Source organism: Saccharothrix sp. NRRL B-16348 (genome assembly GCF_001280085.1).
In the GTDB taxonomy this organism is placed as follows: domain Bacteria; phylum Actinomycetota; class Actinomycetes; order Mycobacteriales; family Pseudonocardiaceae; genus Actinosynnema.
In genome coordinates this window covers 173,015-230,023 of the sequence record NZ_LGED01000113.1, presented here as the reverse complement: position 1 = coordinate 230,023, position 57,009 = coordinate 173,015, and the positions used below count along the sequence as shown (strand labels likewise).

Here is a 57,009-nt window from a genome sequence, read left to right as displayed (position 1 = left end):
CGACACGCCCTCCACCAGGAACCGCTGGAAGAACAGGAAGAACAGGATCACCGGCACCAGCGCCAGCATCGACATCGCCATCAACGCCCCGAAGTCGGAACCCGTCGACTCGTCGATGAACAGCTGCAGCGCCAACGGCAGGGGGTACTTGTCCGGGGTGCTCAGGTAGATCAACGGCCCGAAGAAGTCGTTCCAGCTCCAGATGAACGTGAAGATCGCCGTGGTGATGAGCGCCGGCCGGCACAACGGCACGATGATGTGCCAGAACACGGTCCAGTGCCCGGCCCCGTCGAGCTTCGCCGACTCGTCCAGCTCACGCGGCAGCTGCCGGATGAACTGCACGATCAGGAACACGAAGAACGCCTCCGACGCCAGGAACTTCCCCGCCAGCAAAGGCACGTACGTGTCCACCAGGTCCAAGTTCTGGAACACCACGTACTGCGGGATGATCAACACGTGGAACGGCAGCAGCAGCGTCGCGATCATGATGCCGAACAGCACCGTCCGACCGCGGAACCGCAGCCGGGCGAACGCGTACGCCGCCAACGCCGACGACGCGACCGTCCCCACCACCGACAGCACCGCCAGCACGGCGGAGTTCCAGAAGAACCGGCCGACGCCGACACCCACCACGCCCTCGAACACCCGCTGGTAGTTCGCGAGCGTCGGCGCGGTCGGCAGCAGCTGCAGGCTGCCGATGATCGTCTCGGACGGCTTGAACGTCGCCGCCGCCACCCACACGATCGGGTACAGCACGACGGCGAGCAGGGCCAGCACGCCGACGTGCCACAGCACCCTGGTCAACGACTGCCTCATCGCTTGTCCCCCGAGTCCCCGGAGTAGAACACCCAACCCCGTGCGGTGCGGAACAGGAACACGGTGACCAGGCCGACGCCGAGCAGCAGCATCCACGCCATCGCCGACGCGTAACCCATGCGGTAGTCGCCGAAACCGCGATCGAACAGGTAGATCGTGTAGAACAACGTGCTGCCCGCCGGCTGACCGTTCGGCCCGCCGACCACGTACGCCGACGTGAACACCTGGAACGCGTTGATCGTCTCCAGCAGCAGGTTGAAGAACAGCACCGGCGAGATCATCGGCAACGTGATCGACCAGAACCGCCGCCCACGGCCGGCGCCGTCGACCTCGGCCGCCTCGTACAGCTCGCGCGGCACCTGCTTGAGCCCGGCCAGGAAGATCACCATCGGCGCGCCGAGCTGCCACGTCGCCAGCAGCACCAGCATCATCAGCGAGAAGTCCGGGTTGCCCGCCCAGCCGCCGGTGTCGATGCCGAACCGCAGCAGCAGCTGGTCGACCACCGAGTCGTCGCTGAACATCATCTTCCACACGATCGCGACGCCGACGCTGCCGCCGATGAGCGACGGCCCGTAGAACGCCGCCCGGTAGAAGCCCTGGCCACCGCGCTTGCTGTTGAGCAGCATCGCCACGGCCAGCGCGGCGGCCAGCTTGATCGGCACGGCCAGCGCCACGTAGATCGCGGTGACCTCGACCGACCGCAGCCACCGCGCGTCGGAGAACATCCGCTGGTAGTTCTCCAACCCGATCCACGTCGGGGTGTTGAACAGGTCGTAGTCGGTGAACGAGAGGTACAGCGAGGTCACCATCGGCCCGAGGGTCAGCAGGACGATCCCGATGATCCACGGTGACAGGAACAGGTAACCCGCCAGGCCGTCGCCGGACGGGCGGGCCCGCTTGCGCGGACCCGTCCCGCCGTCGGTGGCGACCTCGGCGCGCCGGTCCGGCGCGATCGTCGCCCGGCTCACGACCCGAGGGTCTCTTCCGCCTCGGTGAAGAACTGGTCGACCGCCTCGTCCACGGAGATGCGGCCGTACTGGAGTTCCTCGGTGATCCGGATGAACGCCTGCTCCAACGTGCCGGCGCCCTTGGGCGGCGCGGGAGGCGTCTTGCCGAACTTGTCCTTCAAGTCGTCCTCGTACGCCGCCACGGCGGCCAGCGGGCCTTCGAGCTGGGCCGCGGCGCGCTGCGCGTTCGTCGGCGGCAGGCCCCGGTTCGCGCCGAAGATCTTGCCGACCTCCGGGTCGTTGACCATGAACGACACCAGCTTGGCCGCCGCCGCCGGGTGCTCGGTCTTCTGCGACACGCTCAGCAGCATCGACGGCTTCAGGTACTGCCCGGACGTGCCCGCCTTGTCGGTCGGCACCGGCCCCAGCTTCAGACCGGGGTTGGCCTTCGCGTAGCGGGACATGAAGTTGTCCCAGCCGAGGTCGCCCGCGACGAGCTTCTGCTCCAGCGCGAACGCGGGCTTGATCTGCACGCCCTTCTCGATCGGCAGCACGGTCTTGCCGTCCGCCAGCGCCTTGCCCTCCGCCATGAACTCCTTCAACCGCGCCTTGTCGAAGCCGAGCTTGCCGTCCTCGGTGTAGAGCAGCCCGCCTTCCTGGCGCAGCTGGAGCTCCAGGTTGTAGTAGCTGCCGACGTAGTTGCCGCCGCCGGAGACCCCGGTCTTGTCCGCGATCGTCTTGAGGGTGGCGCGGTAGTCGTCCCAGGTCCAGCCCTCCTTCGGCTCCGCGACGCCGGCCTGGGCGAACAACGCGGGGTCGTAGATGTAGCCCCACGTGTTGCCGCCCGTCGGCACGCCGTACAGCTTGCCGTCGATCTCGCCCGCGCCCTTGAGCCCTTCGAGCAGGTCCCCGAGTTCGAGGTTCTTGCCGTCCTGCTTCTTCAGGTCGTAGAGCGCGTTGCGGTCCGAGTACTCGCGGATGTAGGCGAAGTCCATCTGCAGCACGTCGGGCGCGTTGCCGCCCGCGGTCTCGGTGGCCATCTTCTGCCAGTACGCCTCGAACTCCTGGAAGCTCGGCGTCACCTTGATCTCGGGGTTCTTGCTCTGGAAGAGGTCGATGGCCTTCTGCATCAACTCGGCGCGCTCGGCGTTCCCCCACCACGAGAAGCGCAGCGTGGCGGGACCGGCCTGGGTCTCGTCGCCGCTGCCGCCACTGCTGCCGCAGGCGACGGCCAGCAGCGCGACCATCGACGTCGCCAGGACTCTGAAACGTTTCAGTGCAGCCATTCGAAAAACCCTCCGGTCTCGACCGCTTCCCGGCGCCACGCGCGGTGCAGCGGGGAAAGCGCTTTCCGGGAGGCTACGAGCACGTTGCGCCAACGTCAATGCCCACTTTGGCAGCCGTGCCGCCGCCGATCGGTCGCCGGTACCGGCCGCCACCACCGCCCACCGCGAGCCGCGGCGGACGGTGGTGGACAACCGGTCGGTGCTCATCGGACGTACGGCCACCCTGCGGAGTCGAAGGCGAGCAGGTTGATGCCCAGGCGGGACGCGCCGTCATCACCGTAGTAGTGGTAGACGAGGATGTCGCTGTCGACGTCCGAGAACACGTCCTGGTGCCCGGTGCCGTGGATGCTGCCCTGGCCGGCGAGGATCTCCGTGCCGCCGCCGGAGGTCATGGCCGTGCCGTTGCGCGCCACGTAGGGGCCGGTGACGCTGGTCGACCGGCCGACCATGATCCGGTAGGTGCTCTGCGCGCCCCGGCAGCAGTAGTCGAACGACACGAACAGGTAGTAGTAGGAGCCGCGCTTGACGATGTTCGGCGCCTCGATCGGGCCGCCGTTGCGGCCGGCGATGGCGCGGATCGAGGCGTCGGAGCGCAGTCCCGTGGACGGGTTGAGCGCGATCATCTTGAGGCCGGACCAGAACGAGCCGAAGCTCAGCCACCAGCGGCCCTGGTCGTCCACGACGAGGTCCGGGTCGATGGCGTTGAAGTTGTCGCTGGTGCGCGACTCGATCACCAGACCGCGGTGCGTCCACGTGCCCGCGTTGCCGCTGGGGCTGGTGGCCAGGAAGATCGCCGACCGGTTGGAGCCGAACGACGAGGCCGAGTAGTACAGCCAGTACTGGCCGTTGCGGTAGGAGATGTCCGGCGCCCAGAGGTTGCGGCTGCCGTTGGTGTAGGTGGTGGTCCAGGAGGCGCCGTTGGGGAAGACGGCCCCCGCGTTGCGGAAGGCGGTGCGGTCGGTGGAGGTCTTCAGGCCGATGCCGTCCGCGGTGTGCGCGACCAGGTAACTGCCGTCGGGCCTCTTGACGACGCTCGGGTCGTGCACCCGGATGTCGCCGGTGACCACGCCCGGCCCCGGGTAGGCCGACGCCTGCGGTGCGACGACGACGGACACGCTGGTCATGGCCAGCGCGGTGAAGAGGGTGGCGAGAGCGCGTTTCCTCGATGCAGCCACGGTTTCCTCGATCTCTCGGGAGTGGACTGGACGCGGCGGCGTGGGTGTCCTGAATGGACTACTCGCAGCGGGAGGCTCGGCGTCTCGACCCGGCAGCGGCAAGCCTGCGCGGACTCATGCGTCGCCTCCTTGCGAGCAGGAATCGTGACGCGCCTCCGGTCGCCTGCCGGGTCAGCCGGACTGGGAGCGCTTCCGGCACCGTAGCGCAGCCCCGTCGAGGCGGGCAAGCCTGCCTGTTACCGCTAACAGGCAGGCTGCGAACGTGGTGCGCCTCCTCTTGTTAGCGCTCACAAATCGGCTGATCAGCCCAGGACCCGGCCGAGGAAACCGCGGATATAGCCGGTGATGGTGTCGAGCTGGTCCTCCAGCGCGAAGTGGCCCGCGTCGAGCAGGTGGACCTCGGCGTCGGGCAGGTCGCGCCGGTAGGCCAGGGCGCCGTCCGGGCCGAAGATCTCGTCGTGGCGGCCCCACACCGCGAGCAGCGGCACCCGCGTCTCGCGGAAGTACCGCTGGAACGCCGGGTACGCGTCGAGGTTGTGGCGGTAGTCGCGGAACAGGGCCAGCTGCACCTCGGCGTTGCCGGGCCGGTCGAGCAGGGCCTGGTCGTGCGCCCAGGTGTCCGGGCTGATCCGGCTCGGGTCCTTGACGCCGTGGGTGTACTGCCAGCGGGTCGCGTCCGGGGTGAGCAGGGCGCGCACCGCCGGTTCGGTGTCGGGGCCGGGGTTCGTGGCGTAGGCGAACAGCGGCTCCCAGAACGGGGTGAAGCCCTCGGTGTACGCGTTGCCGGACTGCGTGACGATGGCCGTGACGCGTTCGGGGTGGCGTGACGCGATCTTGAGGCCGATGGGCGCGCCGTAGTCCTGGATGTACAGCGCGTGCCGCCGCACGCCGAGGTGGTCCAGCAGCCCGAGGGTGATGTCGGTGAGCGCGTCGAACGTGTAGTCGAACTCCTCGACCGACGGCGCGGCGCTGTGGCCGAAGCCGACGTGGTCCGGCGCGATCACGCGGTAGCGGTCGGCGAGTCGGGGGATCAGCTCGCGGAACATGTGCGAGCTGGTGGGGAAACCGTGCAGCAGCACCAGGACGGGGGCGTCGGCGTGGCCCGCCTCCCGGTAGAACACGCGCTGCCCGTTGATGTCGGCGTACCGGTACGAGGTCGTCATCGGGTTCTCCTGATCTGAGGTGTCTAACTGTTCTAAGACCTTTGAACGGTTAGGTGACCCGCTCAGACAAGCAGGCGGGTGTTAACCTGTCAAGCGACTCTCAACGGTTAGACGGGGAGGTGTGCGCCGTGCTCGGTGCCGATGACGCCGTGGCCGGCGCGCTGCTGGCCAAGGGCTGGCCCGCGCGTCCGCTGGTGGACCAACCCCTGGGCATCGACCTGCTGAACACCCGGTGGGTGGTCGGCGGTGTCGCCTACGACCTGCTCGACCACGAGGACCTCACCGCGGCCTGGCTCGCGGACCGGGAGCTGGCCTCCGTCCGGCCGGTGCCGCGGCGGCCCCTGCGCGAGGCCCGTGACGCGGTGGCCGCCGTGATCGCGGACCCGGCCGACCACGCCGCCCTCAACGCCCTGCTGGACCACGGCCGGTTGCGGTTGGCGGTCGACGAGCGCGGCCGGGTCGAGCACGACGACGTCCCCGACCCGCGGTGGCGTGCGGCCTGGGCGTGCCTGCGCGACTTCGTCGTGCTGCGCGAGGCGGCCCCGGACCGCGTCCGCAAGTGCGCGAACCCGGAGTGCGTCCTGCACTTCCAGGACGTCTCGCGCACCGGCAGGCGGCTGTGGTGCTCGATGACGGGCTGCGGCAACCGCCTGAAGGCCCGCCGGCACCACAGCCGGGTCCGCGCCACCCCCTGACCGGCGCGTGCGTCAACCGGCGGCCGTTGGGGTATGGCATGGCCATGACGGACCAGGAACCGCTGGATCTGGGCGCGACGGAGCTGTCGGCGGCCGAGGAGGCGCGCGTCAGGCGTGAGCACGACCTCGACCGGCCGCGGGTGTTCGACCAGCGCAACGACGTCGACCGGCGCTCGCGGACCAGGGCGAACCTGCTGCCCGAGGAACTCCGGACCGGCAGCGCCGACCCGGAGGCCCAGGCGCGCGAGGTGCTGCGCGACTCCGACGTGCGGACCGAGATCCCGGAGTCCGCGCCCGACACGATGGTGGAACGGCGTGAGTCCGAAGCCTGAGTCTGCGAAAAGTGCTCACTCGATGAGCACTTTGACCGCGCACCATGGGGACATGAACGCGCTCACCGACACCCACGCCCTCGCCTTCGCCGACGCCGCCGAGTGGGAGTCGTGGCTGGCCGAGCACCACGGCACGAGTGACGGCGTCTGGCTCAAGATCGCCAAGAAGGGGTCGGCGCGGACGTCGGTCACCATCGCCGACGCCCTCGACGTCGCCCTGTGCCACGGGTGGATCGACAGCCACCGCAAGGGCTTCGACGCCGACCACTACCTGCAGCGGTACTCGCCGCGCCGGGCGGGCAGCTCGTGGTCGCGGGTCAACGTCGAGAAGGCGGAGGCGCTCATCGCCGCCGGGCGGATGCGGGACGCCGGGTTCGCCGCGATCGAGGCCGCCCGGGCCGACGGCCGGTGGGACGCGGCCTACCAGCGGCAGCGCGACGCCACCGTGCCGCCCGACCTGGCCGGGGCGCTGGCCGCCGACGACCGCGCGCGGGAGCGGTTCGAGCTGCTGGACCGGACGCGGCAGTACGCGTTGTTCCTCCGGCTGATGAAGGCCAGGACGCCGGCCGCACGGGCCGCGCAGCTCGAGCGGATCGTCGACGAGCTGGGCCGGGACGCCGGCTGAAGTTGGTGGCCGGGTGGGCGGACGGGGGGAGAGTCGCGTCCGTCCACCCGGCAAGTTCGGGGGGTCGAGCGTGCGGTGTGCCGGAAAAGGTAGCGCAATGTTATCGCTAACACCAGCCCTGGGCACGGATCGCTTCGGCGGCCGGCTGTCAGGACAGGCGTTTGTGGGGCGACCGGCGGGTTGCGGCCACTCGGTCCTCAATCGTCTCGTAAAGGGGTATTGAGGCGTGCGGACCTGCGCTGTTAGCGTTAACAGCGCCGCACCTCGCATCCCGACGCGCCACGATGGAGTGGAACCGATGAACAGTGCCGTTCCCCGGTGGATTGCCCGCAGGCTGGCGGTGGTCGCGGTGGTGGCCGTGACCGCGCTCGCGGGGCTGGTGGTGACGCCCGCCGCGCACGCCTCGCCGGCCGTGCAGCACACGAACCCGCTCGCGAACCAGCGGGCCGACCCGCACATCTTCAAGCACACCGACGGCTACTACTACTTCACCGCGACCGCGCCGGAGTACGACCGGATCGTCCTGCGCCGCGCGACCACGATCCAGGGCCTGGCCACCGCCCCGGAGTCGGTGATCTGGCGCAAGCACTCGTCGGGCGAGATGGGCGCGCACATCTGGGCGCCGGAGATCCACTTCGTCAACGGCAAGTGGTACGTCTACTTCGCCGCCGGCCGCACCGACGACATCTGGCGGATCCGCCCCTACGTGCTGGAGAACAGCAGCGCCAACCCGCTGACCGGCACGTGGACCGAGCGGGGCAAGGTCAACGTCCCGTGGGACACCTTCTCCCTGGACATGTCGACCTTCGTCGTCAACGGCGTGCGCTACCTGACCTGGGCGCAGTCCGAGCCGGGCATCGCCACGAACTCGAACCTCTACCTCGCCCGCATGGGCGCCACCCCGTGGAGCATCACGGGGACGGTGACCAGGCTGACCGTGCCGACGCTGGCGTGGGAGACGCGCGGCGGGGTGAAGGTCGCCGAAGGGCCGACGGTGATCGAGCGCAACGGCCGGGTCTTCCTCACCTACTCGGCCAGCGCCACCGACGCGAACTACTGCCTCGGCATGCTGACCGCGTCGTCGTCGGCGAACCTGCTCAGCGCCTCGTCGTGGACGAAGAGCCCCAACCCGGTGTTCGAGAGCAACGCGGCGACCGGCCAGTACGGCCCGGGGCACAACTCGTTCACCGTCTCCGAGGACGGGCAGAGCGACATCCTCGTCTACCACGACCGCAACTACCGCGACATCTCCGGCGACCCGCTGCGCGACCCGAACCGCCGCACCCGCGTGCAGAAGGTCTACTGGAACGCCGACGGCACGCCGAACTTCGGCATTCCGGTGGCCGACGGCGTCACGCCCGTGCGGCTCAAGTCGTACAACTACCCGGACCGGTTCATCCGGCACTGGGAGTACCGGGGCCGGGTCGAGGCGAACGTCGCACCGCTGGCCGACTCGCAGTTCCGCGTCGTCGCGGGCCTGAACGGCGGCGGCACGGTGTCGCTGGAGTCGACCAACTTCCCCGGCTACTACCTGCGGCACCGCAACCACGAGATGTGGGTCGAGCGCAACGACGGCAGCGCCGTCTTCCGCGCCGACGCGTCGTTCCACCGCCGCGCCGGGCTGGCCTCCGGCTCCGCCGCGTCGTTCGAGTCGTCCAACTTCCCCGGCCAGTACATCCGACACAACGGCACCTACATCAACCTGACCACCACGCCCGACACCGTCGCACGCGCCGACGCCACGTTCATCCTGGAGTGACCCCAGTGCTGCGCTACCCCTTGCTCCACCCGCCGCTGCTGCACGCCCTCGCCACGGCGGGCCACGGCTCGAAGGTCCTGATCGCGGACTCGAACTACGCGCACCGGACCAACGTCCACCACCGGGCCGAGGTGATCCACCTCAACCTGCGCCCCGGCCTCGTCACGGTCGACGAGGTGCTGGAACCGGTGCTGTCGGCGATCCCGGTGGAGGCCGTGCACACCATGCGGCCGGACGACCTGAGCACACCGGACGCGTGGACCGACTACGCGCGCGTGCTCGGCCCGGACCTGCCGTTGCAACCGTTGGCGCGGCAGGACTTCTACGCGGCGTGCCGTGCGCCGGAGCTGGCGGTGTGCGTGGCGACCGGCGACGGTCGGCACTACGCGAACCTGCTGCTGACGGTCGGCGCCGTCTCCTGAGCCCCGGTCCCCGACCCGCGTGCGCCGGCGTGCGCGCGGGTCGGGGACCGGACCTACCGGCCGGGGTCCGGTGTGGACAGCCAGGCGTCGACCAGGTCGGCGACGATGGCGCCGCCGCGGTCACCGAGGTGGATGTGGTCCACCAGCAGGCGCAGGCCGTTGCCGCGCGCCACCTCGTCCCACTCGCGCCCGAGCAGGTAGTGCTCGGCCGCCGCCAGGTAGGCCACCCCGAAGTCGAACCCGAACGGCGTCGGCTCGCCGCCCTCCTCTCGGAGCACGTCCACCATCCGCTCGTGCACGGGCAGGTAGGACGCACCGGTCTCCGTCGCCGTCTCCTCGATCGCCGCGTTGTAGGCGCGCAGCTTCACGTTCAGGTCGCCGTCCAGGTCCTCGCCCAGCGGCGGCAACGAGAACAGCGCGATCCTGGCGGTCGTCCCCGCCCGCACCCGCGCCACGATCGCGCCGAGGTTGTCCCGGTACTCGGCGAGCGGCACGTCGCCGCGCACGTCGTTGGTGCCGATCAGCAGCGTGACCGCGTCGGGCCGGCACGCCACGACGTCGGCGTCGACCCTGGCGAGCAGGTCGGCGGTGGTGTGGCCGTTGACGCCCGCGTTGACCACCCGGTGGCCCCGGTCCCGCAGCGCTCCCACCCAGTCCGCGCCGAGCGTGCCCCTGGTCATGCTGGCCCCGGCCGCGACGACGACCGGCCCGGACCCCGGCACGCCCGCGTCGCCGCACGCCTCGGCCGGCGGGTTCACCGGCGCCCGGACGAACGTCAGGTACCCGACGGCGCCCGCGACGCCGAGGACGCCCACCAACGCCGCGCACAGGGCGATGACCGCCCGCTTCCTGCTCCACATGCCGTCCCCCAGAGTGGTTAGTGAACACTAGCCCCTATGGTGAGCTAGTATTCACTAACCTGTCAAACAGCGAGGTGGGACGGCATGGGCACACGGGACCGGATCCTCGACGCGGCGGCCGAGATCCTGCGCACGCGCGGCGTCGCGCAAGCCACCACCAAGGAGATCGCGCACGCCTCGGAGGTCTCCGAACCCACGCTCTACAAGTACTTCGGCGACAAGGAGCGGCTGCTGCTCGCCGTCCTGGAAGAACGGCTGCCGGGTCTGTCCCGGGTGTCGGTCCGACCGGGGGAGGGCGAGGTCGAGGACAACCTCGCCGAACTCGCGCACGCGGTGCTGGACTTCTACCAGCGGTCGATCCCGATGCTCGCCGCGCTGCTCTCGGACCCCCAGCGGATGGCGGCCCACCGGGTGGCGATGAGCGCGCACGGTGGCGGCCCGGAGAAGGCCGCGACGCCGTTCGTCGCGTACCTGGCGGCCGAGCGCGCGCTCGGCCGGATCGCGCCCGACGCCGACCCGGACGCGGCGGCGTCACTGCTCGTCGGGGCGTGCTTCCAGGAAGCGTTCCTGCGCTATTACGCCGAAGGGCCGGATGCCGCCGCCGCACCGCGCGCGCACGCCGAAGCCCTGGCCCGCGCGGTCGTCAGACCGCTGCGCTGATCAGCCCCACCGTCCGCTGTGGACGGTGGTGGCTCGGGCGTGCTCAGGCCAAGGGGCTGTGCAGGATCGCGGCGTACCCGTCGGGTCCGACCGCGACGCAACGCCGCTCGTGCGGGCCGGTGGTGATGTAGCCGACCTGGAAGCCGAGGGCCTGTGCGCGCGCCACCGCCTCGTCCAGGTCCGGCACCTTCACCAACATCGCCGGGCCGTCGTGCACGCGGTCCGCGCCGGACAGGGCCAACCGCCCGCCGGCCACGTCGAACTGGGCCCAGCGGTCGCCGTCGACGAACGTCGGCGCCACGCCGAGCAACGCCGACCACCGCTCGACCGCGCCGGCGAGGTCGTCTGTCGGGACAACGGGAGCGATGCGTTCAGCAGTCACGCGATCGACGCTAATGACGCCTCACCCCGCGGTCAACGCTCCGACGGCCCCACCGGCGGATCGAGCAACAATGAACAAGCGGCGTGGACTGTCCGAAGTGGACTGTCGTCGGCTAGCGGGGTTCGTCGATACCCGGCACGGTCACGTCGTCGTCCGCGGGTGGCTCCGGGTCGCGCCACTCCTCGGACCGGCTCGGCCGGTTGCCGCGCAACGTGCCTTCCAGCTCGTGCTTGAGCTCGTCGTCCTTGATCGGGCCGTGCTTGTCGCTCTCGCGGTGCATGGGCGTGTCCTCCTCCATGCTCCTGGGGACCGGGCGCTTACCCGGGTGGAATACCCCAGGGCGTTCGGCCGAATCACGCGCGCCTCGGGCCTCGCTACGGACGGCATTGGTTCACCCGATCGACTGAGCGTGGACCACCCCCGACCGGGGTATTTCCCACTGAGACGACGAGGTAAACGGAGGTGGCGTCGTGGTCGAGCGGTTGACAGTCCGACGCCGAGACCCCGGCGCGGGGCCCTGCACCGGGCCTGATCCGGTGGTGGAGATGGACGTGTGGTGGGACCGGATCGGGCGGAACCTCGGCCGGGAGTGGGACCTGGCCACGGCCGACGAACGCCCCCTCCTCGTCGACGTCGCGGTGACCGAGCAGGCCTACTTCTTCGCCACCCTGCTGGCAGACGTGCGACCGAACGACGTGCGGGTGGAGATCCGCGACCAGGACCTGCGGTCCGACGGGACGCCGATCCGGCGTGACCGGGTGGGGATCACCGTGCGCCCGGCCGATTCCCCGCGCACCTACTACTACTGCGCCACCGTGCCGGCCGCGGTGGACGTGGAGCGGATCGACGCGTGGTTGCTCGACGGCATGGTCGTCGTGCGCGTGCCGACCAGGTAGGCGTTTCGCGGCCGGGGTCGCGGGTACCGCACCGGCAGGCGAGAGAGCTGGAGGAGTCATGGCCGGGACGCTGACCCGCGACCACCTGAAGGACTGCCTGACCGACGTCGACTTTCCGGCGAGCAAGGACGACCTGCTCGACGCGGCGATCCGCAAGGGCGACCCGACCGCCGTGCAGGCGCTGCGGGCGATACCGGAGACCGACTACTCGAACCTGGCCGACGTGTTCGGCGCGGTCGAGTTCGGCGGCGACGACAAGCCCCGGTAGGGCGCGGAGCCGCCCGGCCCGGTCGGGACCGACCGTCAGCCGGAAGACCAGGCCGCGAGACCCGAACGGGACGGCGCGGCGCCGGGGAAAGTGGCGGCCAGCATTTGTGCGTACCGGCGTGCCTCGGGCGTCGTCAGGTCCGGCGGTTCGAGCCACGGCGCCAGGCGGTGCCGCGCGTCCGGTGGCGGTGTTCCGCCGAGCACCAGGACTTCCGGCGCTCCCGGCGTGACGGCGTAGCCCAGCCGTGCGGCCTCTTCGCGCACGACCACCGCCGCGTCCGCCGCGCGCCGCGAGTCGTCCGCCACCACGGAGAACGGCCCGCCGATCGACGCCACCTCGGCGCGCAACGCCGCCGCGTCGGCGTCGGTCAGCCCGGGCCACGGCAGGTCGCCGCGCTTGCCGGTCAGCTTCGCCGCCAGCACCGCCGACGCGTACTCCGGACCCTCCGCGCCGCGCACGTCCGGGCCGGTCCACGCCACGCTGCCGGGGTTCACCGGGACGGTGGTCCGCGTGCCCGCCCGGTCCAGCCACAGGTCGCCGCGCCCCTCGGGCAGCCACACCAACGCCCACCGGCCCGTCGTCCCGTCCCGCGGCAGCGCGGGCACGAGGGCGTTCGGCGCGTTGCCGACGGCGAGCGGCGTGTCGGTGGTGTGCACGATGTTCCAGCCGGGCATGTGCGGCACCACGAGCACGTCCACCGGGCTCCCGCCGAGCGCCACGCGGGTCAGCAGCGGGTCGCCGGTGGCCGGGGTGGCGAGCTGCCCGGCGATCGTGACCTGGCCGAGGCCGGCCAGCAGCGTCACGCCCAGCGCCGCACCGACGACGCGCACCACCGCGGTCGGCGGGCACAGCGCGAGCCAGGACACCCCGACGAACGCCGCCATCAACGTGATGTAGGCGAACGACGACGGCGGTCCGGAGAACCACGTGCCGGCGGCCACCGTCGCCAGGACGGCGGCCGCCACCACGATCCGACCGAGCACCGGCCGTTCGCCCCGCAGCGCGGGAGGAACGGCGAGCGAACCGATCAGCGCCACCGCCGCCAGCGGAGGCATCCAGGACGCCTCCGCGATGAGCAGCACCACGACGCCACCGATGCCGGCGAACCCGGTGACCACCCGCCGGGTCGACAACCCCGACGCGGCGGGCACGAACGGCCGGACCAGGGCCCAGCCCGCGACCACGGTCACCGCGCCGAGCAGGATCAGCCGGAGGAGGGTGAAGCCGAGCGGCAGACCGACGGCGCCGTGGTTGTGCATGCGATCAGGCCGACGCGCCGACCGCGCACGAGCACTGCATCTCCGAACGCTCCTCGGGCGTCGGCCGCATGTGCAGCACCATCGCGATGACCATCGGGATGAACACCACCGTGTTGTAGAACAGGTGCAGCTCCACCCGCGGGATGATCAGCTGGATGATGCTCGTCGGCGCCGCCTTGCCGAGCAGGTTCGTCCCGGCGGACGCCTGGATGATCAGCAGCAGGTGCTCGATGTGGTGCCAGAACTGCAGGCCGAGCGCCACCGTCCACCACGTCTTCGAGCGGCCGACGAACCCCTTCCGCAACGCGAAGAGGAATACGAGCATGACCAGCGCGTAGCCGTAGTGCATGACCTCGGACGTGACCAGCCACGGGAACCACAGGCCTAACGCGCCTTTGGCCTGCGGCACCGGCCACCCCAACGCGTAGATCTGCACGGCCTGGGTGATGTGCTCCGCCCAGTGCGCGAGAACGATCAACGTGAAGGCGTAGAGCGCGGGCTTGTGCCGGATTGTGTTGAGCGGACCGCCCACCGAATGGGTATGGGCGTGAGTGTCGACCATGGTTCCTCCTGCTGCGCCGGCCTCGACCGGATCGTTACCCCGTGACCAGCGACGATATCGGGTTTCAGGCGCACCAAGAACGCCTCCGTGCGGACTGCGCAATCGGGGAGAAGTTCACTGGTCCACGCGTCGGTACGGTGGTCGTCCCTGGTCACCGTGCGGGAACCCGCACGATCGACTGTATAGCGTTCCTATGCGCTTTTCGTCTTCCCGCTTGCGGTCTCACGGTGTTCCGCCGCGTTCCGCCTCGGTCCGGCAGTGCCGAAGCCGGTAGAAGAGAGCAATCCGGAAGAAGCGCGGACGACGTGCCGTGTGCTATCGGCTTGCCGAATTCCCGCTGCGCGGGCGCCGCCGGGTGCGGTCGCGTGGAATTGTAACGATTTCGAACAGAGCGGCATTCCGCAGTTGCGGCGGTGCGCACGGTCGGGCGCCGCGGGGACCGCTACGCCGCCGGCTGGGTGAACAGCATCATGAAGCGCACCAGCACGGCCTCGTCGCCGTCCACCACCAGGTCGCCGGTGTCGAGGGCGTCGGCCAGCTCGCGCCGACCGGAGACGACGCCGCCGAGCGTCGCCGTGTCCGAGTGGATCACCGCGTCCGGCCGCTCGACGGGCTCCCGCGCCAGCCGCAGGCCGTCCGGCGAGGCGGTGGCGCGGAACCCGTCCTCGCCCAGGCTCACCGCCAAGTCGATGACCGAGCCGTCGGAGCGCGTCGGGTCGTACAACGTCCGCAGCGCGAGCATCATCGAGTCGACGCTGATCGGTCGCTCGTCCGGCGTGCCCGGTTCGTACGCGCCCCACTTCGCCAGCGCGGCCACGACCGGTTCGAGTTCGCGCCCCCGCGGCGTCAGCTCGTACACCCACGCGGCGGCCGGCGGGGGGAGCCTGCGGCGGTGCACGATGCCCGCCTCGTCCAGCTCGCGCAGGCGCTGCGACAGCACGTTGGGGCTCGCGCCCGGCAGCCCGACCCGGAGGTCGGTGAACCGCTTGGCGTTGAACATCAGCTCGCGGACGACCAGGAGCGCCCAGCGTTCGCCGACGACGTCGAGGGCGCGGGCCACCGCGCACCCGTCGTCGTACTTCCGCTTGGACGTCACGACCTCAAGCCTAGCCAAACCACTACGGGTTCCGCACCAGTTGGTTGCTTTTTAGGACCAAGGCCGGTTAGTGTGTGGGGCTACGAACGTCGACTGCGGACCGAGATCCGGGGGGTGCCGGTGCCCGCGACCTGTCAGGCTACGCCGCCGCGCGTTCCCGCGGTGGTCGAGTTCCGTGCCGATGCCGCGTTCCGACCTCCCAGCGGGACCCCCAGCCCGCTCGAGCGGAACGCGCGGGCGGCCCGCGCGTCCTGTCCGGACTGAGCGACCGCCTCCCGCGCGGATGGGTCGGTACCGGCCCATCCGCGCGGCTCCGCACCGCCCCGCGGGCACCCGTCCCCGCCGGGCGCGCCGCGCTGTGCGGTCCACATAGGACGGTCTGACCGGCGCGCGCTCACGCGGCTGTCCGGCGCCCTCACGCGTGCCATCCGACGGCGCTCCGTCGCGGCTGTCCTGTCCTGTGTGGTGGGCGTGAAGTCTTGGTGTGCCTTGCCGTATCGCGAAGTGCTCCGGGACCCGGCGCCCGGTGCTCGTCGTGCCGCCGGGGCTCTCGCGCCGTCGAACCCGGTCCTGTCGACGTGCCGGCGAAGGCGCGTCGTCGGTGGTGTTCCAGTCCGGAGTGGGCGGACGCCGGCTCGGTCAGGGGCGTGTCGCGGCGGCCGTTCCATTGTTCGCACAAATGATCGGACGACACCCTCGGATGGCGGGGTCGGCGGTCTCGGTAATAGTCCTCGTCGGTGTGGCCTGGAGAGGATCCAGTGTCCCCGGCGGGCGCCTGTCGGCGCATCTTCGTGATTGCCGTATTACGGTCGCAAACGGACTTGAGCGACCCTCCGATAAGACTGCCGTGACCACCCTGGTCGTCCGCGGCCGGTCGGCGCGGGTCCTGACCTGGTCCAGGGCGCGTCGTCGCAACATCACCCGAAAGGCGCATCAATAAAGTCCGTTGGTGGCCGAAAATCTGTTCCATGGTCACCGGAAATAGAGCCGCGGAGCGTTCACAAGATCATCGGAACGGGGTGAATGACGATCATGGAACGGGCTCGTCGCCGGCATCTGTGCTCCTTGCGCAGGCTGTTGGGCCCCTGGTAGCTTGCAAAAATCGGGGGTACTGGGGGTACCGGGGGGTTTCACTGGGGGTCGTGGCGCGACGGTGCGCCAGTTCAACACCGCGCGATGGATCGTCCAGCGGGCCGGGGCGGCGTGTTTCAGCTTTCATTACATCTGCGAATGGGGGTCGTAGTGGAGGACGTAATAGAGCGGGCGGTAGGCCGTGTCATCAACTTCATGCACGAGAATCTCGGTGAGCAGTTCACCATCGATGACATGGCCCGTACCGCCATGTACAGCAAGTTCCACTTCTCCCGGGCTTTTCAGCGGGTAACCGGTGTCTCGCCCGGCCGATTTCTGGCCGCCATCCGGCTGCAAGAGGCCAAACGGCTGCTCGTGTGCACCACGTTGGCGGTAACCGATATCAGCCACCGGGTGGGTTACACCAGCGTGGGCACGTTCAGCTCGCGGTTCCGCACCAGTGTCGGTGTGTCGCCGACGACCTATCGCCAACTGGGGGGACTGACTCCGCCGATCCCTATGGTCCGGCGGAGTTCCGATGCGCGGACGTCGACCGTGCAGGGGGAGATCTACGCACCTCTGGGGGGTGCGCCGGGAATCATCTTCTTGGGCTTGTTCCCGGACCGGATTCCGCAGGGCAAACCGGTCCGCTGCTCCATGGTCCACCGGCCGGGACCGTACGTGCTCACCAACGTGCCGCCCGGCACCTGGCACCTGCTGGCTCACTCCGTCGCACTGGGGCGCGGATCGATGCTCGGCGAGGCGCCGTTCGGGCAGGACCAGGCGCTCAACGTGGCGTCGTACGGTCCGGTGTCGGTGCGGGCAGGCGCCCAGGTCAAGGACATCGACCTGAGCCTGCGCCCGATCGGCACGCTGGACCCTCCGGTGCTGCTCGCACTGCCGTACATCCGCACCGTCGCCCTGGACGCCGGCGCGGCGAGCTGACGACTGCCTCGGGGAAGACCCGCCGTCCCGGCCGGACGGCGGGTCTTCCCCTTTGCGCACAGGTGCAGAGAACGCTGCCCCATCGGGCAGCACTTCTTCGGGTCGCCGTATCAGCGCGCCGAAGCGTCGACCGCCGTCGAGCACCCCGGAACGGGCCGGAACGCCGCGCACGTGGCCGCCGCCGTGCCCACCGGGCGTCCATGCCTCGAACACCCTGCGGCACCGTCACTTCCCACCTTGCCGCTTCCTGGTAGCCGGCGAGTCACCACAGGGCCATCCACGGGTCACTCCCGCGCCACCGCTCGCCCCGACCTCGGCGGCGCGGACCAACAGCTGCGCCGCTGCCACCGTGTGATCCCGGCCACCGCACGACCCTGGCTACCGCGCCAACCCCGGCCTCCGCGCGACCCCTGCCACCACACGACCCCGGCCGCCGCGCCGTCGGCTGACCGCACCACCGGACGACCCCCGCGGCGCACCACACCCCCGCGCGCCAACCCGCCGCACACCCAGCCCGCGAACCGACCCCGAACAGGCAGGCAGCCCGCCACCCGGGTGGGGTGGCGGGCTGCCGGACGGGTCGATCTCACGCCGTCGTGCGTGCCGAGCCGGTCAGGTGGTGACGACCGCGCCCTGCTTCGGCGCGCCGTTGAGCGCGGGGTCCACAATGGACGGTTCCAGCGTCAACGCCTGCTCCGCCGCCTTCTTCTGCTGCTCCACCGCGAGGCGGTTCTTCTCGATGAAGTGGACCGTCCAGTGGAAGCCGCCGCGGATCAGGCAGACGATCGCCGTGGCGAAGAACAGCCCGTACACGACGCTCATGCCCATCAGGATGCCGTACACGGCCGCCACGCCGCCGCCGAACGCGATCTGCGCGGCGGGCTTGGACGGTGATGTGCCCGGGTCCGTCACCATGTAGTTGGTGTAGAGCACGAACGCGATGCCGGTCATCATGCCCAGACCCGACGCGATCGACACGTCCAGGAGCACGCCGCGGATCACGGCCTGGAGGGCGAAGCCGACCAGCCAGGCCACGATCAGCCACAACCGGCCGGTCAGCATGCCGTTCAGCATGGTGCCCGCGACGAGGATGATGCCCGGGATCAGGTAGTCGAAGAAGGTGCCGACGTGCTCGCTGAAGTGGTACGGCGGCGCGACCGACGCCCACGGGAACACCAGCAGGATGACCGCGATGCCGAAGTTCGACGGGTTCATGTAGTGCCGCAGGCGGCCCTTCACGGGTGCCCGCAGAACCCACTTGGCGCCGACTGCCACGACCACGCCGAAGATCATCACCCACACCTGGTCGTTGGCGTAGGTCAGCATGTTCACGGCGAGCGCGGTGATGTGCGCCGGGTAGAGGAACTCCACCATGCCCTTCATGCCGCCGCTCGCGTAGCGGGGAGCACGGCCCTCCTGCCGGGCGCCGATCCACTCCAGCCCGATCTCGACGGTGTAGGCGGTGGCGATGGCGATGAACGGCCACAGCCAAGCCTGCTCGAACCCGAGGATCGTGTAACCGATGATGTTGAAGACGCTGATGGAGATCGCGAAGTTGCGCAGCGCCTTGATGACCTTGGGGTCGTGCCGCGGTGGGCTCGGCGCGGGGGCCGCCGTCTTGGTCTCGGCCATTTCCGTCACTTCTCCTTGGCCTGGTCGCCGAGCTGGATGTCGTGCCAACCCGGGTTCAGTGTGATGTCCTGCTCGTGGATCTCGCCGTCGCGGTCACGCCACTTGATGTGCGCCTGGACCGGCCCGTTCTCGGTGCCGAGTCCGAAGTGGACCTCGTGGCTGCGCTTGCCCGAGTGGCCGCTGCCGCCGTCGACGCGGTTGATCTGCTTCTTGCCGGACGCGGTGGTGATGGTGACCTGGGCGCCGATGACCGGCGAACCCGCGCCGGGGAACGCGCCCGCGGTCTGCTCCTCGTCGTGCGTCAGGCGCAGTCCGAGGAAGCCGTTGGCGGAGCCGCCGTCGTTGCGGAAGAGGACCGGGTCGGCCCACTGCCGGGAGAGGGCCATGTCCAGCTTGCCGTCGCCGTCGATGTCACCGGTCGCGATGCCGCGGGACGGGATCTGGGCGGCCATGCCCAGTTCGCCCGACAGGTCGCTGTAGTAGCCCTGCTTGTTCTTGGCGAAGAAGTGGAAGTGGTGGTTGCCGCCCACGTCGTCGCCGGGGCCGACGATCGGCCACCACATCGGGTCGTCCAGCAGCGTGTCGTTCGCCGTGGCCAGCTCCTGGAGGTTGGGCCAGCGGTTCACGTCGCCCTTCACGAAGCCGGTGGCCTGGAGGACCTCCAGCTCGGCGTTGTTGTCGAGGTCGGACAGCTTCACGTCCCAGCCCCACCCGGACCAGGCCAGCTGGAGCGGCGCGCTCTCGTCCTCCCAGATCGCCTCGCCGTCCTCCAGGCTGGAGGTGACGCGGTTCAGGTTGGTCTCGTTGCTCATGAAGGCGAAGTGCGATTCCTCGATGCCGTACGACGCGGTGATGTTGCTGACGTACATGTCGTACACCTGGTCGCCGTTCAGGTCGCCGAAGTCGACGCCCATGCCCTTGAAGGAGTCGATGCCGACGTTCTTGGACTTCGGCTCCATCGGGCCCTTCGAGCCCTCGACGACCTCGAACTTCAGGTTGCCGGGCGTGGACATGTTGTAGAGCAGGCGGTCCGGGCCGAAGTCGTTGCCGACGTACAGCTCCGGCAGCAGGTCGTTGTTCACGTCGTTGGCGCTGGACGCGAGGGCCCAGCCCCGGGAGACCTCCAACGGGAACGGGTCGGACATGTCCCACGTCGGGGTGTCACCCGAGGTGCCCTTCGAGAGGAAGATGTAGTCCTCGCCGCCGTTGAAACCGGCCGACATCGAGTCGTTCATCCAGACGCCCGTCTTCTTGGACGGGTCCAGCACCGGGCCGTGCGGGAAGTAGTTGCCGATGAAGATGTCGGCGTGGCCGTCACCGTCGAAGTCCGCGACGGTCGCGGAGTTCGAGTTCCACTCCGGGCCGTCGTAGGTGCCGGACGACTTGCCGGGCACCAGCTCGGTCGCCTCGTAGGTGTCCTCGCTCATGTCCTTCGCGTCGGCCTGGGCCAGGTGCAGGATCGGCGTGCGGCCCCACATGTAGACCAGCAGGTCGATCCGGCCGTCCTCGTTGAAGTCGCCGGGGACGCAGCCCATCGGCGCCATCACGTCGTTCATCGGCAGCGAGCCGGACGACAGCGCGAACGGCTCGTAGCGCGGCGTCTTGCCCGACTCCGGCGCCGGCGTGACGACCACCTGGTCGATGCGCACGTCGACGAAGCACAGGTCGTTGGAGAGGCCGTCGCCGTCGAGGTCGTTCAGCGCGACCGCCGAGCCGACCGAGGAGATCCAGGCGTTGATGTGCTGGTAGCGCTGGTTCACCTCGCGGATGGTCTGCTGCTCGAACCCGCCGGGCAGGGCGATCGACTCGGGCTGGAACCCGAACTGGGCCGCGACTTGCTGCCGCTCCTCGGCCGACACCTGCGGCAGCCGGGCCACCAAGAACGTGGCCGCGACGAGCACGAGTGCCAAGACGCCGGGTAGTTGCCTGCGCAGCCAACTGGCTGTGGAGGTCACAAGCTGACTCCTTCCTGGTGGACGAATTCCTCGGCGATGCGTCGCCGCCACGTTTCGAGCACGGACACGGTGCCGCCGGGAACCGGCGGCGCGGGGCGTGCTCCGTCGCCGGACGAGGCGACCGCACCCGGTGCGCCTGCCCGTCCGCTGCCGCCGTGCCGCGCGTAGCTGTCGTTCAGGGTCCGGCTCTTGTCCGCGAACCGGTGCGCCCGCCCGTCGCGGCCGGTGACGAATCCCATTACGGCGGGTTCGCGCTCGATCGCATAGGCGTGTTCAGTGTGGAACTGTCGCCCCACGATCTCGGGAAAATTGCGCCGCAAGGCGCGCAGTGCACTCAACCTCGTCCCCCCAGCTCGGGTGACCCGTCACCGGACAAGCGAACGAGGAAAAGCGTTGCAGAGGGTTCACGAGCACTGCTACTTCAGGCTTGCTCATCGGACGGTGTGCGTGCACGAGCATTTGCCGATGCAGTCGGCAGGCCATGTCGAGGTCTGTCGAAGCCGCATCCGGTGAGCCGTTCACGCAGGTCAGGGGCGGTATTAGTGGCGTTTTGCGGCGGTGGGGGCCAACTCTGCGCACCCTGCAGGTTGTATTTAGCTACCAACTTACCCGCGACTTGCGCCGTGCGCTGTCCGGGTGACCGGCACGCCCTTCCGATGTATTTACCCGCAGTGGACCGCGGCGCGCGCGGTCGCTTTTGGACGATCAAATTCCGGTCGTCGGGTCGCCATCGGCATTATCCGTGACGGTCTGACGGGTGGTTTCTCCCGGCTTGCCGGAGATGAGCACGAATCCGGAAGCGCGAGGCACCCTGCCGGTGCACGTGCCGGGCGGCCCGGCCGCAGGTCCGCCCGCGGACCACGCCCCGCGCACCGGCCCGGCCACGCCTTCGGCGCCCCGGTGCGACCGTTCGAACGCCGGCCCTCCGCCGAGGTCGCACCGCGGTCCGCCGGGGGATCACGGACCGGGGTCATCGCGGGTCGGCGCGGTCAACACGTCAATCTCGAAGAAGTGGCGGCGGGTGGCCTCCACCTATTCTGACGAGGGATATTCCGGTCGCCCTGGGTGGCACCACTCGTCAGCCGTGGCGTCGGGCCTCGGAGGAGTCGTTCCCCCGACAGTCCTGAGGAGATCATCTGATGACCCAACCGAATGTCGTGTCCAGACAAGAGTGGTTGGAGGCGCGCAAGGCGCTTCTGGAAAAGGAGAAGGAAGTCACGCGCGCTCGCGACATGATCGCGGAGGAGCGGCGCAAGCTGCCGATGGTGAAGGTGGAGAAGAATTACACCTTCGAAGGCCCGAACGGGAGCAGGCTCTCGTTGCTCGACCTGTTCGAGGGTCGTCGCCAGCTGATCGTCCGGCACTACATGTTCAGCCCGGGGGCCACGGAAGGCTGCATCGGCTGCTCGATGCAGGCGGACAGCGTCGGCGAGCTCTCGCACATGTGGGCCCGCGACACCACGTTCGTCATGATCTCCCGTGCGCCGGTGGCGGACTTCGAGCCGTTCAAGAAGCGCATGGGTTGGGACATCCCGTGGTACTCGTCGTTCGGCACCGACTTCAACTACGACTACGAGGTCTCGACCGACAAGGGCGAGTCCCCGGGCGTCAGCGCGTTCTACCGCGATGGCGATGACGTCTTCTTCACCTACTCGATCTTCGACCGCGGCGGGGACATCTTCAAGAGCTTCTACAACTACCTCGACATCACCCACTTGGGGCGGCAGGAGGACCAGCTCGAGCACCCGTGGGACTGGTGGCGCTTCAAGGACACCTACGACGTCGCGGACTCGCACGGTCCTCACGACAACTGGTGGAACGGCACCCGGTACAAGGCGTAGCCACCTGGAGGGTCCCCTGAGCGGCCCGTCCGCACGCGCCGCCACAGTCGTCGGTGCGAGCGGCGGTGTCGGGCACGGGATCACCGCTGGGGGTGCCACCACCGGTCGGGACGGGGCGTAGCACGCCGAGCCGCGACGACCCTCCTGACCGATCGACGCCTCGCGAGCGCGAGGGCAAGGCCATGACACGGCCGAGCCCCCGCGCTCGTGGCGTTCGGGGGTGGTGGCGTGCGGGGAGTAGCGGAGGGCCCGAGCAGCCCGCGACCGGTCAGCCCTGGGTGGCGACCGGCTCCGCGGGCGCCGACTCGGCCTCGACCTCGTGCTGCCTGCGCTGCTTCGACGCCGCCATCGACGCCGCCACCGACCTGGTGTCGTCACCGACGCCGACGAGCAGGCTGGTGAGGATCGTGTCGTAGCAGCGGTCGGCGTCGACCGGGTCGATCAGGTAGCCGCCGAGCTCCAGGTTCACCAGGCCGTGCGTCGCGATCCACATCTCGTGCGCGATCAGCAGCGGGTCGCCGTCGCGGAACCGGCCGGCCTCGATGCAGCGCGTGGCGCACTCGACGACCGTCACCAGCGTGTACCGGCCGTACTGGCGGTCGTCCTCGGTGAGCGAGAACCCGGCCAGCGACTGGCCGCCGAACATCACCGCGTACAGGTGGGAGTTCGCCTTGGCGTTCTGGCGGTAGGCGTAACCCAGCACGGCCATGTCCGCCACCGGGTCGTCGGTCCGGCGCACCATGGCGAACTGGCGCTCCAGCCTGGCGAAGCCCTCGTGCACCATCTCCCGCACCAGGCCGCTCATGCTGCCGAAGTGCGTGTAGACGGCCATGGTCGACGTGCCGGCCTCGGCGGCGATCTTCCTGGTCGACAGCGCCTCGGCGCCGTGCTCGGCCAAGAGCCGCGCCGCGATGTCGACGAGGGTGGCTCGCGTCTCGGGATCCAGCTTGCGTGGACTCACCTTGACAGTGTTGCACAACGCCGTTATTCTTAGCATAACGATGTTATGCTAAAATGCGCCGATCGTGTGACATGACGTACCCCGAACGAGGATCGTCGACCGCGCGGGAGCGGTTGGCGGCGCAGTCCGACTCGCCCTGAGATCGCCTGACGCGGTCGAGTCGCCGCAGGTGGACGCAGGGGATCGGGAACGTGTTCACGCCGACCGGTTTCGCGGCTGGGCCCGCGTACGGGCGGGCTCCGGCGGTCCGGGGCGTCGAGGTCGCCGCGGCGGTGCGCCGGTGACGCGGCGTGTCGAGGCCGGACCCGCGCTCTTCGGGACCGTTCGGGTTGCCGAACCGACGTGCTGTCGATTCCGGGAACCGCGGCACCGACCGGAAGAACGCCCCGGCGATCGTCCACACCGGAGCGTTCCGGGCGGTGCCGGGGCGTCGGCGGGGTCTGACGCAGTGGGGCGAGGCAGCGGTCGGGGGATTGCCGCTGCCTCGCCCGTGGTGGAGCAGACGACTCAGTTCGCCGACTTCTCCTCCACCACCGCGGGCGCCACCGCGAAGCCGGCCTGGGGTGCCTGCTCCGGAGTGGGCTTGAGCGAGCTGGTCGCCGTGGCGACCACGACGAGGGCCGCGCAGGCGATCAACGACAGGGGCGCGGGGTCGGGGGAGGCGAGGGCGACCTCCAGGCCGCCGATCGCGGCGACCGGGACGACCGCGGTCGGCGGGAGCCCGGCCACGCGGCGTCGCCGGGCATTGCCCCAGCCGCCGACGCGCGCGTCTGCGCTCATTTCCACCCTCCCCGGTTTCGGTCTTGTGCCCGGCGCCCGACTTCGACGCGTTCGGTCGTCCGGATGTGCGTCCGGGGGTCCGGCCGACTGCTCGAGCGGATGTAAGGGAACCATCCCTAGCATCGTGTCGGCAACAGTAATGCAGACGGATCGATCAAGCAAGGGGCGCGCTCGCGGGCACGTCGTACGACGAATGGGCGAATTGATCGGCGAGTCGGCGCGGATCGGGCCGGTGGGCGACTTCCCGGTGCTGATCGGCCGGTCGGGTGTCGCGGTCGTGCGGTGCCGGCGGGGTTCGCGTCGACGTGCGGGATCCCGCAGCGGACGTGTCGCTCAGAGCGTTCCGGGCGTTACCGCTCGGGTGTGGTGGCGACCGGTGGAGCAATGGTCGGAACTCGCTCGCGTGGAATTCACGAAAATCGGCCACGATCCGTTGTGCCCGCTGTGGCGGAATTCCTCGTTACGGGTCGTCGGCCCGTCTCGGTCGCCGGCGGCCGGTGGTGGCATGACACCGTTACCCGTAGCGATGACCATGACGCCCGCATCGGCCGGCCGGTCGACTCGCCGGCGGGCGGGGGCGGCGGTCCGTGACGGTGGGTGCCAGTCGGCGAGCGGCGCTGGGAACGGTCCCGACCTGCGTTCTTCGCGTGTCTCGCGCCTCGCGCTGGAGGTCCGGTCGGTCGCCGGGGGACGTCTCGCACGGCCCGTTCCGGCCTGGCGGGCGGTCCGCGAAACGTTGGTCACTCTACGTGAGGAACGATGGGCCACTTCGGCGGTCGGATGCCGCGATGTACGCCTGTGCGGCCGTACCGGTTGCCCGGAACGGCTGATAGCCGTCTCGCATATTGCGGTCCTGGTTCTCGGGTAATTACCAGGGCCACCCCTCCCTGCTAGCGTCCGTTGCGGTGCGGAGTTATGGGGGCTCCGCACAAAAGGCCATCTGGGGTGGTGGAGATCGGCACATCGAGCAGGAACCGCCGTATTCACGAAAAAGCGAGTGGATAGGTTTGCGCCGCACCGTCGCGGCTTTCTCTCGGACCGCGCACAGCCAGGACGTCCCACGTCCGGCTGGGTGGTGCCGTGCCGTGAATCATCCGATCGCAATTCAGGCCGAAAGGAAACGACCGTGCACGATGCTGTTCAGCGCGCCATCGTCATGATGCGCACGAACTACTACGAGCCACTCACTCTACGCGATGTCGCCGGTGCCGCGCTGGTCAGTCCGTTCCACTTCTCCCGCCTGTTCCACGCGGCCGTGGGCGTGCCGCCGGGACGGTATCTGACCGCCGTCCGATTATTTGAGGCCAAACGCTTGCTGCTGACCACGTGGATGAACGTCGCGGACATCGTGGCGACCGTCGGGTACAGCAGCGTAGGCACGTTCACCACCAGGTTCACCCGCGCGGTCGGCCTCTCGCCGACCCAGTACCGCAACCCGGAGGTGAGCGGTCTGCTGGCGGCCGTCGCGCTGCCCGACTTCGGCAACCCGCTGGAGACCGGCTCAGCCGCGTTCGACGCGATGCCGACGCCCCGGTTCGGCGGCAGCGGCTCCGTGGTCGGCACGCTGGAGGTCCCGGCGCTGGACGAGGAGTCGAAGGTCACCGTGGGCCTGATCGACGACCTGATCCCGCGCAGCACGCCCCCGTCGAGCGCGCTCGTCGAAGGCACGCTCGACCACGAGCTCGTCGTCGGCGCCACGGCCACCCGGTGCGTCGCGGTCGCGTTGCGCGGTGGCAACCCGCGGCTGGCCGGCTCGGGCCTGGAGTTCGCCGGCGGGCTGAGCCACGCGATCGCCGTCGGGCCGGGGGAGCGCCTGCGGGTCAACGTCCGGATGCGCGAGCGGGCGCAGGCGCCGGTCGCGGTGGGCACGGGTCGGCGGTAGGCGCGGCCGGGCGGTGAGCGCCATTTCCACCGGTGCCGCACCGCAAGGGTGAAGTAGACCGCGCCACACCGGCGGAGCATTCTCGAACGAACTGCCACGCGCAGTGGCCGGATATCGACGGGAGATCGCGTTGGCCAACACGTTCCGGTCGCCGCGCCGCCACCCGCCGACCCCGGCGATGTCGGAATCCGGTCGCGGAGGCGCGGCCGAAGCACGTCACCCGCCGGACGTGGAGCCCTTGCTGGAGGAACTGCCGGACCGGCCTCGGGCGGAGCGCCACCGGAGTGCGGGGTGCCCGTGACCGCTTCAGCGAGTGGAATGGAGGGACTGCTGTGCAAACTGCGGTAGAGCGCGCGATCGACACGATGTGGAACCGGTACCACGAGCCGCTTTCACTGGCCGACATGGCGGACACCGCGATACTGAGCAAGTTCTACTTCTCCCGGGTCTTCCGGACGCTGACCGGCACGTCGCCCGGCCGGTTCCTCACCGCGATCCGGCTCACCAAGGCCAAGCAGCTGCTGCTGGAGACGTCGTTGAGCGTCACCGAGATCTCGTACATGGTGGGCTACAACAGCCTCGGCACGTTCACCAGCCGCTTCACCCGCAGCGTCGGTGTGCCGCCTGCCCGCTATCGCGCGCTTTCCTACGGGGGCATCCTGTCGCTGCCGTCGTTCTCCGGGCCCGCGCGCGGCAACCAGGCCGGTTCGGTGGCCGGGTGGGTCGGCGTGCCGGAGACCGAGACGCCCGTGCGCGTGTACGTCGGCGCGTTCAACGACCCGATCGCCCAAGGGGTTCCGGTCGCGTGCGACATCCGTGACGGCTCGGGACCGTACCGGCTCGAAGCGCTGCCGGAGGGCCAGTTCTACCTGCGGGCCGCGGTGGTCGCCGTCGACGACCTCGACCCCAACCCGTCGAAGCGGCGGCCGCTGTTCGTCGGCGCCGCCGAGGCGGCCTCGGTGCGGGCCGGCCGGACCGCGGAGGCGGACATCGAGACCAGGTGCGCGTCCGCGCTGGACCTGCCGATACTGCTCGCGCTGCCCGAACTGGACACCCGCGACGCGTCCGACGTCGACCTGACCGTGCCGGTCGCCCGCGCACCGCTGGGCGGCAGCACCGCGCCCCTCGGCGCACCGGCGCGCTGACCGGACGTTTTCCTTCTCGGCCACGCGGTCCTGACGCCTGGAGGTGCCCGGTGGCTCGCGCCGGCTCGTGGAAGTGGCTGGTCCAGCCCGCGGCGTTCGCCGCGCTGCTCCTGCTCGCCACCGCGGGCGCCGTGATCGGCTGGCGCGCGGGCCGCCTGGCGGGTGCCGCGATCGGCGCGGGCGCGGGGCTGCTCGTCGCCGTGCTCCTGCTGGTCGCGGTCGACCGGTTCGGCTCGGCGTCGCTCCACCCGCCGGACGGGCGTCGACGGGACCGACGCCCTCAGGCCTGACGCCCACCCGCGGATCCTCGTGCCGCCGCGCTCCTTCCGCGGTCATGCGGACGAGCCGCCGGAGGCGCGGGTGATCCCGTGGTGGCGCAACCCCTGCCAGTCGGCTCACCGCGGCACGACACCGCTGGGCCGGGACAACCCCGTTGGGCCAGGACGCCGCGTGGGCCACGACTGCCGCTGGGCTGTGACTGCCGCTGGGCCGCGACGCCGGGCCGGTCTCGACCCGACTCGCCGAGTGCCGCGTGCCCGGTCCGTGCGGGCCGCTCCGGCCGGTGTCGAGCGCGACCGATCTGTGTCGGTGTCGGCAATCTCGCCGAGTGTCGGGTGTCGGCGGTTTGTGCTGGTGTCGAAGGACTTCCGAGTGTCGGGCACCGGTCCCTGCCGGCGGCTCCGGCCGGTGTCGACCGGAGCCGCCGGGAAGGCCTGTCACTCGTGCGTGGACTGCGCCGCGGGCGGCAGGGGTTCGGCTTCCTCCGTGCGGAACCTCATCCAGCTGCCCACGCGGCGCGCGGCGGCCAGGCTCGACCACGAGGTCAGGTCGATCAGCGACCGGTCGTCCGGCCGGCCCGCGCGGTAGCGGTCCACGACGGACTGGTCGATCTGGTAGGACGCCAGCGCGGTCAACAGCGCCAGGCGACCGGCGTCGTGCTGGTCCTCGGGCAGCACGGCGATCGCGTCCTCCACCCACGCGCGGCTCAGGCCCATCGGCTTGCCGTCCCACCGCGCCACCTGCTCCAGCACCACGGAGCGCACCTCGGCGGGCACGGACCGGCGACCGGCCTCCTCGATGACGGCGGCGCCACGCGCGTACGCGCCGGCGATCGCGGCGTGCCCCTCGGCCCACTTCATGTCCTCGGGCAGCGGCGCGTCGGGCAGCAGGTCGAACGAGGCGCCCGCCTTCGGCCCGCGCCGTTCGGCCGACTTGATCAGCCACACGAGCACCCGGCGCACGACGGTCATCGACGCGGCGGGCGCGCCCGGCGGCAGCGGCAGCTCGCCGAGGAAGATGTTCACCATCCGGTTGAGGTACTGCAGGATCACCGCCGTGCCGACCATCTCCGGCGCCTGCGCCGGCGGGAACGGCACCGGGTGCCCGGCCGCCTCGTCCGGCGTCGCGTTCGCGGTCGCCCACTCGGCCGCGGCACGGGTCCCGGGGTCCGGGATCGTGCCGTTCCGGTAGCCGACCAGGTCGATCAGCATCGACGAGTGCATCGAGATGCAGAACGGGCAGTCGTTGCTCTCGGAGACCGCGGTGGAGACCGCTTCCTTGTGCGCCCGCGGCGCCGTGCCGGGCACGAGCAGCGTCTCGCGCAGCATCAACCAGGCCGCCGCCAGCACGTCGGGTGACGACGCGTGCAGCGCGATCGGCGGCGCGAGCACGCCGAAGTCCCGTTCCAGTTCCCGGTAGACCCGGGCCACGTCCTCGTCGGCCGCGCCGTACCGCACCGCGCGAACCTGTCGCACCTGCGCGGTGGACAGCCCGCGTAAGCCGGCCTGTACCAGTGTTGGTCGCATCGAAATCGGTTCCTCCGCCGGCGCTTCAGGGATCGGGAGAAAGAATCACAGTGTAATGGCAACCTCGGCCGGTCCGTAAGGTGCCACGATCAGGTTCGGCCGTCCGCCCCTTCGCGGACATGCACTCCCCGGCCCGACCCGTCGGTGATTCCCCGCCCGCCGGGTCAGGTCGACGTGAGGCCGCGGCTCGCGGCACCGACCGGCGCAGACGTCGCCACGCGCCTCACGCGGCCGATCGCACGGTCATCGGCAGCCCGCCGCGCACGCGCAGCGTCAGCATCGGCTCGCCGCGCACCTCGTAACCGGCCACTGTGGACAGTCGCAGCTCGCGCACCACGCTGGCGGCCACGATCGTCGCCTCCATCATCCCGAGGCCGCTGCCGACGCACACGCGCGGACCGGCGCCGAACGGGATGTAGGCGTACCGCGACCGCCCGGACGACCGGCCGGGGGAGAACCGGTCGGGGTCGAACCGGTCGGGCTCCTCCCAGAACCCGGGGTGCCGGTGCAGGGTGTACGGGCAGATCAGCACGTCCGCGCCGGCCGGCACGTGGTACCCGCCGATCTCGTCCTCCTCGCGGGTCACCCGCGGCAGGATCCACACCGGCGGGTACAGCCGCATGACCTCCTGGATCACCTGGGTCGTGTACCGCAGCCGCGGGATGTCCTGGAACGTCGGCTGCCGGTCGCCCAGCACCTCGACGGCCTCGGCGTGCATCCGCTCCCACACCTCGGGGTGCTTGTCCGCCAGGTGGAACGTCCAGCTGAGCGTGCTCGCGGTCGTCTCGTGCCCGGCGAGCAGCAACGTCACCATCTCGTCGCGCATCCGCTGGTGCGCGACCTCCTGGTCGGGCTCGTTCTTGGTGGCTTCGATCAGCCGGGATAAGACGTCGTCGCCCTCGGCGGTCGGGTTCGCACGGCGCTCGTCGGCCAGCTGGGCGACGATGCGGTCCAGGTCGGCCCGGGCGCGGTGGAAGCGCCGCTGGATGGGCAGCGGCACCCAGTGCGGCACCGTGCTCAGCGACATCATCTCGAACATCGCCTGGTCCTGGACCGCCTCGAACGAGTGCCCGATCGACTCGAACGCGCCGAGGTCGGCGTCGAGCAGGGCGCGGCCGAGCACGCCGAGCGTCAGCCCGGTCATCTCCTCGCTGATGTCGATCGGCTCACCGCCGCGGTGCGCGCGCAGCTTGGCGACCAGCCCCGCGGCCTCCTGCGCGATCACGTCGGCCTTGCCCGCGATCCGCTTGGCCTGGAAGACCGGCTGCATCGTCTTGCGCTGGGCCTTCCACAGCTCGCCCTCGCTGGTCAGCAGGCCGTCGCCGAGCGCGCGGCGCGCGTGCACGAGACCGATGCCCTTGACGAAGTTGCCGGGGTTGTCGGCCAGCACGTACTTGGCGTGGTCGGGGTGGTTGAAGAAGTACATCGACTTCGGGCCGAGCCGCAGCCGGACCGCGTCGCCGTACTGCTGGGACACGTTGGTCATCACGGAGAGGCGGTCGCGCGCCATCCTGGCCAACAGGCTCAGGGTCTCGCTGCGCGGCGGACCGGGCACGGCCCGGCGCGCCCCCGCCATGTCTGTCGTCGTCATGTCGTCACATCCGCATCGCTGGTGAAGGCCGCGGTGATGCGCTTGCGCCAGATCTCGAACGCCGGGACACCGGGGTGTTCGGGCAGCTCGGCGACCGCCGGCGGCCTGGTGTCGTGGCACAACTTCGCCGCCTCTTCGGGCGTCATGTCGCAGAAGACCTTGGTCGCCACACCGGTGTGGTCGACGACGAGGCCCTGGTCCACCCGCGCGGTGGCGGCGAACGCACTGCCCTGCGCGACGTTGGGCAGGTACTGGCCGACGCGGTCGGCGTACCACCGCAGCTCGCTCTCGGGCAGGCCGCCCGCGTAGGTCGCGGCCAGCCCCGAGCCCGCGTACAGGTCGGCGTGGCGCTCCTCCGCGAACCCCTCGATCAGGTCGGCCACGACCTTCGGGTCGGCGCCGCCGACGAACCACATGGCCCGGCCGATGCCCTGGTCGATGCCGCGGGGCGAGTACCAGCTGGAGCCGTCGGTGGGCCACGGGAAGGCCGGCTCGCGGTACTGCTCGTGGACGTACTTGCCGGTGTGGAAGAACGCCTGGTGGAACCCGTAGCCGTCGAGCGCGAGCCAGCGCAGCAACGGGTCGTCGTCCAGCCCGAGCTTGGACCAGCGGGACCTCGGCACCCGGGCCATCGCCCAGCCGACGCCGACGAGGACCATGTAGTCGTGCGCCTTGGCCCGGCCCTGGAGGAACCGCCCGGTCCGCCCGCCCCGGCCGAACGGCAGCGCGTCGCGCACCGCGAAGCCCATGCCGGCGCCCTCGTAGGCGAAGCCGCGGAACTTGTAGGGCATCTGCTCCAGCTTTTCCTCCGCCTCGACCGGCACGCGTGACTCGGCGGCGTAGCCGTAGCCCTCCAAGAAGGAGCGGCCGACCGTTTCCAGCAGTTCCCGCGCGGTCTCGTCCTTGTAGTGGAATCCACGTACGGACAGCTTCGTCGCGGAAATGTTGGGAGTCAGGATGCGGCGCCGGAGCGCCCCCCAAGGGCTGGACAATGTTCGCTCCCTTCGTCCCGCCACGGGTGGCCGCGGCGATTCGGACTAAATGAAATGGTCGCCGGATCGGGTGCCGGTGTCCTACTCCCAGCGTGCCCACCAGGGCCTGGTGTGGTGCGGATGGCGGCGAAGTAGGCATGATCGGAGAAGGTGGCCGCGTGGTGCGGTATTCCTGGTGGGAGGGGAATTTCCGGCGTGCTCCGGGCCGGCGGAACCGAGGGGGCCTCTACTTGTCGTCCGTTGTGGACGCCCGCCGTGTCACGCCGAGCAACGCGCGAGTAGCAAGGTCATCGCGGCCGGTGCGACGCTCGGCGGGTGGGTCGCAGAACCCTGCGCCCGAAGCGCCCAATCTTTCGAGGACTGCTTATGACGGCTCAATATGACGACATCATCGTCGGCGCCGGGTCGGCCGGTGCGGCGCTCGCGGCCCGGCTGACCGAGGATCCCGCGCGACGCGTGCTGCTCCTGGAGGGCGGCCCGGACTACGTCGAGCCGGAGGATCTGCCGGAGGAGATCTTCTACGGCCGCGCGATGTCGTTCGACGGCAATGACTGGACCTTCCGGGCGGACGTCCACGACGGCCGCCGCATCCGCTTCCCCCGTGGCAAGCTCTCCGGCGGTTCGTCGGCGGTCGGCGCGACGGTGGGTCTGCGCGGTGTCGCGGAGGACTACGACGACTGGGCCGCCGCCGGGAACCCTGGGTGGTCCTACGAGGAGGTGCTGCCGTACTTCCGCAAGCTGGAGAACGACTACGACTTCGGCGACAGCGAGTTCCACGGCGGCGGCGGCCCGATGCCGATCCGCCGGTGGAAGCCCGAGGAGCTGTCGCCGGGCCAGACGGCGTTCGTCGAGGCCTGCCTGGAGGCGGGCTTCCCGGAGGTCAAGGACCACAACCACCCGGACGCGACCGGCGTCGGCTCCATCCCGTCCACCCGGCACGACACCGTGCACCGGGCCACGACCGGGACGACGTACCTGCGGCTGATCCGGCAGCGGCCGAACCTGGAGATCAGGGGCGGCACGACGGTCGACCGGGTCGTGTTCGAGGGCGCGAAGGCGATCGGCGTCATGGCGGCGGCGCAAGGGGGCTCCTACGAGCTCATCGAGGGCCGCCGGGTCATCCTGGCCACCGGCGCGGTCGCGTCGCCGATGATCCTGCTGCGCTCCGGCATCGGCCCGGCCGAGGACCTGCGCCGGCTGGGCATCGACGTCCGGGCGGACCTGTCGGGCGTGGGCGGCAACCTGGTCGACCACCAGCGGACCGGCGCGTTCCTGGTGCCGCAGCCGGGGGTGATCGACCCGACCGAGGCGTTCCTCCAGCAGATCCTGCGGACCACGTCGCCGGTCACCGGCGAGTTCAACGACCTGCAGTACTACATGGTCAACCACTTCTCGCTGGCGCACTTCCCGGAGCTGCAGATGCTGGCGGGCGCCACCGAGATCCTCGGCGTGATGGTGGTGTCGCAGCGCCCCGGCTCCCGCGGCCGGATCACGCTGCCGTCCGCCGACCCGACGGCCCAGCCGACGATCGTGCTGAACTTCCTCGACGACGAGCGCGAGATGGACATCCTCGTCGACGGCGTCCGCACGGCGTGGAAGCTGGCGCACCACCCGGACATCATGAAGCTCGGCCAGGGCTTCGTGGTGCTGCGGGACGCCATGATCGACAACGACGACATGGTGCGGCAGTACGTGAAGACCAGTCTGGACAGCGCTTACCACCCGGTCGGCACGGTCCGGATGGGCCCGGCCTCGGACCCGGACTCGGTCGTCGACGAGCGGGGCGCGGTGCACGGCATCGAGTCCCTGTACGTCGCCGACTCGTCCATCATGCCGAGCACGGTGCGCGCCAACACCAACCTCACCTCGATCATGATCGGGGAGCGGATGGCGGCCTGGCTGCGTGAGGGCTGATCCCTCCGACGAAGCGAAGCGGCTCCGGAACCTCTCGGTCCGGAGCCGCTTCGCTTGTGGCAGGAAAAAGACGGTCAGGGCTGGGGGAAGAACTTGGTGACGAAAACCTCCCAGGCCCGGTCGCCGAAGATCGCGCGCTGCGGCTTCAGCAGGTGGGTCGGGAGGCCGAGCCGGTAGCGGATCTTCGGGTTGGGGTCCGTGATGGCCTTCTCGATGGTCTCCGCGACCTTGCCGGAGCGCACCGCCGTGCGACCGCGGCCCTTGGGCTTGTCGACCTCGCGGTAGGCGCCGTGCCACACGACGAACCGCTCCCAGAAGTCGGCGTACAGGTCGCTGTCGGTGTCCAGGCCGAGGTCGCCGACCGTCGTCGGCACGAACGAGCCGAGGATCGGCGACGGCTCGATGATGGACACCTTGATGTCCCACGGCTTCACCTCCAGCCGCAGCGAGTCGCTGATGGCCTCCAGGGCGTGCTTGGTCGCCTGGTAGTAGCCGCGGCCGGGGGTGGCGAACAGGCCGAAGATCGACGACATCATGATGATCCGCCCGGACCGCTGCTCGCGCATGCCGGGCAGCACCAGCTGCGTCATCCGGGACAGGCCGAAGAAGTTCGTCTCGAACTGTCGGCGCACCTGCTCGATCGGCGTCTCGCCGATCGTGCCGTTGAGGCTGTAGGCGGCGTTGTTCACCAGGACGCCGACCGCGCCGTGGTCCTCGGTGATCCGCTTCACCGCGGCGGCCATCGACTCCTCGTCGGTGACGTCCACCTGCAGCGTGGTGATGCCCTCGTCGGCGAGGTCCTTCAGCCCGTCCAGGTCGCGACCGGTGGCGTACACCGGCCAGCCGGCGCGGTGCAGGCGCAACGCGGTGGCGCGACCGGTGCCGGACGACAGCCCGCCCGAGGAGTTGACGCCGGTGATCAGAACCGCGCGGGACGCCGTCACGCCTCACCTCCGGTCGGGACCTCCTGCTGCGACACCCGGCTCGCCGCCACCGAGAAACCGAGGCCGAGGCCGTCGACCATGCGGGTGATGAAGTTGAACATCCCGGCGATGAAGAAGCCCTCCAGCAGCTCCTCGGAGCTCCAGCCCGCGTCCGTGGCCAGCTTCCAGTCGGCGTCGGTGATCTTGTACGCCTCCTTGCTCAGCTTGGTGAGCAGGCGCAGCAGGACCTTGTGCTTCTCGTCCACCGGCAGCTCCTCGACGGACGCCGCGGACTCGACGGCCTTCGCGGTCTCCTCGGGGCCGCCGAACGCCTGGAAGAAGAAGTTGTGCGTGCCGACGCAGTACGGGCACTCGTTGACCTTCGACGTCCACGCGGCGATCAGCTCGCGCGTCTGCCGCGGCATGATGCCGGTGATGAACATGCCCTTGTAGCCGGCCACGACGCCTTCGAGCAGGTCCGGCCGGGTGGACAGCAGGCGGAACATGTCGGGCACGAACGGCAGGTTGGTGTTGCTCTTGATGTCGGCGTACAGCTCGGCGAGGCGGCCTTCGGCCTGACCCTCCTCGACCAGCGGAACCCGGACGTGGGTGGTTGCGTCCATGCTCGACTCACCTTTCGACAGCGGTTGGGGCGTCACGAGGGATGTTGCGGCGGCGCAGGACCGGGATGGCCTCGGCCTGGAAGTCGAGGTCGGAGTCGAAGCCCTTGATCATGCCCTCGATGACCAGCAGCGAGAGCAGGGGGAAGGCGAACTCCGGCGCCGGGAAGAGGCCGAACCGGCGCTGCAGGTCGAACAGCCGGCCGGCGAACGTGGCCAGGTCGAACTCGCCGGACTTCGCGCCCGACGTCTCCGACACCAGCTCGCCGAGCGCGGTGCGGAAGCCCTCCAGGTCGCAGTCGTCGGCGACCTCGGCGGCGCTCTCGATGACGATCTGGGCGCACATCCAGCCGTCGCCCATCGCCATGTTGATGAAGAAGTCCGCGAACGACCGGCGCACCGGGTCGGGCAGCTGGATGACGAAGCCGGCGTCCAGCATCACCAGGTCGGCGTTGAGGTCGAAGTACAGGTTGCCCGGGTGCAGGTCGCAGTGCACGAGGCCGTCGATGAACAGCATCTCGTAGACCGTGCCCAGCACCGCCCGCTGCACCGAGCGCCGGGTGTCGAGGTCCAGCTCGCCGGGCTCGAAGCGCCGCAGGTCGCTGATGAACTCCATGACCACGGTCTCGGCCGTGCACAGCTCCGGCAGCGGCGCCGGGATGGTGACGTTGCGGCTGCCACCCTCCAGGTTGGCCCGCAGCGCGGTGAGGGACGCGGCCTCGGCCTCGAAGTCGAGCTGCCGCAGGATCGCGCCGCCGACCTGGCCGTGCATGAGCTTGAACGGCATCTTGCGCAGCTTGGGCAGCATCCCCATGAGGCTCATCGCCGAGGCGGTCAGGGTGAAGTCCTGCCACATCACGCGCTCGATGCCGGGACGCCGCACCTTGACCGCGACGTGCCTGCCGTCCAGCGTCACGGCTTCGTGGACGGTCGCGATGCTGCCGCTGGCGACCGGAGCCCAGTCGAACTCGCGGAACGGCCACGGCCGGTCGCGGTAGGCGTGCCGGACGGCGCGCTCGATCCGCCGCTTGCTCGGCGGCGACGCGCCGTCGGTGAGCCGGCCGAGCGGGGTGGTGACCTCTTCGGGCAGCAGGTCCCGCCGGGTGCTCAGCAGCTGGCCGATCTTGATGTAGGAGGGCCCGAGGCGGGTCAGCATCCTGACCCACCGGTCGCCGTCGCGCAGGCCACGCCCGTCCTTCGAACGACGGAAGCGCGCGCCGACCGCCGAACCGGCGATGAGCAGGCCGTAGCAGAACACGATGACGCCGACCCACGCGCAGCGCAGCACCAGTCCGGGCAGCCGCGCCAGGCGGCCAGTGGTGTTGGTCATCCTCGCCCCTGTCGTGCGATTCGGCCGGGCGGCACGACGCCGCCCCACCTGCGATCGTCTCGGCGCCGGTGACGCGCCGCCTACTCCCTCCGTGCCTTGGGGGCGTGAAGGGAAACGTATTTATGCATTACAGCGTTACGCGACTGCGTTCCTCTTCTCGCGCATTGCTGTTCGCACGTCGGCGGCGAAAGAAGCGCGGTGTGACGGGCGCACGCGACGACGCCGGGACGACCGCGAATCGCGGCTGCCCCGGCGTCGTGTGATCGCGACTCAGAGACCCAGCGCCACCTCGGCGAGCTTCGTGCCCTCGACGCGGGCGGCGATCTTGGCGAACGCCGTGTCACGGGAGGTCGAGGTGTCGTCGGCGAACGGGGCGAACCCGCAGTCGTCGCAGGTGCCCAGCCGGTCGACGGGGATGAACTCGGCCGCCTCCAGCACGCGGTCGCGCACCTCCTCGGGCGTCTCCACCCGCGGGTCGATCGGGTCGGTCACGCCGATGAAGACCTGCGCGTCGGCGGGCAGGTGCTCCTTGATGATCTCCAGCACCCGGCGGCGGTCGGGCTCGCTGGCCAGCTGCACGTAGAACCGGCCGGCCTTGATCCGGAACAGGTCCGGCAGCAGGTCGGCGTAGTCGACGTCCGCGCTGTGCGTGGAGTCCCAGTCGCCGCCGGGGCAGGTGTGCAGCCCGATCCTGGCCCGGTCCGCCTCGGAGAACCGCTCCAGCACCGCGTTGTTGAGCGACACGAAGTCGCGCAGCAGCCCGCCCGACGGGTCGAGCTTGAGCGACAGCCGCCCCTCGGTGAAGTCCAGCTGCACCACGGCCGCCCCCGCGTCCAGGCAGGCGCGGATGTCCGCCTCGGTCTCGTTGACGAGGTCCGCGATGAACTCGTCACGCGAGTAGCCGTCGATCCCGTCGCCCGGGTAGAGCAGGGCCAGCGCCGACGGCGCGATCACCGGCTGCTTCACCGGCAGCGCCGTGAGCTGCTGCGTGGCCCGCAGCAGGTCAACGGCGTGCGCGGAGTAGCGGAACGGGCCGCTCGTCAGCACCGGCAGCTCCCGGGTGTGCCCGTCGGCGAACGGCACGACCGCGCCGCCCGCCGCCAGGTCCGGGATGCCCGCTACCGGGTAGGTCAGGAAGCTCGGCTTGTCCTGCTCGCCGTCGGTGAGCACCGGCGAACCGGTGCCCTCGAACCGGCTGACCGTGTCCGCTAACGCCTCGTCGGTCAGTTCGCGCAGCGCTGCGGCGTCGATGCGGCCTTCCGCGTGGTCCTGGAAGCCCTTGAGGAGCTTCGCGGGCCGCGGGACGCTGCCGATCGGCTCGGTCGGAATGCCCATGGTGTGGTTGTTCCCCTCGACGCGATCAGGACCACGGCGCCGTCGGGTACCACGGGATGATCTCCCGCCGGGCCAGCATCCTGATGTCCCAGTACATGAAGGTGAAGACGCCGGCGACGATCAGCGCGACGGCCGTCACGGTGGCGATCCGGCTCGGCTTGGCGGAGAGCCACCGCTGCAAACGGCCGCCGGTGAAGTACGCCAGCACGAGGAACAGTATGGCCATGATGACGATGTTGCCTACCGACTGAAGGGTGAACGCTGCGGCGCCGTAGAGGGGGTTGTGGCTCTCCGCGGCGTCACGGAACATCTGCCGGAACAGGCCGAACGGGCGACCGATGAGGAACCCGCCGATCAGCACGCCCATGAACACCATCGGGGCGTTCGGGAACCGCTTGGCGATCTTGCGGAACGGGTCGCGCACGAGGCCGAGCGCGGCGAGCCCCATGTAGACCATCACGAGCCCGATGACGCCGAAGACGATCAGCGACTGGATGCTCCGGCTGCTCAGCGTGCCCGGCACGTTGGCCGCGGTGGCGAACTGCGGCATCCGCGTGCCGACGATCCCGACCAGCACCCCGTACAGCGCGGACACCGGGATCATGCCGACGGCCAGCCAGCCGACCGGCTTGAGCGTCGCGGCCAGCTTCGCCCAGCGCGACCCGGTGGAGCCGAGCATGGGCGCGACGGCGCCGAACGCGGCGATGTTGCAGGCGGTGAACGTGCCCGCGATGCCGCTGACGAACGCGAAGGCGATGCCCGCCGCGATGCCCTGGATCGGGGTCTCCTTGGCGTCGTGGCCGAGCAGGGTGTTGGCCACGCTGTCGCCGATGGTCGAGTCGACGAACTGCGCCGACCACACGACGGTCAGCAGGAAGCCCGCGATCGAGCTGAGCAGGACGATGAGCCCCCGCCTGTCGGGGAAGTGGCCGTTGACGAACGACGACGTGGCCACGGCCGTCGTGCTGGACTCCCGTTGGGTGAGTCGGTTGGTTCCGGTGCGCACCATGTGATCCCTCTCCGGAGCAATCTGGTGGCCGACGTGGAGCCCCTTTTGCTGCGTCGATCCGGGGGCCTGCAAAGCATCCCAGTGTTATGTCTCGATTACTTCTTCCGTTGTGCGCACCCGCTGGGCCGAACGGTCCACGTCGAGCGGCACTCCGGCGCGCAGCCGGACGAGCCCGCAGGTTTGCGGGCTGCCGAGGGTCGGCGGGCAGGGGTCGGTGACACGTCGTGGCCACTCGCCCGTCACATGAAGAATTCAAATCACGCTGTTATGGAAAAAGCGCAGGTCAGCAGGGCAAAATCGGAGAAGCAGTGTCGTCGGGCGGTCGTGCAGTCTTACGTTGCGCACTTTTACGAAGTGCCGTGTGTGTTTGTCGTATTGCCGCACGGCAGCATTTTTTTCGGACCATCCAGAACCCCCGATGTCCTCAAAGACGGTGAAAGCATGAGCAGTGAGCGGATCGCAATCGTCGGCATCGGCCTGCGCTACCCCGATGCCGGTTCCACCGGGGAACTGTGGGAGAACGTCCTGGCCGGGCGTCGGGCCTTCCGCAGGCTGCCCGACGAGCGGATGAACCAGGCGGACTACTACTCCCCCGACCCCGAGGCACCCGACCGCTTCTACACCACGAAGGCGGCGGTGCTGCGAGACTTCGAGTTCGACCGGGTTCGCTACCGCGTGGCCGGCAGCACGTTCCGCTCCACGGACCTGACGCACTGGCTCGCGCTCGACGTGACGGCCCAGGCGCTGGCCGACGCGGGCTTCCCCGACGGCGTGGGCCTGCCGAACCGGACCACGGGCGTGGTGCTGGGCAACAGCCTCACCGGTGAGTTCTCCCGCGCGAACGTGATGCGGCTGCGCTGGCCGTACGTGCGGCGCACGGTCGCCGCGGCGCTGACCGGCAAGGGCTGGCCCGAGGACGAGATCGCGGGCTTCCTGGCCGAGCTGGAAGTGGACTACAAGGCGCCGTTCCCGGAGATCAACGAGGACACCCTGGCGGGCGGCCTCGCCAACACCATCGCGGGCCGCATCTGCAACTACTTCGACCTGCGCGGCGGCGGCTACACCGTCGACGGCGCGTGCTCCTCGTCGTTGCTGTCGGTCGCCACGGCCGCCAAGTCGCTCGTCGAGGGCGACATGGACGTGGCCATCGCGGGCGGTGTGGACCTCTCGATCGACCCGTTCGAGGTCATCGGCTTCGCCAAGACCGGCGCGCTGGCCAAGGACGTCATGAAGGTCTACGACAAGAACTCCAACGGCTTCTGGCCGGGGGAGGGCGCCGGTTCGCTCGTGCTGATGCGCGAGGAGGACGCGCTGGCCAAGGGCGCGCGGATCTACGCGACCATCGCCGGCTGGGGCGTCTCGTCGGACGGCAAGGGCGGCATCACCCGTCCCGAGGCCGAGGGCCACCGCCTGGCCCTGCACCGCGCCTACGGCCGCGCGGGCTACGGCCTGGAGTCGGTGTCCTACTTCGAGGGCCACGGCACCGGCACGGCGCTGGGCGACGAGACGGAGATCGAGGCGTTGTCCTCGGCCCGCCGCATGGCGAACCCGGACGCCCGGCCCGCCGCGCTGAGCACCGTCAAGGGCAACTTCGGGCACACCAAGGCAGCGGCGGGGGTCGCCGGACTGATCAAGGCGGCCCTCGCCGTGCACCACCAGGTCATCCCGCCGGGCACGGGCCACTACGACCCGCACCCGAAGCTGACCGCCGGCGACGCGGTGATGTACGTGCCGCTCGAAGCCGAGCTGTGGCCGGAGGACCAGCCGGTGCGCGCCGGCGTGTCGGCCATGGGCTTCGGTGGCATCAACACCCACATCGCCCTGGAGGCCGCGCCCGACGCGCCTCGCCGCGAGCAGCTCGACGTCCGCACGAAGGCGCTGGTCTCCGGTCGCCAGGACGCCGAGGTGCTGCTGTTCGACGCGCCGGACCGCACGACGCTGAAGGACCGCGTCGCCGAGGTCGCCGCCCTGCTGCCCAAGCTGGCGTACGCCGAGCTGGGCGACCTGGCGTCGGCGCTGGCGGCACGGCTCGGCGGTTCGTCGCTGCGCGGCGCCGTCGTGGCCCGCACGCCCGAGGAGGCCGAGCGCAAGGTCGAGAAGCTGATCGTCGCGGTCAGCGAGGGCACCACGCTCTTCGACGCCGCCGACGGCGTGTTCCTGGACGACCGGACCACGGCGCCGCGCCTGGCGTTCCTGTTCCCGGGCCAGGGCTCCGGCCGCGGCACGGTCGGCGCGATCCGCCGCCGCTTCCCGGTCGCCGACGAGGTCTTCCAGTCCGCGGGCCTGCCCACCGACGGCGACCAGGTCGCCACGGAGGTGGCGCAGCCGCGCATCGTCGCCGGTTCGCTCGCCGCGCTGAACGTGTTGCGGGAACTGGGCATCGAGGCGCACACGGCGGTCGGGCACAGCCTCGGCGAGCTGTCCGCGGTGCACTGGGGCGGCGCGCTCAGCGCCAACCGGGTGCTGTCGCTGGCCGCCGAGCGCGGTCGCGTCATGGCGAGCGCGAGCAAGGGCGGCGGCGCGATGGCCGGCCTGGCCACGACGCCCGAGCGCGCGCTCGAGCTGGCGGCCGGCGAGGACGTCGTGATCGCCGGCTACAACGGCCCGTCGCAGACGGTGCTGTCCGGCCCGGCCGAGGCCGTGGACCGGGTGACCGCGGTGGCCCGTGCCGCGGGCGTGCAGGCGACCCGCATCAACGTCTCCCACGCGTTCCACTCGCCGCTGGTGTCCCCGGCGGCGGCGGCCATGCAGGAGCGGCTGGTCGACTTCGACTTCGGCCGGCTGATCCGCCCGGTGCACTCCACCGTCACCGGTGAGGTGCTGGAGGCGGGCGTCGACCTGCGCGAGCTGCTGCGCGACCAGATCACCCTCCCGGTCCGGTTCCACGAGGCCGCCGCCAAGGCCGCCGCGGTGACCGACCTGGTCGTCGAGGTCGGCCCCGGCCGCGTCCTCACCGGCCTGCTGGAGGAGATCGCGCCCGACAAGCCCGTGCTCTCGGTCGACACGGACAGCGCGTCGCTCACGTCGCTGCTGACCGTCGTCGCCGCCGCGCACGTGCTCGGCGCGCCGGTCCGCACGGAAGCCCTGTTCAGCGACCGGGTCCTCCGCGACCTGCCGCTGGACGGCTCGATGACGTTCCTGGCGAGCCCCTGCGAGACGGCTCCCGCGCTCGACTCGAGCCTGCGCTCGGCCGAGCAGGACGCCGCCGCGGCGGCCAAGGCGGCCAAGCCCAAGGCGGCCGAGGGCTCCGACGGCGAGTCCACGCTGGAACTGCTGCGCCGCCTGGCCGCGCAGCGCGTGGAGCTGCCGCTGGACGCCATCACCGCGGACACCCACCCGTTGGACGACCTGCACCTGAGCTCGATCACGGTCGGCCAGCTGGTCAACGAGGTCACCCGCAGCCTCGGCCGCCCGGCCCTGGAGGGCACGACCAACTTCGCCACCGTGCGGATGGGCGAGCTGGCCGACCTGATCGACAACCTGGCCGAGACGGCGCACGCCGAGGAACGCGACAACGGCGAGGTGCCGGGCGTCGCGCCGTGGGTGCGGCCGTTCCTGGTGGAGCACGTCGAGCGCGAGCTCGTCGCGGCGACGCCCGGACCGGTGGGGGAGTGGACGGTCTACGCCCCGGAGGGCCACCCGCTGGCCGAGCCGCTGAAGGCCGGCCTGCCCGGCGACGGCGTGCTCCTGCTGCTGCCGCCGGAGGGCGGTGACGCGCACGTCGGCCTGTTCCTGGAGGCCGCGCGCGACGTGCTGGCGTCCGGCCGCAGGCTCGCGGTCGTGCAGCACAAGCTCGGCGCGTCGGGCCTGGCCCGCACGCTGCACCTGGAGGCGCCGCACATCCCGGTGACGTTGGTCGACTTGGCCGACGAGACCGACGCGGTGCGCCGGGTGGCGGCCGAGATCGCGGCCACCACGGACTTCTCGCAGGTCCGGTACGACGCCGACGGCGTGCGGACGGTGCCCGTGCTGCGGGCGGTGTCCGGTCAGGCGGAAGGAACGCCGCTCGACTCGGGCGACGTCCTGCTGGTCACCGGTGGCGGCAAGGGCATCACGGCCGAGTGCGCCATCGCGATGGCCACCGACTCGGGCGCGTCCCTGGCGCTGCTCGGCCGGGCCGACCCGGCCACCGACCCGGAGCTGGCGGGCAACCTCGCCAGGATGACCGCGGCCGGCATCAAGCACGTCTACGAGCGGGCCGACGTGACCTCCGCCGAGCAGATCGCCGCCGCCGTGGCGCGGTTCCGCGCCGAGCTGGGCGAGGTCACCGCCGTGCTGCACGGCGCGGGCCGCAACGAGCCCAAGGCGTTGACCGGACTGTCCGAAGAGGACTTCCGCGCCACGCTGGCGCCGAAGATCTCCGGCCTGAACGCGGTGCTCGACGCCGTCGACCCGGAGCGGATCAAGCTCCTGGTCACGTTCGGCAGCATCATCGGCCGGGCGGGGCTGCGCGGTGAGGCGCACTACTCCACCGCCAACGACTGGATGAGCGAGCTGACCGTCGACTTCGGCGTGAAGCACCCGCAGGCCAGGGTGCTGGCGCTGGAGTGGTCGGTCTGGTCCGGCGCGGGCATGGGCGAGCGGCTGGGCGTGGTCGAGGCGCTGATGCGCGACGGCATCACGCCGATCTCCACCGAAGCGGGCATCGCGGTGCTCCGCGAGGTGCTGGCCGACCCGACCGTGGGCCCCGTGCTCGTGGTCTCCGGCCGCGCCGCGGGCCTGCCGACGTTGGAGATGGCGCGCACCGAGCTGCCGCTGGCCCGGTTCGTGGACCGCGTCCTGGTCCACTACCCGGCGGTCGAGCTGGTCACCGAGGCCGACCTGTCCGACGGCAGCGACCCGTACCTGGGCGACCACCTGCTCGAAGGCGACCTGCTGTTCCCGGCCGTCATCGGCATGGAGGCCATGACCCAGGTGGCCGCCGCCCTCACCGGGCACGACGCGCCGCCGATGCTGGAGGACGTGGAGTTCCTGCGGCCGGTGGTCGTGCGGCCGGGAGGCTCGCTGACGGTGCGGATCGCCGCGCTCGCCCGCGACGCCGAGACGGTGGACGTGGCGATCCGGGCCGAGGACACCGGGTTCTCCGCCGACCACTTCCGGGCGAGGCTGCGGTTCCCGCGGCCGGCGATCCCCGGCGACGTGGTCGACGGCGGTCCCGCGCTGCCGCTCGTGCCGGTCGACCCGGTCACCGAGCTGTACGGCAGCGTCCTGTTCCAGGGCAAGCGGTTCCAGCGGTTGCAGGGCTACCGGCGGGCGAGCGCCCGGCACGCGGTGGCCGAGGTCGCCACGACCTCCGTCGCCTCCTGGTTCGCCCCGTTCCTGCCGCAGGACCGGATGCTGGCCGACCCGGGCACGCGGGACGTGATGATGCACGCCATCCAGTGCTGCGTCCCCGACGCCACGCTGCTGCCGCAGAGCGTGGAGCGGCTCTACCTGGCCGCGCAGGTCGACCAGCTCGCCCAGTACGTGGTGCTGGACGCCCGCGAGCGGTCGCAGGACGGCGACAGCTACACCTACGACCTCGACGTGCGCGACCCCGAGGGGCGGCTCGTCGAGCGGTGGGAAGGGCTGGTGCTGCGGGCCGTGCGCAAGCGCGACGGCGCGGGACCGTGGACGCCGACCATGCTCGGCTCGTACCTGGAGCGCTCGCTGGAGCGGGTCCTGGGCGGCAGCCGCGCGATCGTGGTCGAGCCCGACCCGACCGACACCACGCCGGAGCGCCGGGCGCAGACCGCGCTCGCGCTGAGCCGGGCGCTGGACCGTCCCGTCGACGTGCGCTACCGGCCCGACGGCAAGCCCGAGGTCGACGGCGTCGAGGTGTCCGCCTCGCACAGCGCGGGCATCACGTTCGCCGCGGCGGGACAGGGCGGCGCCCTCGGCGTGGACGTCGAGGAGGCCGTGGCCCGGTCCGAAGAGGACTGGACCGGTCTGCTCGGCGAGGACCTGATCGCCGTGCGGGACCTGCTCACCTCCGAGGTGGGCGAGACCGCGGCGATCTCCGGCACTCGCGTGTGGAGTGCCCTGGAGTGCCTGCGCAAGACCGGTTCCACCACGCAGGCGCTGACCGTCGACCGGGTCCACCCGGACGGCTGGGCCGTGCTGTCGACCGGCGACGCCAAGGTCGCCACCTGGGTGACCACCGTCATCGACCGGGCCGAGCCGGTGGTGTTCGCGGTGCTCGTGGGCAAGGAGGGCTGACGTGACCAACTACTACGAGATCCGCCACACCGTCGGTTTCGAGGAGACCAACCTCGTCGGCAACGTGTACTACGTGAACTACCTGCGGTGGCAGGGGCGGTGCCGGGAGATGTTCCTGAAGGAGAAGGCGCCGAGCGTGCTGCAGGACCTCCAGGACGACCTCAAGCTGTTCACCCTCAAGGTGGAGTGCGAGTTCTTCTCCGAGATCACGCTCTTCGACGACCTGTCGGTGCGGATGCGGCTGGAAGAGCTGACCCAGACGCAGATCCAGTTCAGCTTCGACTACGTCAAGGTCACCGGCGGCGCGGAGGTCCTGGTCGCCAAGGGCAGGCAGCGGATCGCGTGCATGCGCGGCCCGAACACCAACACGGTGCCCTCGCGGGTGCCCGAAGACCTGCGGAAGGCGCTCACGCCCTACGCCGAGGCCCCGGCGCTGGCCCGCGCCGGGCTGGGGGGATGACGGACATGTACGAGGCGGCGCCCACGATGGAGGAGACCTCGCTGCGGGACGCCATGTCCCTGTTCGCGACCGGGGTCACGGTGCTGACGGTCGGCGGCGAGCACGCGCACGGCATGACGGCGAACGCGTTCACCTCGGTGTCGCTCGACCCGCCGCTCGTGCTGGCCTGCATCGCCCACTCGGCGGTCATGCACGACGCGATCGCCAACACCAAGCGGTTCGGCGTCTCGATCATGAGCGCCGACCAGCGGGACACCGCGAAGTACTTCGCCGACAAGCGCCGGACGCTCGGGCCGGAGCAGTTCGACGCGGTGGACTGGCTGGAGGGACCGCGCAGCGGCGCGCCGCTGCTCAACGGCTCGCTGGCGTGGCTGGAGTGCGACCTGGTGCAGTCCTACGACGGTGGTGACCACACCATCTTCGTGGGTCAGGTGCTCAGTTGCAGCCGGGGCGCGGGCACGGAGGCGCTGTTGTTCTACGGCAGCGCGTTCCACCGGGTCTGACGTCCGAGTCCGCACGCTCTGGGAAGGAGTGCACATGCTGGTGACCGTCACCGGAGGTACCGGTTTCGTCGGCTCGCACACGGTGGCGGAGCTCGTGCGCGCCGGCCACCGGGTCCGCCTGCTGGTCCGGGACGCGGGTGCGGTGGACACCGCCACGCGACCGTTGGAGGTGCCACCCGACGCGCTGGACGTCGTCGTCGGGGACGTGACCGACGAGCGGTCGGTCGCCGCGGCGGTGCGCGGCGCGGACGCGGTGGTCCACGCGGCGTCGGTGTACTCGTTCGACCGGCGCAAGCGGGCGGAGATGCTGCGGACCAACGCACACGGCACGGAGGTGGTGCTCTCCGCCGCCCGCCGTGCCGGTGCGGGCCGCATCGTCCACGTGTCGAGCATCGCGGCGCTGTTCACACCCGGTGTGCGGGTGATCCGCGAGCAGTCGCCCGTCGGCACGACCCGCGAGCCGTACGCGGCGACCAAGGCCGCGTCGGAAGCCATCGCGAGGCGGCACCAGGAAGAGGGGGCGCCGGTGGTCGTCAGCTACCCGCCGGCCCTCCTCGGGCCGCACGACCCGAAGCTCGGCGACCAGGTCGAGCGGCTGCGCAACACGTTGCGCGGGATCATGCCGATGTGGCCCGCGGGCGGGTTGCAGATCGGCGACGTGCGGGACACGGCGGCGCTGCACGTGGCGCTGCTGTCCCCGGACGTGCCGGGGCCGGATCCCGCCGGGCAGCAGTCCGAGGGCCTGCACTCCGAAGGCCGGCAGTCCGACGGGCAGCACTCCGTCGGGCGGCACTTCGGTCCCGGGCGCTACCTGAGCATGCGGGAGTACCTGGACGGGGTCAGGGAGGCCACCGGGCGCGCGTTGCCCGCGGTCTTCCTGCCCCCGGCGATGATGACGCCCGTCGGGCGGCTCGTCGACCTGGTGCAACCCGCGTGGCCGTGGCACATCCCCGCCGAGTACGGGGCGATCGCCACGGTCGGCGCGGCGGTCCGGGTCGACCCGGCCGCCAGCACGCTCGACCTCAAACCCCGTCCGTTCGCCGACACGGTCACCGACACCGTCAGGTGGCTCGCCGACACCGGTGCGGTGACCGATCGCCAGGCAGGCCGCCGATGACCACTTCAGGGATCGACCAAGTCAACGGGCACTCGGACTTCCGGCCCGAACTGCCCATCCGCACGATGGACCTGCTGCGGGAGCGCAACGACGATTTGCGCGACCGCGCCGTGTCCAACGCCGAGGCCGTGCGCCGACAGCGCTCGCTCGGCAAGCGCACCGCCCGGGAACGCCTGGAGATGCTGCTGGACAAGGACTCGTTCACCGAGATCGAGCTGTACCGGCGGCACCAGGCGCACGGGTTGAAGGTGTCCGAGCACCGACCGCACACCGACGGCGTGGTGGCGGGCTCGGGCACCATCGAGGGACGGCGCGTGTTCGTCTACGCGCAGGACTTCACCATCTTCGGCGGTTCGCTCGGGCAGGCGCACGCGGCGAAGATCCACAAGGTGATGGACATGGCCATCGACACCGGCTCGCCCGTCATCGCGCTGAACGACAGCGGCGGCGCGCGCATCCAGGAAGGCGTGATGGCGCTGGACGGCTACGGCGGCATCTTCCGCCGCCAGGTCGCGGCGTCCGGCGTCATACCGCAGATCGCGGTGGTGCTCGGCCCGTCCGCGGGCGGCGCCGCGTACTCGCCCGCGCTGGCCGACTTCACGTTCATGGTCCGCGGCACCGCGCAGATGTACCTGACCGGTCCCGACGTGGTGCAGGCCGTGTCGGGGGAGAAGGTCACGCACGACGAGCTGGGCGGCGCGTCCGTGCACGGCGAGCTGTCGGGCGTGGCTTCGTTCGTGCACGACGACGAGGAGTCGTGCCTGGAGGACGTCCGCTACCTGGTGTCGATGCTGCCGTCGAACAACCTGGAGTCCCCGCCCGCCCACGAGCCCGTCGGCGCGGTGGACGACGTGCGGCCGGAGTTCGCCTCGATCGTGCCCGTCGAGCCGAACAAGCCCTACGACATGCGCACGCTCATCGCGGAACTGGTGGACGACGGGGAGTTCCTCGAAGTCCACGAGGGGTGGGCGCGCAACGTGGTGGTGGCGTTCGGCCGGATCGACGGCGCGGTGGTCGGCATGGTCGGCAACCAGCCGATGGTGTTCGCGGGCGTGCTGGACATCGAGGCGTCCCAGAAGGCGGCGCGGTTCGTGCGGTTCTGCGACGCGTTCGGCATCCCGCTCGTGTCGCTCGTGGACGTTCCCGGGTTCCTGCCGGGCACGGCTCAGGAGCACGCGGGCGTGATCCGGCACGGGGCGAAGCTGCTCTACGCCTACTGCGAGGCGACCGTGCCACGCATCCAGGTGATCGTGCGCAAGGCCTACGGCGGCGCGTACATCGTGATGGACTCCCGGTCCATCGGGACGGACCTGTCGCTGGCCTGGCCGACCAACGAGATCGCGGTGATGGGCGCGGAAGGCGCCGTGAACGTCATCTTCCGCAAGGAGTTGGCGGCGTCGGCCGACCCGGACGCCCTGCGCGCCGAACTGCTGGCCGAGTACTCGGAACAGCTGGTGCACCCCTACTACGCCGCCGAGCGGGGCCTGGTGGACGACGTGATCGACCCGTCGCACACCCGGTCCGCGGTGGCCCGGGGTCTGGCGATGCTGCGCGACAAGCGCCGCCCGACTCCGGCGCGCAAGCACGGCAACGTGCCGCTGTAGCGGTTCGCGGCACCTCCTCAACGGCACCTCGTCCCACAGCGAGGTGCCGTTGCCGTGTCCGGGCTCAGCCGGCGCAGCATGAGGATGGCCCACACCGTCAAGCTCTCGGCCGAGCCGCGCACGAAGTCGGGTTGCAGCTGCTCGGCTTGCCTCAGGGCCGCCGTCTCCGCGTCGTCCAACCGCCCCTGCGTGAAGAACACCCAGGACAGGGCGGAGACGTTCATCGCCTGGAGCCGTTCGTCACCGGACTTCTCCGCGGCTTCCCCGCGGTCGGCGCCGGAACGCGCAGGTCAAGCGGGTTTCGAACGGAGGACGTGCCGCTAGGACGCCCTGTCCCGCAGGTGTGGGCAATACGCCATATGGGTATAGCCGGCCAGGAGGGCGCGATCGGCTTGACGAGGTTCCATAACGCCGCTATAAATAGTAGTAAGACAGTGTTATGGAACGCGTGGACGGGGTGGTGGGCGTGGTCGCGTCGGTACAGGAAGTCGCGGAAGCGCTGGTGGTGCGAGGTGCACTGCCCGCCGGGCTGGACGGTGCTCTCGTGTGGTCCGGCAAGTACGGCGTGTCGGGTGTCCGGCTCGGGCCCGATGGCGCCCAGTGGTACCGCGGGGCGCGTCCGGCGGCGCTCGCGCCGGCCGACTGGCCCTCCGGCGCCACGATGGCCCGCCCCGTCTTCGACGGCGAGGTGTGGCACACGGCCATGTCGCACCCGGACCTCGGTTACGCCGAGCACGTGACGCTCGGCGACGACGGCGAAGTGCTGCGGGCCGAGCCGTTCCCGCTCGACGGCGCGCCCCGGATGCGGGCGGTCGGTGTGACGGAGCGGTTCGTGGTCGTTTTCGACTCGGCGCCGTACTACAGCCGCGCGGCGGACCTCGTCGGCATGCGCGACCCGTACTCCGGCCCGGCCGCCGGCCCGACGCGCATCGGCCTGCTCGCCTACGGCCGGCCGCACTGGTTCGAGGTGGGCGAGGGCGAGGTGCTGTCCTTGGTCAACGTCTACGAGGACCTCGGTCGCGTGGTCGTGGACGCCATCTGGGCGCCGGGCGTGCTGCGCCGCCACACGCTGGACCTCGCGACCGGCGGCGTGCGCCGGGTCGACCTGCCCGCGATGGACGTCGGCGCGGTCGACGAGCGCCTGACGGGCCGTCGCCACCGCTTCGTGTTCGGCACGGCGGGCACCGCGATCGTCCGCCACGACGTGGCGCTGGGCTGCACGTGGCGCCGCGAGCTGGGCATCACGCCCGGCCAGCCGGTGTTCGTGCCGAACGGCGAGGACGAGGGCCAGGGCTGGGTGGTGTCCGTCGCGGGTGACGAGGTGCTGGTGCTGGACGCGGCCGACCTCGCCGGTCCGCCGGTCGCGGTGGTGCGCCTGCCGTTCGCGGTCGAGGCGTCGCGGCGGGCGACGTGGCTCGAGGGCCGTGCGGCGGCGTGAATCGGCTTGACGTGACGTGGCCGCGGCCTGGATCGTCGCCGCGGCAAGCGGATCACGCGGGGAATGGTGGGGCCCCTGTTGCGGGAGTAGACTATAGGGAACCATCCCTAGCATGGCAACGGCGAGGGGAACCGTGCATCGATCCGCTGCTGAGACCCGGTCCCACGTACTGCGAGTGGCCGGGAACCTGTTCTACCTGAGGGGAATCCGCGCCACGGGCGTCGACCTCATCGCGGCCGAGGCCGGTGTCGCGCCGACCACCCTCTACCGCCTGTTCGCGTCCAAGGACGATCTCGTCGGCGCCTACGTCGAGCGGGCCGACCTCGACTTCCGCGGCCGGTTCACCGCCGCGGTCGAGGAAGCGGGCCCCGATCCGCGCGACCAGATCCTGGCGGTGTTCGACATGGTCTTCGCCGAGGTCTCCACCGCGACGTTCCGCGGCTGCAAGTTCCTCATGTCGCTGGCCGAGTTCCCGGAGCCCGACCTGCCCGCGCACCACAACGCCGTCGTGGCGAAGTCGTGGACCAAGGTGCGGATCCGCGAGTTGACCGACCAGCTCGGCGTCGAGGACCCGGACGCGTTGGCCGACCACCTGATGCTGGTCTTCGAGGGCTTGCACGCCTCGGGGCAGTCGTTCGGTCCGGACGGCCCCGCCAAGCGGGGACGGGGTCTGGCGGAACGGCTCCTGGCGGCCGCCGCGCCGCGGTCGAACGGCTCCTGACGCCCGACCCCCTCCCTTCCCGCCGCGAGGTCGTCGACGCACGGCCGTCGGCGGCCTTCCGCATTTCTGCGGTGCGGGCTCCGGCTGTGCCCAAGCCTGCCGAAGAATTGTCAAGCACACCTGTCGAAATCGCTTCGGTAATGTGCGGATATCCGTCGGCGCCGACTCCGCCCGGCGTCCGGCGCGGTGACCTGCGGTGATCGTCGCGTCGAACGCGTCGAAGGTCCGGTGAGATCGGACGTGAAATCCAAAGAACGATTGGGTCACGCGGGTCTCGCGGCATGTCCACCTCGCCTGATCAACGGTATTCTGCTCCTCGATCACCCAATGCTCGGACGCGGAACGGCGTGGCTACGACCGCGTCGTCCCGACTTCGGTGGGTAGCGCCAGAGGGGACAGAGGTGGCATGGTGAAAAGCTTCGACCGGTTCCGCAGGGTTGTCGTCGTCGGAGCGGGTCTGGCCGGCACGGCGACCGCCATCCGTTTTCTCCGGTTCGCCCGCGAGCCATTGGAGGTCGTGCTGGTGGAACGCCGTCCGGAATACCGGAGTTCGGGCGTGGCGTACCAGCGCGAGAGCAACCACTGGCACCACGTGTTCAACATCCAGGCGGGCCGCATGTCGGCATTCCGCGAGGACGTCGACGACTTCATCGGTTGGGCCAACCGCGAGGCCGACCGGTCGGACTGGCCCGCGGACTGGCGCGACTTCGAGTTCACCGAATCCGGTCCCGCGCCGCGCCGCATCTACCAGGACTACCTGGAGAGCAGGCTCGCCGAGGCGGTCCGCGAGGCGGCTGCGGGCGTGGTGCTGGTCGAGCTCGACGGCGAAGCGGTCGACGTGGAGGTCTTCCACGACCACGCGCACGTCGTCGTGGAGAACCTCGCCGATCCGTCCGAGGGCGGCGAAACCGGGCAGGTGATCCTCAAGGCCGACCACGTCGTGCTCGCCACCGGGCTGGAGACGAAGTACCCGGCTTTCGCGGCCGACGTGCTGGAGCACCCGGCGTTCGTGCGCAGCCCGTATTCCCAGAGCGGTATCGAACGGGTGCTGGACGTGCGGAAAGACGGCGTGGTGGCCATCGTCGGCACGCTGCTCAGCGCGTACGACACGGCGACCCTGCTGTTACGCCGGGGGCACGAAGGCCCGATCCACATGATTTCGGGATCCGGGCTGACGCCCCGGACCTATCCGCCGAACCACCAGCACCAAGTGCTCGAACTGCCGGCGCCGCAGCTGCTCGGCGACACCTACGAAGGGCGCGAGGAATTCGTGCGCCGCTTCCGGGAAGAATGGGATCGCGCGTGTGCGGTCCTCACCCGTGAGCACCCCGAAGTGTCTCCTGTCGTGGTGACGGAACGGGTCGCCAAGTCGTGGGAACCGTACTTGCCCGCGATTCTCGAACGAATTCCCACGGACGAACTCCGCGGGCTGCTCGACAGCTACGGGAGCCTGTTGGCCGTGCTGCGGGTGAGCGCGATGTCCTACACGACGAACATCGTCGACGCGGCCATGGGCGAAGGCGGGCAGATCGCGCTGACCACCGGCCGCGTCCAGCACATCAGCGCCACCGGAGCGGGCACGCTCGTCGTTTCGATCGCGGGACAGGACTCGACGCGGACGATCGAGGCGGATCTCGTCGTCTCGAATTTCGGGCGCGAGACGAACTACGAGCGCGCCGACTCCGCGCTCTGGTCGAACCTGCTGCGCAAGAAAGTCGCCGTCGCGCACCAGCGGACCGGGCGCGGTGTCGAAGTCGACCCGTTCGGCCGGCTGCTCGGCCCGGACGGCACGCCGTCCGGACCCGTTTCCGTCGTGGGCAGCCCGCGGGAAGGCGACGAAATCATCCGGAACGGCCGCACGGGCGCGTTCACGTTCAACCTCGCCGCGATCAAGAACCACTCGGTGGAAGTCGCGGCCACCTCGCTGCACCGGATCGAATCGTGTTTCGACGAGCGTTCCACCGAACTCGCCGGCACGCTGACCGGCACGGCCGACCCTGAATTGCGCGACGCCGTTTCGCAGGCGGTCATGCTCGACGTCCGCCGGATGGCGACCCGCCGCCGTGACGACCGCGAGGCGCTGGCGGTCCGGCTCGAAGGGGCCATCCAGCGGATCCGGGACCTCGCCGCGCGCGGCGGAACCGCACCGCCGACCGACCCCGCTTTGCGGTTCGCGGTGAACTCGGCCGCCACCACGAAGCTGACCGACCTCTCGGTGACCCCGCGCGAACTCCGTTTCCTGCTCGGGCTCGAAGGTTCGGTGGAGCCGGTCGGCTGAACCGATCGGCCGCACCGGCTCGGCTCCTCACCACCATTTCTACGCGACTCGCGAACCGGGCGACTACTCCGCCGTTGCCCATCGGCCGCACGCGGTGTGGCTCGAATGGACCACTACCTCGCATTCGAGAAGATGCGCCGCAGGTCGGACGACTGCGAGGCTCGTCTCATGGCTCGTCGTCTTCGACGCAAACCCGGGGCCGGCATCGTGCGCGATGTCGGCCCCGAAGGTCGGCAACCAGGCCGACACGCTCGCCAGGTCCGCAAACCGACCGGAATCGGTAGGAGGATGCCGTGAGCCCGCGCGAGATCCCAGGGGTATTGCTCGTCGGTTCGCCGTCGACGAGTGTTCGCGGCATCGCCAATCACACCCGCAGACCCCTGCCCGGCTCCGTGCTGGTGGTCGAGGCGCTCGGCCCCGAGCTCTACGACACCATCGTCAAGTCGGCCGCCGTGGTCTGTTCCGGCGGAGGCCGCACAGGTCACATGGAATCGTTGTGCCGGTCCCGCGGAATTCCGGTGCTCCGGATTCCGCACGACGAACTCGCCGGACTGGTCGGAGACCTGACCGTGCGGACCGACCGGGAGTCGGTCACCCTCGGCGGAGTCGAGTCCACCGCGCAATCCGCGGAATACCCCACCGTCACCCCCGACGACCTCCGCTCGGTGTGCGTCGTCATCGCCGACGCGACCGACATCCAGTCGACGAACGCGATCCAGCCCCGCGTCGACCAGGTGACCTCGTTCTTCATCCGCGAGGAGTTCGTCTGCCTCTCGGCGGGCCTGAGCCCGCTCGACGCGCTCCGCGCGGGCGTTCCCGAGGCCGAGCGCTACGGCGCGGCGATCGGCGCGGAGCTGTGCGCCATCGTCAAGGAACTCCTGCCGGGCCAACGCCTGGTGATGAGGCTGCTGGACCTCCGGTCGGACGACGCCGCGCAGATCACCAACGACGTGGACGTCGACCACGAGTCCAACCCGGAACTAGGCCTGCACGGCGCGCGGTGGCTGCTGCACGAACCCCACTACCCGCACGCGTTCCGGGCCCTGCGCGCGTACGTGCGGGAACGGCTCGGTCCGGAAGCGGACCGGGTGAACTTCGCGGTGCCGTTCATCAACGACCAGGACGAGTTCCTGCGCCTGCGGGTCCGGCTCGACCTGCCCGACGACGTGCCGCTGTCGGTCTTCGTCGAGACACCCGCCGCGGTCCACTCGGCGGCCGAGTTCTGCGAGGCGGGCGCGAGCGAGATCTTCGTGGGCACCAAGGACTTGACCCAGTTCTACCTCGCCGCGGACCGGGGCAACCACCGGGTCGCCTCCTCGTACCAGACGCGGCACGCGGCCGTGATGTCCGGGCTGCGCCAGTCCGTGGAAGCGGGCAGACGGGCGGGGGTGCCGGTGCACGTGTTCGCGCTGGGGGCGGACGTGGGCTACTACTTCAAGCACCTGCCGACCGACCGGTTCATGCTGTGCACCGCCGAACTGAGGCAGCTCGCCTTGGACGCCCACGAATCACGGTGACGCGACGGTCGACCCGCCGCGAGGTCACCCGCGGCGCGACCGCACCGCGAACGTGCCGCTCGGGCGCTTCCCGGAGTGGCCTCCGATGTCGACCCCCAGGTCGGAGGCCACTCCCCTCGGAGGCTCAGCCGAGCAGGTTGTCCTTGTCCCGCAACGTGTCCAAAGCGGACCCGTACATGCGGGCCTTGATGGTGCCCAGCGTGGGGCCTGCCTTGCCGACCTGCGCCGCGGCGATCTCGACCGCGGTCGACCGGACCGCGTCCTCGCCCACGGCGCGGTCGACGATGCCGGCGGCCAGCGCGTCGTCGCCCCCGTAGCGGCGGGCCGTCGTCATGGCCTCGTGCGCGGTCCGCGGGCTCAGCCTGGCCTGGATCAACGCGGACATGCCCGGCGTGAACGGGATGTTGATCTCGGCCTCGGGCAGGCACCAGAACCCGCGGTCGGCGCGCATCACGCGGAAGTCGTGCGCCAGGGACAACATCGCGCCGGCGGCGAACGTGTGGCCCTGCAGCGCGGCCACCGTGATCACCGGCAACGACAGCACCCGCGCGAACAGCTCGTGCACGGACACGACGTACTCGCGGTAGTGGTCGCCGTTGGCCATCAACCACTCCAGGTCGAGGCCGTTGGAGAAGAACTTGCCGGTGGCGGTGGTGACCAGGGCGCGGGCGCCCTCCGCCCGCTCCACCTCGCCGAGCGCGGCGTCGACCGACGCGATCCAGTCGGGGTGGAACCGGTTCTCGGTGTCCCCGAGGTCGAGGATGAACACGTCGTCGTGGCGGTCGAGCGTCGGCATGGGGGTCCTCCTGGGTCTCCGGACGGATGCTACTAGCCGGTAACCATGCTACTAACCGGTAACTTAGTACCCGGGCGCGGCCCGCGTCACCCCGCTCTATGATCGCGCAGGTGACCGCCTACGACGATCTTGACGCGTTCGAGCACCTGGACACCTCCACCCTCCCGCCGCGCCAGCAGCGCATCCTGGCCGTGATCCGCGACTGGGTGGTCAGGCACGGGTACTCGCCGAGCACGCGGGAGATCGGCGACGCGGTCGGCCTGCGGTCGTCGTCCTCGGTGTCGAAGCACCTGGCGGCCTTGGAGGACAAGGGTTTCCTGCGGCGCGGCGCCGCCATGTCGCGGCCGATGGACGTGCGGCTGTTCCTGCACGAGCCGTCGACGCGGGCGAGCGCCGACTCGGTCCCCGTGCCCGTGGTCGGTCACATCGCCGCCGGCACGCCCATCGCGGCCGAGGAGCACGTCGACGACGTGCTGAGCCTGCCGCGCGAGCTGACCGGGCGCGGCACCGTCTTCGGCCTGCGGGTGCGCGGCGACTCGATGGTGGACGCGGCGATCTGCGACGGCGACATCGTGGTGGTGCGGCAGCAGCACGAGGCGCACTCGGGCCAGATCGTGGCCGCGATGATCGACGGCGAGGCGACCGTCAAGGTGTACCGGCGTCGCGACGGGCACGTGTTCCTGGAGCCGCGCAACCGGGCCTACGACGTCATCGACGGCGACCAGGCCGTGATCCTCGGTGCCGTCGTCTCGGTGTTGCGCAGCGTCTGAAACCTCGCGCTACGGCGTTCGGCGGGCACGTGGCGTCACGGTCTCTCATCCGAATGGTCTAATGCCCTCGGCTGTCGAGTGGATGCAGACTGAGACCAATTGAGATGTGCCCTTGCCGTGGCGCGCCCGCGGGTGGAGGTCGTCGATGGTCGGGATCGAGGCGGAGGGCCCGGAGGACCGGGGCCTGCGGCAGTACCTGCGGCTGATCGCCCGGAGGCTGGGGATCGACCTGGAGTCGTGCTGGTACGAGTGCGCGCCGGACGCCACCGCCTACATCGCCCTGGACCAGCGGGTGCCGCGGCACCCGGACAACGACCTGGCGCTCGTGTGGGACGAGCACACCGGGTGGTGCGCCGGGATCGAGGTCGGCCGGGGCGCGGACCTGGTCCCGCTGACCTACCTGGGCCCGCCGGTGCTGCCGTCGCCGGAGGCGGTCACCGTGTTCGTCTCGGACCTGGTCGCCGGCCGCCGTCCCGACCACCCGGAGCCGCCCGCCATGCCGATCGAGGACCACCTGGCCGACCTGCTGGTCGAGTACGCCGACCGCGCGCCCGCCAAGGTGCTCTGACCGTCCGGGCTTCAGTCCGCCGGGCCGCGCAGCGTCAGCACGACCCGCAGCACGTGCTCGACCGCGGACGGGAACGCCGCACCCCTCAGCTCGCCGCGCGTGGCG

General features: G+C 70.5%; 52 protein-coding genes and 1 pseudogene (2 of these 53 only partly in view). 26 read left to right on the top strand and 27 right to left on the bottom strand.

What is annotated here, in order from left to right; all coding sequences use genetic code 11:
• The 5 genes from ADK67_RS12560 to ADK67_RS12540 all read right to left on the bottom strand — a co-directional run.
• Nucleotides 1-816: the 5' portion of a carbohydrate ABC transporter permease gene (locus tag ADK67_RS12560; RefSeq protein ID WP_053716572.1), read on the bottom strand. Its footprint begins 21 nt before the window's first position; only the first 816 of its 837 coding nucleotides appear in the window; its start codon is at nt 814-816; its stop codon lies beyond the left edge, outside the window.
• Nucleotides 813-1,784 carry a carbohydrate ABC transporter permease gene (locus tag ADK67_RS12555; RefSeq protein WP_053716571.1) on the bottom strand — a complete coding sequence of 324 codons (972 nt, stop codon included), beginning with the start codon at nt 1,782-1,784 and terminating at the stop codon, nt 813-815. The genes ADK67_RS12560 and ADK67_RS12555 overlap by 4 nt, the downstream gene beginning before the upstream one ends.
• Entirely contained in the window at nt 1,781-3,049 is a 1,269-nt protein-coding gene (locus ADK67_RS12550; RefSeq protein WP_063797579.1) for an ABC transporter substrate-binding protein, read from the bottom strand. The genes ADK67_RS12555 and ADK67_RS12550 overlap by 4 nt, the downstream gene beginning before the upstream one ends.
• A 203-nt stretch (nt 3,050-3,252) precedes the next feature.
• Nucleotides 3,253-4,224 (bottom strand): arabinan endo-1,5-alpha-L-arabinosidase, encoded by a 972-nt coding sequence (locus ADK67_RS12545; protein ID WP_053716569.1) that lies wholly within the window; start codon nt 4,222-4,224, stop codon nt 3,253-3,255.
• Nucleotides 4,225-4,526: 302 nt separating this feature from the next.
• Nucleotides 4,527-5,387: an alpha/beta fold hydrolase gene (locus tag ADK67_RS12540; protein WP_053716568.1), complete on the bottom strand. Its 861-nt coding sequence runs from the start codon at nt 5,385-5,387 to the stop codon at nt 4,527-4,529.
• A gap of 128 nt (nt 5,388-5,515) precedes the next feature.
• Here ADK67_RS12540 and ADK67_RS12535 point away from each other — a divergent pair, with 128 nt between their 5' ends.
• The 5 genes from ADK67_RS12535 to ADK67_RS12515 all read left to right on the top strand — a co-directional run bounded on the left by ADK67_RS12535 (nt 5,516) and on the right by ADK67_RS12515 (nt 9,220).
• The gene (locus tag ADK67_RS12535) at nt 5,516-6,082 is read left to right on the top strand and encodes a CGNR zinc finger domain-containing protein (RefSeq protein ID WP_053716567.1); all 567 of its coding nucleotides are present in this window, start codon (nt 5,516-5,518) and stop codon (nt 6,080-6,082) included.
• 44 nt (nt 6,083-6,126) lie between these two features.
• Nucleotides 6,127-6,414, top strand: a complete 288-nt coding sequence (locus ADK67_RS12530; RefSeq protein ID WP_231648149.1) for a hypothetical protein — start codon at nt 6,127-6,129, stop codon at nt 6,412-6,414.
• A gap of 52 nt (nt 6,415-6,466) precedes the next feature.
• Nucleotides 6,467-7,039: a YdeI/OmpD-associated family protein gene (locus ADK67_RS54590; protein WP_053716565.1), complete on the top strand. Its 573-nt coding sequence runs from the start codon at nt 6,467-6,469 to the stop codon at nt 7,037-7,039.
• Nucleotides 7,040-7,337: 298 nt separating this feature from the next.
• Entirely contained in the window at nt 7,338-8,798 is a 1,461-nt protein-coding gene (locus ADK67_RS12520) for a family 43 glycosylhydrolase (RefSeq protein ID WP_053716597.1), read from the top strand.
• Nucleotides 8,799-8,803: 5 nt separating this feature from the next.
• Nucleotides 8,804-9,220 (top strand): RbsD/FucU domain-containing protein, encoded by a 417-nt coding sequence (locus ADK67_RS12515; protein WP_053716564.1) that lies wholly within the window; start codon nt 8,804-8,806, stop codon nt 9,218-9,220.
• A gap of 53 nt (nt 9,221-9,273) precedes the next feature.
• Here the strand turns inward: ADK67_RS12515 and ADK67_RS12510 are convergent, their stop codons facing one another.
• Complete coding sequence (locus tag ADK67_RS12510; protein WP_053716563.1) at nt 9,274-10,080, bottom strand: SGNH/GDSL hydrolase family protein; 807 nt, start codon at nt 10,078-10,080, stop codon at nt 9,274-9,276.
• Nucleotides 10,081-10,164: 84 nt separating this feature from the next.
• Here ADK67_RS12510 and ADK67_RS12505 point away from each other — a divergent pair, with 84 nt between their 5' ends.
• Entirely contained in the window at nt 10,165-10,740 is a 576-nt protein-coding gene (locus ADK67_RS12505) for a TetR/AcrR family transcriptional regulator (RefSeq protein WP_053716562.1), read from the top strand.
• Nucleotides 10,741-10,783: 43 nt separating this feature from the next.
• Here ADK67_RS12505 and ADK67_RS12500 read toward each other — a convergent pair whose 3' ends face one another.
• Together ADK67_RS12500 and ADK67_RS52470 are read right to left on the bottom strand one after the other, a co-directional pair.
• Nucleotides 10,784-11,122 carry a VOC family protein gene (locus ADK67_RS12500; RefSeq protein ID WP_053716561.1) on the bottom strand — a complete coding sequence of 113 codons (339 nt, stop codon included), beginning with the start codon at nt 11,120-11,122 and terminating at the stop codon, nt 10,784-10,786.
• 112 nt (nt 11,123-11,234) lie between these two features.
• On the bottom strand, nt 11,235-11,402 hold the full coding sequence (locus ADK67_RS52470) for a hypothetical protein (protein ID WP_197289411.1): 168 nt from the start codon (nt 11,400-11,402) through the stop codon (nt 11,235-11,237).
• Between the two features lie 265 nt (nt 11,403-11,667).
• Here ADK67_RS52470 and ADK67_RS12490 point away from each other — a divergent pair, with 265 nt between their 5' ends.
• Together ADK67_RS12490 and ADK67_RS12485 are read left to right on the top strand one after the other, a co-directional pair.
• Nucleotides 11,668-12,018 carry an Hsp20/alpha crystallin family protein gene (locus ADK67_RS12490; RefSeq protein ID WP_053716559.1) on the top strand — a complete coding sequence of 117 codons (351 nt, stop codon included), beginning with the start codon at nt 11,668-11,670 and terminating at the stop codon, nt 12,016-12,018.
• A 58-nt stretch (nt 12,019-12,076) separates the two neighbouring features.
• Nucleotides 12,077-12,286 (top strand): DUF2795 domain-containing protein, encoded by a 210-nt coding sequence (locus tag ADK67_RS12485; protein WP_053716558.1) that lies wholly within the window; start codon nt 12,077-12,079, stop codon nt 12,284-12,286.
• Between the two features lie 35 nt (nt 12,287-12,321).
• On the opposite strand, the gene ADK67_RS12480 is transcribed toward ADK67_RS12485, so the two are convergent.
• The 3 genes from ADK67_RS12480 to ADK67_RS12470 form a co-directional block, all read right to left on the bottom strand.
• On the bottom strand, nt 12,322-13,545 hold the full coding sequence (locus tag ADK67_RS12480) for a DUF6239 family natural product biosynthesis protein (RefSeq protein WP_053716557.1): 1,224 nt from the start codon (nt 13,543-13,545) through the stop codon (nt 12,322-12,324).
• A 4-nt stretch (nt 13,546-13,549) separates the two neighbouring features.
• The gene (locus tag ADK67_RS12475) at nt 13,550-14,107 is read right to left on the bottom strand and encodes a hypothetical protein (RefSeq protein WP_053716556.1); all 558 of its coding nucleotides are present in this window, start codon (nt 14,105-14,107) and stop codon (nt 13,550-13,552) included.
• A gap of 442 nt (nt 14,108-14,549) precedes the next feature.
• Nucleotides 14,550-15,203, bottom strand: a complete 654-nt coding sequence (locus tag ADK67_RS12470; RefSeq protein WP_053716555.1) for a winged helix-turn-helix transcriptional regulator — start codon at nt 15,201-15,203, stop codon at nt 14,550-14,552.
• A gap of 1,287 nt (nt 15,204-16,490) precedes the next feature.
• Here ADK67_RS12470 and ADK67_RS12465 point away from each other — a divergent pair.
• A complete protein-coding gene (locus tag ADK67_RS12465) occupies nt 16,491-17,219 on the top strand; it encodes a helix-turn-helix transcriptional regulator (RefSeq protein WP_082403423.1) in 729 nt (242 codons plus the stop codon).
• A 612-nt stretch (nt 17,220-17,831) separates the two neighbouring features.
• Here the strand turns inward: ADK67_RS12465 and ADK67_RS12460 are convergent.
• The 3 genes from ADK67_RS12460 to ADK67_RS12450 are packed head-to-tail and all read right to left on the bottom strand — an operon-like array spanning nt 17,832 to nt 21,144.
• A complete protein-coding gene (locus ADK67_RS12460) occupies nt 17,832-18,851 on the bottom strand; it encodes a hypothetical protein (protein ID WP_053716553.1) in 1,020 nt (339 codons plus the stop codon).
• A 5-nt stretch (nt 18,852-18,856) separates the two neighbouring features.
• A complete protein-coding gene (locus ADK67_RS12455; RefSeq protein WP_053716552.1) occupies nt 18,857-20,806 on the bottom strand; it encodes a CRTAC1 family protein in 1,950 nt (649 codons plus the stop codon).
• Nucleotides 20,803-21,144, bottom strand: a complete 342-nt coding sequence (locus ADK67_RS12450; protein ID WP_157620204.1) for a hypothetical protein — start codon at nt 21,142-21,144, stop codon at nt 20,803-20,805. Before ADK67_RS12450 ends, ADK67_RS12455 begins: the two co-directional genes overlap by 4 nt.
• A gap of 801 nt (nt 21,145-21,945) precedes the next feature.
• On the opposite strand from ADK67_RS12450, the gene ADK67_RS12445 reads away from it, so the two are divergent.
• On the top strand, nt 21,946-22,647 hold the full coding sequence (locus ADK67_RS12445) for a DUF899 domain-containing protein (RefSeq protein ID WP_053716550.1): 702 nt from the start codon (nt 21,946-21,948) through the stop codon (nt 22,645-22,647).
• Between the two features lie 268 nt (nt 22,648-22,915).
• Here the strand turns inward: ADK67_RS12445 and ADK67_RS12440 are convergent, their stop codons facing one another.
• Both ADK67_RS12440 and ADK67_RS12435 read right to left on the bottom strand, forming a co-directional pair.
• Nucleotides 22,916-23,608 carry a TetR/AcrR family transcriptional regulator gene (locus ADK67_RS12440; RefSeq protein ID WP_053716596.1) on the bottom strand — a complete coding sequence of 231 codons (693 nt, stop codon included), beginning with the start codon at nt 23,606-23,608 and terminating at the stop codon, nt 22,916-22,918.
• A 507-nt stretch (nt 23,609-24,115) separates the two neighbouring features.
• A complete protein-coding gene (locus tag ADK67_RS12435) occupies nt 24,116-24,388 on the bottom strand; it encodes a hypothetical protein (RefSeq protein ID WP_157620201.1) in 273 nt (90 codons plus the stop codon).
• Between the two features lie 1,126 nt (nt 24,389-25,514).
• Here ADK67_RS12435 and ADK67_RS52465 point away from each other — a divergent pair.
• The 3 genes from ADK67_RS52465 to ADK67_RS12420 all read left to right on the top strand — a co-directional run bounded on the left by ADK67_RS52465 (nt 25,515) and on the right by ADK67_RS12420 (nt 27,705).
• A complete protein-coding gene (locus ADK67_RS52465) occupies nt 25,515-26,270 on the top strand; it encodes a helix-turn-helix domain-containing protein (protein WP_231648148.1) in 756 nt (251 codons plus the stop codon).
• Between the two features lie 332 nt (nt 26,271-26,602).
• Nucleotides 26,603-27,415: a helix-turn-helix transcriptional regulator gene (locus tag ADK67_RS12425; protein ID WP_082403413.1), complete on the top strand. Its 813-nt coding sequence runs from the start codon at nt 26,603-26,605 to the stop codon at nt 27,413-27,415.
• Between the two features lie 50 nt (nt 27,416-27,465).
• On the top strand, nt 27,466-27,705 hold the full coding sequence (locus ADK67_RS12420) for a hypothetical protein (RefSeq protein ID WP_053716548.1): 240 nt from the start codon (nt 27,466-27,468) through the stop codon (nt 27,703-27,705).
• Nucleotides 27,706-28,131: 426 nt separating this feature from the next.
• On the opposite strand, the gene ADK67_RS12415 is transcribed toward ADK67_RS12420, so the two are convergent.
• The 3 genes from ADK67_RS12415 to ADK67_RS12405 all read right to left on the bottom strand — a co-directional run bounded on the left by ADK67_RS12415 (nt 28,132) and on the right by ADK67_RS12405 (nt 31,803).
• Nucleotides 28,132-29,220, bottom strand: coding sequence for a carboxymuconolactone decarboxylase family protein (locus ADK67_RS12415; protein WP_063797578.1), 1,089 nt, complete (start codon nt 29,218-29,220; stop codon nt 28,132-28,134).
• Between the two features lie 223 nt (nt 29,221-29,443).
• Nucleotides 29,444-30,811 (bottom strand): cytochrome P450, encoded by a 1,368-nt coding sequence (locus ADK67_RS12410; RefSeq protein ID WP_082403412.1) that lies wholly within the window; start codon nt 30,809-30,811, stop codon nt 29,444-29,446.
• On the bottom strand, nt 30,808-31,803 hold the full coding sequence (locus ADK67_RS12405; protein WP_053716546.1) for a DUF1702 family protein: 996 nt from the start codon (nt 31,801-31,803) through the stop codon (nt 30,808-30,810). Before ADK67_RS12405 ends, ADK67_RS12410 begins: the two co-directional genes overlap by 4 nt.
• Before the next feature lie 366 nt (nt 31,804-32,169).
• Here ADK67_RS12405 and ADK67_RS12400 point away from each other — a divergent pair, with 366 nt between their 5' ends.
• A complete protein-coding gene (locus ADK67_RS12400; protein ID WP_053716545.1) occupies nt 32,170-33,717 on the top strand; it encodes a GMC family oxidoreductase in 1,548 nt (515 codons plus the stop codon).
• Nucleotides 33,718-33,791: 74 nt separating this feature from the next.
• Here the strand turns inward: ADK67_RS12400 and ADK67_RS12395 are convergent, their stop codons facing one another.
• From ADK67_RS12395 to ADK67_RS12375, 5 genes are all read right to left on the bottom strand, one after another.
• A complete protein-coding gene (locus ADK67_RS12395; RefSeq protein WP_053716544.1) occupies nt 33,792-34,661 on the bottom strand; it encodes an SDR family oxidoreductase in 870 nt (289 codons plus the stop codon).
• Nucleotides 34,658-35,263 (bottom strand): carboxymuconolactone decarboxylase family protein, encoded by a 606-nt coding sequence (locus ADK67_RS12390; protein WP_053716543.1) that lies wholly within the window; start codon nt 35,261-35,263, stop codon nt 34,658-34,660. The genes ADK67_RS12395 and ADK67_RS12390 overlap by 4 nt, the downstream gene beginning before the upstream one ends.
• A 7-nt stretch (nt 35,264-35,270) precedes the next feature.
• Nucleotides 35,271-36,590 (bottom strand): ABC1 kinase family protein, encoded by a 1,320-nt coding sequence (locus ADK67_RS12385; protein WP_053716542.1) that lies wholly within the window; start codon nt 36,588-36,590, stop codon nt 35,271-35,273.
• A 270-nt stretch (nt 36,591-36,860) separates the two neighbouring features.
• On the bottom strand, nt 36,861-37,925 hold the full coding sequence (locus ADK67_RS12380) for a cobalamin-independent methionine synthase II family protein (RefSeq protein ID WP_053716541.1): 1,065 nt from the start codon (nt 37,923-37,925) through the stop codon (nt 36,861-36,863).
• A gap of 25 nt (nt 37,926-37,950) precedes the next feature.
• Nucleotides 37,951-38,880, bottom strand: a complete 930-nt coding sequence (locus ADK67_RS12375) for a hypothetical protein (protein ID WP_053716594.1) — start codon at nt 38,878-38,880, stop codon at nt 37,951-37,953.
• A 495-nt stretch (nt 38,881-39,375) separates the two neighbouring features.
• On the opposite strand from ADK67_RS12375, the gene ADK67_RS12370 reads away from it, so the two are divergent.
• The 5 genes from ADK67_RS12370 (at nt 39,376) to ADK67_RS12350 (ending at nt 48,816) form a co-directional block, all read left to right on the top strand.
• Nucleotides 39,376-45,132, top strand: coding sequence for a type I polyketide synthase (locus ADK67_RS12370; RefSeq protein WP_053716540.1), 5,757 nt, complete (start codon nt 39,376-39,378; stop codon nt 45,130-45,132).
• Nucleotide 45,133: 1 nt separating this feature from the next.
• A complete protein-coding gene (locus ADK67_RS12365) occupies nt 45,134-45,592 on the top strand; it encodes an acyl-CoA thioesterase (RefSeq protein WP_053716539.1) in 459 nt (152 codons plus the stop codon).
• The gene (locus tag ADK67_RS12360; RefSeq protein WP_053716538.1) at nt 45,589-46,095 is read left to right on the top strand and encodes a flavin reductase family protein; all 507 of its coding nucleotides are present in this window, start codon (nt 45,589-45,591) and stop codon (nt 46,093-46,095) included. The genes ADK67_RS12365 and ADK67_RS12360 overlap by 4 nt, the downstream gene beginning before the upstream one ends.
• Nucleotides 46,096-46,129: 34 nt before the next feature.
• Entirely contained in the window at nt 46,130-47,212 is a 1,083-nt protein-coding gene (locus tag ADK67_RS12355) for an SDR family NAD(P)-dependent oxidoreductase (RefSeq protein WP_053716537.1), read from the top strand.
• Between the two features lie 65 nt (nt 47,213-47,277).
• Nucleotides 47,278-48,816, top strand: a complete 1,539-nt coding sequence (locus ADK67_RS12350) for an acyl-CoA carboxylase subunit beta (protein ID WP_053716593.1) — start codon at nt 47,278-47,280, stop codon at nt 48,814-48,816.
• A 17-nt stretch (nt 48,817-48,833) separates the two neighbouring features.
• Here the strand turns inward: ADK67_RS12350 and ADK67_RS12345 are convergent, their stop codons facing one another.
• Nucleotides 48,834-49,040: a hypothetical protein gene (locus ADK67_RS12345; RefSeq protein ID WP_053716536.1), complete on the bottom strand. Its 207-nt coding sequence runs from the start codon at nt 49,038-49,040 to the stop codon at nt 48,834-48,836.
• A gap of 215 nt (nt 49,041-49,255) precedes the next feature.
• Between ADK67_RS12345 and ADK67_RS12340 the strand changes: the two genes are divergently transcribed.
• The 5 genes and pseudogenes from ADK67_RS12340 (at nt 49,256) to ADK67_RS12325 (ending at nt 54,770) form a co-directional block, all read left to right on the top strand.
• Nucleotides 49,256-50,254 (top strand): carotenoid oxygenase family protein, encoded by a 999-nt coding sequence (locus tag ADK67_RS12340; protein WP_082403410.1) that lies wholly within the window; start codon nt 49,256-49,258, stop codon nt 50,252-50,254.
• Nucleotides 50,255-50,429: 175 nt separating this feature from the next.
• Entirely contained in the window at nt 50,430-50,975 is a 546-nt protein-coding gene (locus ADK67_RS12335; RefSeq protein ID WP_231648147.1) for a TetR/AcrR family transcriptional regulator, read from the top strand.
• Between the two features lie 409 nt (nt 50,976-51,384).
• Nucleotides 51,385-53,253, top strand: coding sequence for an FAD/NAD(P)-binding protein (locus tag ADK67_RS12330; RefSeq protein WP_082403421.1), 1,869 nt, complete (start codon nt 51,385-51,387; stop codon nt 53,251-53,253).
• Between the two features lie 293 nt (nt 53,254-53,546).
• Nucleotides 53,547-53,765 (top strand): annotated as a pseudogene (locus ADK67_RS55060) (PEP-utilizing enzyme); the annotation flags it as partial.
• 6 nt (nt 53,766-53,771) lie between these two features.
• Nucleotides 53,772-54,770 carry a putative PEP-binding protein gene (locus ADK67_RS12325; RefSeq protein ID WP_231648152.1) on the top strand — a complete coding sequence of 333 codons (999 nt, stop codon included), beginning with the start codon at nt 53,772-53,774 and terminating at the stop codon, nt 54,768-54,770.
• Between the two features lie 124 nt (nt 54,771-54,894).
• Here ADK67_RS12325 and ADK67_RS12320 read toward each other — a convergent pair whose 3' ends face one another.
• Entirely contained in the window at nt 54,895-55,566 is a 672-nt protein-coding gene (locus ADK67_RS12320; RefSeq protein WP_053716531.1) for an enoyl-CoA hydratase-related protein, read from the bottom strand.
• 110 nt (nt 55,567-55,676) lie between these two features.
• On the opposite strand from ADK67_RS12320, the gene lexA reads away from it, so the two are divergent.
• Entirely contained in the window at nt 55,677-56,336 is a 660-nt protein-coding gene (gene lexA / locus ADK67_RS12315) for a transcriptional repressor LexA (protein WP_053716592.1), read from the top strand.
• A 145-nt stretch (nt 56,337-56,481) separates the two neighbouring features.
• Entirely contained in the window at nt 56,482-56,904 is a 423-nt protein-coding gene (locus ADK67_RS12310) for a DUF6292 family protein (protein ID WP_053716530.1), read from the top strand.
• Nucleotides 56,905-56,915: 11 nt separating this feature from the next.
• Here ADK67_RS12310 and ADK67_RS12305 read toward each other — a convergent pair whose 3' ends face one another.
• Nucleotides 56,916-57,009: the final stretch of a hypothetical protein gene (locus ADK67_RS12305; RefSeq protein WP_053716529.1), read on the bottom strand. It continues 137 nt past the right edge of the window; only the last 94 of its 231 coding nucleotides appear in the window; its start codon lies beyond the right edge, outside the window; it ends in the stop codon at nt 56,916-56,918.

Bases quoted from the DNA above. Each gene is read 5' to 3' on its own strand.
- ADK67_RS12390 (WP_053716543.1), bottom strand. From the start codon at position 35,263: ATGGACGCAACCACCCACGTCCGGGTTCCGCTGGTCGAGGAGGGTCAG.
- ADK67_RS12475 (WP_053716556.1), bottom strand. From the start codon at position 14,107: ATGGTCGACACTCACGCCCATACCCATTCGGTGGGCGGTCCGCTCAAC.
- ADK67_RS54590 (WP_053716565.1), top strand. From the start codon at position 6,467: ATGAACGCGCTCACCGACACCCACGCCCTCGCCTTCGCCGACGCCGCC.
- ADK67_RS12320 (WP_053716531.1), bottom strand. From the start codon at position 55,566: ATGCCGACGCTCGACCGCCACGACGACGTGTTCATCCTCGACCTCGGG.
- ADK67_RS12370 (WP_053716540.1), top strand. From the start codon at position 39,376: ATGAGCAGTGAGCGGATCGCAATCGTCGGCATCGGCCTGCGCTACCCC.
- ADK67_RS12520 (WP_053716597.1), top strand. From the start codon at position 7,338: ATGAACAGTGCCGTTCCCCGGTGGATTGCCCGCAGGCTGGCGGTGGTC.
- ADK67_RS52470 (WP_197289411.1), bottom strand. From the start codon at position 11,402: ATGCACCGCGAGAGCGACAAGCACGGCCCGATCAAGGACGACGAGCTC.
- ADK67_RS12460 (WP_053716553.1), bottom strand. From the start codon at position 18,851: ATGGCCGAGACCAAGACGGCGGCCCCCGCGCCGAGCCCACCGCGGCAC.
- ADK67_RS12485 (WP_053716558.1), top strand. From the start codon at position 12,077: ATGGCCGGGACGCTGACCCGCGACCACCTGAAGGACTGCCTGACCGAC.
- ADK67_RS12510 (WP_053716563.1), bottom strand. From the start codon at position 10,080: ATGTGGAGCAGGAAGCGGGCGGTCATCGCCCTGTGCGCGGCGTTGGTG.
- ADK67_RS12310 (WP_053716530.1), top strand. From the start codon at position 56,482: ATGGTCGGGATCGAGGCGGAGGGCCCGGAGGACCGGGGCCTGCGGCAG.
- ADK67_RS12465 (WP_082403423.1), top strand. From the start codon at position 16,491: ATGCACGAGAATCTCGGTGAGCAGTTCACCATCGATGACATGGCCCGT.
- ADK67_RS12445 (WP_053716550.1), top strand. From the start codon at position 21,946: ATGACCCAACCGAATGTCGTGTCCAGACAAGAGTGGTTGGAGGCGCGC.
- ADK67_RS12540 (WP_053716568.1), bottom strand. From the start codon at position 5,387: ATGACGACCTCGTACCGGTACGCCGACATCAACGGGCAGCGCGTGTTC.
- ADK67_RS12410 (WP_082403412.1), bottom strand. From the start codon at position 30,811: ATGACGACGACAGACATGGCGGGGGCGCGCCGGGCCGTGCCCGGTCCG.
- ADK67_RS12360 (WP_053716538.1), top strand. From the start codon at position 45,589: ATGACGGACATGTACGAGGCGGCGCCCACGATGGAGGAGACCTCGCTG.
- ADK67_RS12350 (WP_053716593.1), top strand. From the start codon at position 47,278: ATGGACCTGCTGCGGGAGCGCAACGACGATTTGCGCGACCGCGCCGTG.
- ADK67_RS12530 (WP_231648149.1), top strand. From the start codon at position 6,127: ATGACGGACCAGGAACCGCTGGATCTGGGCGCGACGGAGCTGTCGGCG.
- ADK67_RS12435 (WP_157620201.1), bottom strand. From the start codon at position 24,388: ATGAGCGCAGACGCGCGCGTCGGCGGCTGGGGCAATGCCCGGCGACGC.
- ADK67_RS12385 (WP_053716542.1), bottom strand. From the start codon at position 36,590: ATGACCAACACCACTGGCCGCCTGGCGCGGCTGCCCGGACTGGTGCTG.
- ADK67_RS12380 (WP_053716541.1), bottom strand. From the start codon at position 37,925: ATGGGCATTCCGACCGAGCCGATCGGCAGCGTCCCGCGGCCCGCGAAG.
- ADK67_RS12550 (WP_063797579.1), bottom strand. From the start codon at position 3,049: ATGGCTGCACTGAAACGTTTCAGAGTCCTGGCGACGTCGATGGTCGCG.
- ADK67_RS12400 (WP_053716545.1), top strand. From the start codon at position 32,170: ATGACGGCTCAATATGACGACATCATCGTCGGCGCCGGGTCGGCCGGT.
- ADK67_RS12340 (WP_082403410.1), top strand. From the start codon at position 49,256: ATGGAACGCGTGGACGGGGTGGTGGGCGTGGTCGCGTCGGTACAGGAA.
- ADK67_RS12480 (WP_053716557.1), bottom strand. From the start codon at position 13,545: ATGCACAACCACGGCGCCGTCGGTCTGCCGCTCGGCTTCACCCTCCTC.
- ADK67_RS12490 (WP_053716559.1), top strand. From the start codon at position 11,668: ATGGACGTGTGGTGGGACCGGATCGGGCGGAACCTCGGCCGGGAGTGG.
- ADK67_RS12505 (WP_053716562.1), top strand. From the start codon at position 10,165: ATGGGCACACGGGACCGGATCCTCGACGCGGCGGCCGAGATCCTGCGC.
- ADK67_RS12345 (WP_053716536.1), bottom strand. From the start codon at position 49,040: ATGAACGTCTCCGCCCTGTCCTGGGTGTTCTTCACGCAGGGGCGGTTG.
- ADK67_RS12355 (WP_053716537.1), top strand. From the start codon at position 46,130: ATGCTGGTGACCGTCACCGGAGGTACCGGTTTCGTCGGCTCGCACACG.
- ADK67_RS12415 (WP_063797578.1), bottom strand. From the start codon at position 29,220: ATGCGACCAACACTGGTACAGGCCGGCTTACGCGGGCTGTCCACCGCG.